At 60.3% G+C, this 57,671-nt stretch carries 54 protein-coding genes and 1 pseudogene (1 of these 55 running past the window's edge); 37 read left to right on the top strand and 18 right to left on the bottom strand.

The annotated features are described in order from the left end of the window. The 6 genes from G9X64_RS07060 to G9X64_RS07035 form a co-directional block, all read left to right on the top strand. Window positions 1–1,124, top strand: the 3' portion of a protein-coding gene (locus tag G9X64_RS07060; protein WP_168311118.1) for a xylulokinase. 397 nt of this gene lie to the left of the window's left edge; the window shows 1,124 of its 1,521 coding nt (coding positions 398–1,521); the start codon falls outside the window, past its left edge; it ends in the stop codon at window positions 1,122–1,124. A 7-nt stretch (window positions 1,125–1,131) separates the two neighbouring features. Continuing rightward, on the top strand, window positions 1,132–1,905 hold the full coding sequence (locus tag G9X64_RS07055; protein ID WP_168317132.1) for an SDR family NAD(P)-dependent oxidoreductase: 774 nt from the start codon (window positions 1,132–1,134) through the stop codon (window positions 1,903–1,905). Between the two features lie 15 nt (window positions 1,906–1,920). Continuing rightward, complete coding sequence (locus G9X64_RS07050; RefSeq protein ID WP_168317131.1) at window positions 1,921–2,679, top strand: SDR family NAD(P)-dependent oxidoreductase; 759 nt, start codon at window positions 1,921–1,923, stop codon at window positions 2,677–2,679. 88 nt (window positions 2,680–2,767) lie between these two features. Then, window positions 2,768–3,874: a glycerol dehydrogenase gene (locus G9X64_RS07045; protein ID WP_171376246.1), complete on the top strand. Its 1,107-nt coding sequence runs from the start codon at window positions 2,768–2,770 to the stop codon at window positions 3,872–3,874. A 29-nt stretch (window positions 3,875–3,903) separates the two neighbouring features. Then, window positions 3,904–4,920, top strand: a complete 1,017-nt coding sequence (locus G9X64_RS07040) for a galactitol-1-phosphate 5-dehydrogenase (protein ID WP_168311122.1) — start codon at window positions 3,904–3,906, stop codon at window positions 4,918–4,920. A gap of 20 nt (window positions 4,921–4,940) precedes the next feature. Next, the gene (locus tag G9X64_RS07035) at window positions 4,941–6,452 is read left to right on the top strand and encodes an FGGY-family carbohydrate kinase (protein ID WP_168311123.1); all 1,512 of its coding nucleotides are present in this window, start codon (window positions 4,941–4,943) and stop codon (window positions 6,450–6,452) included. A 184-nt stretch (window positions 6,453–6,636) separates the two neighbouring features. Here the strand turns inward: G9X64_RS07035 and G9X64_RS07030 are convergent, their stop codons facing one another. From G9X64_RS07030 to G9X64_RS07020, 3 genes are all read right to left on the bottom strand, one after another. Continuing rightward, a complete protein-coding gene (locus G9X64_RS07030) occupies window positions 6,637–7,785 on the bottom strand; it encodes an aldo/keto reductase (protein ID WP_171376245.1) in 1,149 nt (382 codons plus the stop codon). 114 nt (window positions 7,786–7,899) lie between these two features. Beyond that, on the bottom strand, window positions 7,900–9,168 hold the full coding sequence (locus G9X64_RS07025) for a glycerate kinase type-2 family protein (protein ID WP_168311125.1): 1,269 nt from the start codon (window positions 9,166–9,168) through the stop codon (window positions 7,900–7,902). Between the two features lie 26 nt (window positions 9,169–9,194). Then, complete coding sequence (locus G9X64_RS07020) at window positions 9,195–10,805, bottom strand: GMC family oxidoreductase (RefSeq protein WP_168317126.1); 1,611 nt, start codon at window positions 10,803–10,805, stop codon at window positions 9,195–9,197. A 217-nt stretch (window positions 10,806–11,022) separates the two neighbouring features. Between G9X64_RS07020 and G9X64_RS07015 the strand changes: the two genes are divergently transcribed. From G9X64_RS07015 to G9X64_RS07000, 4 genes are all read left to right on the top strand, one after another. Beyond that, window positions 11,023–12,102: a sugar ABC transporter substrate-binding protein gene (locus G9X64_RS07015; RefSeq protein WP_168311127.1), complete on the top strand. Its 1,080-nt coding sequence runs from the start codon at window positions 11,023–11,025 to the stop codon at window positions 12,100–12,102. Window positions 12,103–12,212: 110 nt separating this feature from the next. Continuing rightward, on the top strand, window positions 12,213–13,253 hold the full coding sequence (locus G9X64_RS07010; protein ID WP_246270920.1) for an ABC transporter permease: 1,041 nt from the start codon (window positions 12,213–12,215) through the stop codon (window positions 13,251–13,253). Window positions 13,254–13,258: 5 nt separating this feature from the next. Beyond that, window positions 13,259–14,761 (top strand): sugar ABC transporter ATP-binding protein, encoded by a 1,503-nt coding sequence (locus G9X64_RS07005; protein ID WP_168317125.1) that lies wholly within the window; start codon window positions 13,259–13,261, stop codon window positions 14,759–14,761. Window positions 14,762–14,771: 10 nt separating this feature from the next. Further along, complete coding sequence (locus G9X64_RS07000) at window positions 14,772–15,740, top strand: ABC transporter permease (protein ID WP_168311129.1); 969 nt, start codon at window positions 14,772–14,774, stop codon at window positions 15,738–15,740. A 77-nt stretch (window positions 15,741–15,817) separates the two neighbouring features. Here the strand turns inward: G9X64_RS07000 and gloA are convergent, their stop codons facing one another. Further along, window positions 15,818–16,231, bottom strand: coding sequence for a lactoylglutathione lyase (gene gloA, locus G9X64_RS06995; RefSeq protein ID WP_168311130.1), 414 nt, complete (start codon window positions 16,229–16,231; stop codon window positions 15,818–15,820). 161 nt (window positions 16,232–16,392) lie between these two features. On the opposite strand from gloA, the gene G9X64_RS06990 reads away from it, so the two are divergent. From G9X64_RS06990 to G9X64_RS06975, 4 genes are read left to right on the top strand one after another with little or no spacing between them, the layout of a single operon-like run. Next, window positions 16,393–17,838 (top strand): FAD-binding oxidoreductase, encoded by a 1,446-nt coding sequence (locus G9X64_RS06990; RefSeq protein ID WP_171376244.1) that lies wholly within the window; start codon window positions 16,393–16,395, stop codon window positions 17,836–17,838. Between the two features lie 3 nt (window positions 17,839–17,841). Beyond that, window positions 17,842–18,561, top strand: a complete 720-nt coding sequence (locus G9X64_RS06985) for a FadR/GntR family transcriptional regulator (RefSeq protein WP_168311132.1) — start codon at window positions 17,842–17,844, stop codon at window positions 18,559–18,561. 17 nt (window positions 18,562–18,578) lie between these two features. Next, window positions 18,579–19,322, top strand: coding sequence for an SDR family oxidoreductase (locus tag G9X64_RS06980; protein WP_168311133.1), 744 nt, complete (start codon window positions 18,579–18,581; stop codon window positions 19,320–19,322). 28 nt (window positions 19,323–19,350) lie between these two features. After that, entirely contained in the window at window positions 19,351–20,196 is an 846-nt protein-coding gene (locus G9X64_RS06975; RefSeq protein ID WP_168311134.1) for a fumarylacetoacetate hydrolase family protein, read from the top strand. A 34-nt stretch (window positions 20,197–20,230) separates the two neighbouring features. Here G9X64_RS06975 and larB read toward each other — a convergent pair whose 3' ends face one another. The 4 genes from larB to G9X64_RS06955 are packed head-to-tail and all read right to left on the bottom strand — an operon-like array spanning window position 20,231 to window position 23,908. Continuing rightward, window positions 20,231–20,893 (bottom strand): nickel pincer cofactor biosynthesis protein LarB, encoded by a 663-nt coding sequence (larB, locus tag G9X64_RS06970; RefSeq protein ID WP_171376243.1) that lies wholly within the window; start codon window positions 20,891–20,893, stop codon window positions 20,231–20,233. Then, window positions 20,890–21,681, bottom strand: coding sequence for an ATP-dependent sacrificial sulfur transferase LarE (gene larE, locus G9X64_RS06965; RefSeq protein WP_168317124.1), 792 nt, complete (start codon window positions 21,679–21,681; stop codon window positions 20,890–20,892). Before larE ends, larB begins: the two co-directional genes overlap by 4 nt. Further along, window positions 21,678–22,994, bottom strand: coding sequence for a nickel pincer cofactor biosynthesis protein LarC (gene larC, locus G9X64_RS06960; RefSeq protein WP_312864029.1), 1,317 nt, complete (start codon window positions 22,992–22,994; stop codon window positions 21,678–21,680). Before larC ends, larE begins: the two co-directional genes overlap by 4 nt. 5 nt (window positions 22,995–22,999) lie before the next feature. Next, entirely contained in the window at window positions 23,000–23,908 is a 909-nt protein-coding gene (locus G9X64_RS06955) for an NAD(P)-dependent oxidoreductase (protein WP_168311137.1), read from the bottom strand. Between the two features lie 122 nt (window positions 23,909–24,030). On the opposite strand from G9X64_RS06955, the gene G9X64_RS06950 reads away from it, so the two are divergent. Beyond that, a complete protein-coding gene (locus tag G9X64_RS06950; RefSeq protein ID WP_168311138.1) occupies window positions 24,031–24,777 on the top strand; it encodes a FadR/GntR family transcriptional regulator in 747 nt (248 codons plus the stop codon). A 4-nt stretch (window positions 24,778–24,781) separates the two neighbouring features. On the opposite strand, the gene G9X64_RS06945 is transcribed toward G9X64_RS06950, so the two are convergent. The 6 genes from G9X64_RS06945 to G9X64_RS06920 all read right to left on the bottom strand — a co-directional run bounded on the left by G9X64_RS06945 (window position 24,782) and on the right by G9X64_RS06920 (window position 30,677). Then, window positions 24,782–26,068 (bottom strand): nickel-dependent lactate racemase family protein, encoded by a 1,287-nt coding sequence (locus G9X64_RS06945; RefSeq protein WP_171376242.1) that lies wholly within the window; start codon window positions 26,066–26,068, stop codon window positions 24,782–24,784. Window positions 26,069–26,070: 2 nt separating this feature from the next. After that, window positions 26,071–26,799, bottom strand: coding sequence for an ABC transporter ATP-binding protein (locus tag G9X64_RS06940; protein ID WP_168311140.1), 729 nt, complete (start codon window positions 26,797–26,799; stop codon window positions 26,071–26,073). Continuing rightward, complete coding sequence (locus G9X64_RS06935; protein ID WP_168311141.1) at window positions 26,796–27,518, bottom strand: ABC transporter ATP-binding protein; 723 nt, start codon at window positions 27,516–27,518, stop codon at window positions 26,796–26,798. Before G9X64_RS06935 ends, G9X64_RS06940 begins: the two co-directional genes overlap by 4 nt. Next, on the bottom strand, window positions 27,515–28,534 hold the full coding sequence (locus G9X64_RS06930) for a branched-chain amino acid ABC transporter permease (protein WP_168311142.1): 1,020 nt from the start codon (window positions 28,532–28,534) through the stop codon (window positions 27,515–27,517). The genes G9X64_RS06935 and G9X64_RS06930 overlap by 4 nt, the downstream gene beginning before the upstream one ends. Window positions 28,535–28,552: 18 nt before the next feature. Further along, entirely contained in the window at window positions 28,553–29,422 is an 870-nt protein-coding gene (locus G9X64_RS06925; RefSeq protein WP_168311143.1) for a branched-chain amino acid ABC transporter permease, read from the bottom strand. A gap of 97 nt (window positions 29,423–29,519) precedes the next feature. Then, window positions 29,520–30,677, bottom strand: a complete 1,158-nt coding sequence (locus tag G9X64_RS06920; protein ID WP_205917433.1) for an ABC transporter substrate-binding protein — start codon at window positions 30,675–30,677, stop codon at window positions 29,520–29,522. Window positions 30,678–30,874: 197 nt separating this feature from the next. Here G9X64_RS06920 and G9X64_RS06915 point away from each other — a divergent pair, with 197 nt between their 5' ends. The 20 genes and pseudogenes from G9X64_RS06915 to G9X64_RS06825 all read left to right on the top strand — a co-directional run bounded on the left by G9X64_RS06915 (window position 30,875) and on the right by G9X64_RS06825 (window position 51,319). After that, entirely contained in the window at window positions 30,875–31,861 is a 987-nt protein-coding gene (locus G9X64_RS06915; RefSeq protein ID WP_171376241.1) for an aldo/keto reductase, read from the top strand. A gap of 12 nt (window positions 31,862–31,873) precedes the next feature. Next, the gene (locus G9X64_RS06910; protein ID WP_171376240.1) at window positions 31,874–32,749 is read left to right on the top strand and encodes an amidohydrolase family protein; all 876 of its coding nucleotides are present in this window, start codon (window positions 31,874–31,876) and stop codon (window positions 32,747–32,749) included. Then, window positions 32,746–33,741, top strand: coding sequence for an aldo/keto reductase (locus tag G9X64_RS06905; protein ID WP_171376239.1), 996 nt, complete (start codon window positions 32,746–32,748; stop codon window positions 33,739–33,741). The genes G9X64_RS06910 and G9X64_RS06905 overlap by 4 nt, the downstream gene beginning before the upstream one ends. Window positions 33,742–34,167: 426 nt before the next feature. Continuing rightward, window positions 34,168–35,208: a substrate-binding domain-containing protein gene (locus G9X64_RS06900; protein WP_171376238.1), complete on the top strand. Its 1,041-nt coding sequence runs from the start codon at window positions 34,168–34,170 to the stop codon at window positions 35,206–35,208. A 341-nt stretch (window positions 35,209–35,549) separates the two neighbouring features. Next, on the top strand, window positions 35,550–36,884 hold the full coding sequence (locus G9X64_RS06895; RefSeq protein ID WP_171376237.1) for an extracellular solute-binding protein: 1,335 nt from the start codon (window positions 35,550–35,552) through the stop codon (window positions 36,882–36,884). Between the two features lie 103 nt (window positions 36,885–36,987). After that, a complete protein-coding gene (locus G9X64_RS06890) occupies window positions 36,988–37,890 on the top strand; it encodes a carbohydrate ABC transporter permease (RefSeq protein WP_205917435.1) in 903 nt (300 codons plus the stop codon). Window position 37,891: 1 nt separating this feature from the next. Next, the gene (locus G9X64_RS06885; protein ID WP_168311150.1) at window positions 37,892–38,743 is read left to right on the top strand and encodes a carbohydrate ABC transporter permease; all 852 of its coding nucleotides are present in this window, start codon (window positions 37,892–37,894) and stop codon (window positions 38,741–38,743) included. Between the two features lie 44 nt (window positions 38,744–38,787). Then, window positions 38,788–39,810, top strand: a complete 1,023-nt coding sequence (locus tag G9X64_RS06880; protein ID WP_168311175.1) for a zinc-dependent alcohol dehydrogenase — start codon at window positions 38,788–38,790, stop codon at window positions 39,808–39,810. Between the two features lie 168 nt (window positions 39,811–39,978). Beyond that, entirely contained in the window at window positions 39,979–40,761 is a 783-nt protein-coding gene (locus G9X64_RS06875; protein ID WP_246270918.1) for a sugar phosphate isomerase/epimerase family protein, read from the top strand. A 792-nt stretch (window positions 40,762–41,553) separates the two neighbouring features. Then, the gene (locus G9X64_RS06870) at window positions 41,554–42,648 is read left to right on the top strand and encodes a nucleotidyltransferase family protein (protein WP_171376236.1); all 1,095 of its coding nucleotides are present in this window, start codon (window positions 41,554–41,556) and stop codon (window positions 42,646–42,648) included. Between the two features lie 514 nt (window positions 42,649–43,162). Beyond that, window positions 43,163–43,429, top strand: a pseudogene (locus G9X64_RS06865) (cupin domain-containing protein); the annotation flags it as partial. A 134-nt stretch (window positions 43,430–43,563) separates the two neighbouring features. After that, window positions 43,564–44,076 (top strand): autoinducer binding domain-containing protein, encoded by a 513-nt coding sequence (locus G9X64_RS06860; protein ID WP_281360123.1) that lies wholly within the window; start codon window positions 43,564–43,566, stop codon window positions 44,074–44,076. Continuing rightward, window positions 44,073–44,231 carry a response regulator transcription factor gene (locus G9X64_RS06855; protein WP_171376234.1) on the top strand — a complete coding sequence of 53 codons (159 nt, stop codon included), beginning with the start codon at window positions 44,073–44,075 and terminating at the stop codon, window positions 44,229–44,231. Before G9X64_RS06860 ends, G9X64_RS06855 begins: the two co-directional genes overlap by 4 nt. 89 nt (window positions 44,232–44,320) lie before the next feature. Next, on the top strand, window positions 44,321–44,797 hold the full coding sequence (locus G9X64_RS06850; RefSeq protein ID WP_168317117.1) for a hypothetical protein: 477 nt from the start codon (window positions 44,321–44,323) through the stop codon (window positions 44,795–44,797). A gap of 569 nt (window positions 44,798–45,366) precedes the next feature. After that, window positions 45,367–46,029 carry a pilus assembly protein N-terminal domain-containing protein gene (locus G9X64_RS37255; protein ID WP_376766388.1) on the top strand — a complete coding sequence of 221 codons (663 nt, stop codon included), beginning with the start codon at window positions 45,367–45,369 and terminating at the stop codon, window positions 46,027–46,029. A gap of 20 nt (window positions 46,030–46,049) precedes the next feature. Continuing rightward, window positions 46,050–46,442: a secretin GspD/PilQ domain-containing protein gene (locus G9X64_RS37250; RefSeq protein WP_376766387.1), complete on the top strand. Its 393-nt coding sequence runs from the start codon at window positions 46,050–46,052 to the stop codon at window positions 46,440–46,442. Window positions 46,443–47,823: 1,381 nt separating this feature from the next. Further along, window positions 47,824–48,408: an invasion associated locus B family protein gene (locus tag G9X64_RS06840; RefSeq protein ID WP_246270917.1), complete on the top strand. Its 585-nt coding sequence runs from the start codon at window positions 47,824–47,826 to the stop codon at window positions 48,406–48,408. Between the two features lie 287 nt (window positions 48,409–48,695). Beyond that, window positions 48,696–49,460 carry a response regulator gene (locus G9X64_RS06835; RefSeq protein ID WP_168317205.1) on the top strand — a complete coding sequence of 255 codons (765 nt, stop codon included), beginning with the start codon at window positions 48,696–48,698 and terminating at the stop codon, window positions 49,458–49,460. Between the two features lie 504 nt (window positions 49,461–49,964). Then, window positions 49,965–50,627, top strand: a complete 663-nt coding sequence (locus G9X64_RS06830) for a transcriptional regulator (protein ID WP_168311155.1) — start codon at window positions 49,965–49,967, stop codon at window positions 50,625–50,627. 131 nt (window positions 50,628–50,758) lie between these two features. After that, a complete protein-coding gene (locus G9X64_RS06825) occupies window positions 50,759–51,319 on the top strand; it encodes a hypothetical protein (RefSeq protein ID WP_168311156.1) in 561 nt (186 codons plus the stop codon). A 191-nt stretch (window positions 51,320–51,510) separates the two neighbouring features. On the opposite strand, the gene G9X64_RS06820 is transcribed toward G9X64_RS06825, so the two are convergent. Continuing rightward, window positions 51,511–51,882 (bottom strand): hypothetical protein, encoded by a 372-nt coding sequence (locus tag G9X64_RS06820; RefSeq protein ID WP_168311157.1) that lies wholly within the window; start codon window positions 51,880–51,882, stop codon window positions 51,511–51,513. A 167-nt stretch (window positions 51,883–52,049) separates the two neighbouring features. Here G9X64_RS06820 and G9X64_RS06815 point away from each other — a divergent pair, with 167 nt between their 5' ends. Continuing rightward, window positions 52,050–52,973 carry an ArdC family protein gene (locus G9X64_RS06815; protein ID WP_171376233.1) on the top strand — a complete coding sequence of 308 codons (924 nt, stop codon included), beginning with the start codon at window positions 52,050–52,052 and terminating at the stop codon, window positions 52,971–52,973. Window positions 52,974–53,036: 63 nt separating this feature from the next. Here G9X64_RS06815 and G9X64_RS06810 read toward each other — a convergent pair whose 3' ends face one another. The 3 genes from G9X64_RS06810 to G9X64_RS06800 all read right to left on the bottom strand — a co-directional run bounded on the left by G9X64_RS06810 (window position 53,037) and on the right by G9X64_RS06800 (window position 55,370). After that, complete coding sequence (locus tag G9X64_RS06810; RefSeq protein WP_168281160.1) at window positions 53,037–53,282, bottom strand: WGR domain-containing protein; 246 nt, start codon at window positions 53,280–53,282, stop codon at window positions 53,037–53,039. Window positions 53,283–53,373: 91 nt separating this feature from the next. Next, on the bottom strand, window positions 53,374–55,056 hold the full coding sequence (locus tag G9X64_RS06805) for a type IV secretory system conjugative DNA transfer family protein (protein ID WP_171376259.1): 1,683 nt from the start codon (window positions 55,054–55,056) through the stop codon (window positions 53,374–53,376). Continuing rightward, a complete protein-coding gene (locus tag G9X64_RS06800) occupies window positions 55,056–55,370 on the bottom strand; it encodes a mobilization protein (RefSeq protein WP_171376232.1) in 315 nt (104 codons plus the stop codon). The genes G9X64_RS06805 and G9X64_RS06800 overlap by 1 nt, the downstream gene beginning before the upstream one ends. A 278-nt stretch (window positions 55,371–55,648) precedes the next feature. Between G9X64_RS06800 and traA the strand changes: the two genes are divergently transcribed. Next, window positions 55,649–57,671 (top strand): Ti-type conjugative transfer relaxase TraA (gene traA, locus G9X64_RS06795; protein WP_171376231.1); only part of this gene is annotated, 2,023 nt, incomplete at its 3' end.

The following is a 57,671-nucleotide window of genomic DNA, read 5'->3' as shown; positions in this document are numbered from 1 at the left end:
CGCCGGCCTGGCCAGGCTTCAAGCTCGCCTGGTTGCGAGACCACGATCCGGAAGCCTATGCCAAGGCCACCCACGTCATCATGCCGAAGGACTACATCAACCTCCGTCTGAGCGGCGAAATCGCCATGGATGAAGGCGATGCGTCGTGCTCGTTCCTGATGAACCCCGGGACGCGGGCGTGGTCGCCAGCCATGGTGAAACGCCTTGGCCTCGATGTGTCGAAACTGCCGCCGATCCGCAATCCATTGGAAATCCTCGGGGCCATCACCGAGGCGGCTGCGGCCGAGACCGGCCTCGCCACCGGTACGCCGGTGCTTGTAGGTGGTGCGGATTATCCGGTCGCACTGCTCGGCTCCGGCACGTCGCGACCCGGCCTCGTCTCCGATGTGACTGGCACATCCTGCATCCTGACGCTGATCGCCCGCGCGCCGCTGCTCGATCCCGATATCTCCAACGTTGCGACGGTCGAGGGCAATTGGGGGCCGTTCGTGCTGCTCGAAACCGGCGGCGACGCCATGCGCTGGGCGCGCCGCGCGCTGCATGAGGGCAAGGAAAGCTATGACCAGCTCGTTGCCCGAGCCGACGCCGCACCCGTGGGGTCCGATGGCCTGTTCTTCCTGCCCTTCCTGACCGGAGAACGGCTCGGCACCCATCGCAATGCTCGCGCCCAGTTCTTCGGTCTCGGTGCCGCTCATGGCCTGAGCCATCTCAACCGCGCCATCCTCGAAGGCGTGGCCTTTGCCGGCGCGCGGCATCTCAAGATCATGGAAAATGCGTCCGGCCAGAAGATCGAACGCGCCATCGCCTCCGGCGGCGGTGCCAAGACCGAACTCTGGCTCCGCATCAAGGCGAGCATCTACGGCGTGCCGATCGTGGTGCCCGAGGAGCAGGAATGCGGCATCCTCGGCTGCGCGGCTATGGGCGCGGTCGCGACCGGTGCCATGTCTTCGCTCGATGACGCGATCTCGGCCTATGTCCGCTATGCCGATGAAATTCAGCCTGATCCAGCCTGGCACGAACGCTACAGCCGCATGCAGCCGATCTTCGACAAGCTCTATTTCAATAGCCAGTCGCTCTATGACGATCTCGACGCGCTGGCTGAGACACAATTGCAGGAAGGTTGAGGAAAGAATGTATCTCGAATTGTTCAGCCTCAAGGGCAAGACGGCTGTTGTCACGGGTGCCGCGCGCGGCATCGGCTTTGCCACGGCCGATGCGCTGAGCGAAGCCGGCGCCACGGTCGTCATCACCGACATGAACGGCGAGGCAGCAGCCAAAGCGGCCAAAGAGCTTCGTGCCAAGGGCCGTTCGGTCGACAGCGAGACACTCGACGTCACCGATCCCCGCGCCGTCGAGCGCGTGCATGCGGCGATCGTCGCCAAGCATGGCCGGGTGGATATTCTCGTCAACAATGCCGGCATCGCCATTTCCAACCGTCCTGCCGAGACCATGGACGATCCGACCTGGCTCAAGGTCATCGACGTCAATCTCAACGGCCTGTTCTGGTGCTGCCGCACGTTCGGCAAGGCGATGCTGGAACAGGGCGGCGGAAATATTGTCAATGTCGGCTCGATGTCCGCCGAGATCGTCAACCGGCCGCAGGAACAGGCGCAGTACAATGCATCCAAGGCCGGCGTGCACCACCTGACGCGCTCGCTCGCCGCGGAATGGGCGACGCGCAACGTCCGCGTCAATGCGGTCGCCCCGACCTATATCGAGACCGAACTGACCCGTTACGTTTATGACGACCCCGAAATGATGAAGCATTGGGTCGGCAATACGCCCATGAACCGGATGGGCCAGCCGCCGGAAGTCGCCGCCGTCATCCTGTTTCTCGCATCCGACGCGGCGAGCCTGATGACCGGCTCAATCGTGACCGCCGATGGCGGCTACACTGCCTGGTAATTTGAGGAGGATTTGATGCAAGAGATATTGGATACGTTCCGCAAGGACCTCTATGCGGGCCAGAAGGTGCTGGTTTCGGGCGCCACGAGCGGCATCGGCCTGGCGATTGCGCAGGGCTTTGCCGGCATGGGTGCGGAGGTCGTCGCCACTGGAACGTCACAGGCGAAGCTGGACAAGATCAGGAATGATCCGGCGCTCTCGGGCATCCGGTTCGAGCATCTGGATGTGCGCGATCGGGCGGCAATCGACAAGTTCGTCCCGGCGCTCGACTCGCTCTTTGTGCTGGTCAATGCCGCCGGCATCGTCAAGCCGGATAACGAGTTCAACGAAGATGCCTATCTCGAAGTGATCGACGTCAACATGAACAGCGCGATGCGGCTGGCCATGGCGGCGCATCCGCTGCTCAAGCAGTCGAAAGGCGCCATCATCAATACCGCCTCGATGCTGTCCTATCTCGCCGATGACCGGGTGCCGGCCTATTGCGCGAGCAAGACGGGCATCGTCGGCCTGACACGAGCGCTGGCGCACAAATTCGGCCCAGATGGCATCCGCGTCAATGCGATCGCCCCCGGTTACCACAAGACCGCGATGACTCAGGATCTCTGGTCGGTGCCGGAATATGCCGGCAAGATCAAGCATCGCACCGCGCTCAAGCGCTGGGGCACCGTGGATGATCTCGTCGGAACTTGCCTGTTTCTGGCTTCTCCCGCCGCCCTCTATGTCACCGGCACCACGCTACCCGTCGATGGCGGCTATGTGAACGGCGGCTGGTAGCACAAAACGAATGCCGAGCGGGCGAACTGCGCCCACTCGTCTACAAATGTAAAGTTGATGCACGATTGTGCTTAAAGGAGTTATCTCCATGTCTGGTGGCCGTTCCTTCGGTGGGCCGAACAAATACATCCAGTGCGCCGGCGAACTGACCCGACTCGGTGAACATGCCTCCGGGCTTGGTGACAAGGCGCTCCTGCTGGCCGACCCGTTCGTGTTCGATCAGTATGGCCCGACTCTTAAGGAAAGCATGGAGAGGGCGGGCCTCGCCTACCAGCTCGAGCGCTTCAACGGTGAATGCTCGCAGGGTGAAATCGACCGCGTCACAGCGCTCGTAAAATCTTCGGGCGCGAGTGTCGTCGTCGGCATAGGTGGCGGCAAGACGGCCGATACGGCCAAGATGGCGGCCATCGCGACCGGCGGACGCATTGTCATCGTGCCGACCATCGCTTCCACCGATGCACCTTGCAGTGCGATCGCCGTGCGTTACAGCGATGAGGGCGTCTATCAGGAAGCGCATTTCCTCGGCCGCAATCCCGATATCGTCGTGGTAGATAGCGCGGTGATCGTCCGTGCCCCGGTGCGCTTTCTCGTGGCCGGAATCGGCGACGCTCTCTCGACCTGGTTCGAAGCGCGGTCCAACCTCGATTCCAATTCCAACAATCTCGTCCGACCCAACATGCTGCCGCCGGCCGCCGGCATCGCCATCGCGCGTGCCTGCCATGACGTGCTGATGCGCGATGCGCTGGACGCTAAGCTCGCGGCCGAAAGGGGTGCGCTGACATCAGCCGTCGAAAACCTCATCGAGGCCAACACGCTTCTCTCCGGCCTCGGCTTCGAGAATTGCGGCGTCTCGGCAGCCCACGGCATCCACGATGGCCTGACGGTGCTCGATGAAACCCACGGCTTCTTCCATGGCGAAAAGGTCGCCTTCGGCGTCCTTTGCCTGCTGATGCTCGAAGGCCGGCCGCTCGCTGAGATCAGCGAGATGACCACCTTCTGCCGGTCGCTCGGCCTTCCCACCCGGCTCGCCGACCTCAACCTCGCCTCCGTGAGCCGCGCTGATATCGAGCGGGTCGCGGAAGCAGCCCTCGCCGAGGGTTCGCCCACATGGAAAGTGGCGGTGCCGCTTTCCGTTGCCATTGTTCGCGATGCGATCATCGCTACCGATGCCTTTACCAGCAGCTTCAAGGGCTGACCAATTTTCTTGAAAGACAGGACCACTCCATGCGCGCAGCCGTCATGTATTCACCCGGCGACATCCGCCTCGAAGATATCCCGAAGCCCGAGCTCAAGCCCGGCCATGTCATGCTCCGGGTTGCAGCCGTCGGCGTCTGCGGGTCCGACATTCCTCGCATGCTGATCAAGGGCGCCCACAAGATGCCGATCGTCTGCGGCCATGAATTCTCGGGCCACATTACCGAGATCGGCGAGGGCGTCGAAGGCTTCTCGGTGGGCGAGTTGATGGGCATGCCGCCCATGTTACCCTGCTACAAATGCGACCAGTGCATGACCGGCAATTTCTCCCGCTGCCGGGACTACGATTACTTCGGCTCGCGCCGCGATGGCGCCTATACCGAGTTCGTCGCGGTTCCCGTGAGTAACCTGCTGCGCGCGCCAAAAGGCATGGACCCGCGCGCCACGGCAATGATCGATCCGGCCTCGATCGCGCTGCACGCTATCTGGAAAGCGCCGCCGACCGCCGGCCAGCGCGGTGCGGTCATCGGCTGCGGCCCGATCGGCCTTTTCGCCATCCAGTGGATGAAGCTGATGGGGTGTACGGAAGTCGTCGCGATCGACGTCTCGGACGAGAAACTCGCCCAGGCACGCGAAGCCGGCGCCGATCAGACCTTCCTGGTGACCGGCCAGATTCCGCCCGCTGTCAAATGCGATATCATCGTCGAGGCGGCCGGGCACAATTCGTCCATCAATGTCGCGGCCAAGCTTGCGGCGCCCGGTGGCCATGTCGTCTTCATCGGCATCCCCGTGGGCGACATCACGCTGGAGAACAAGACCTTCCAGCATTTCCTCCGTCAGGAAGTCTCGCTGCACGGCGCGTGGAATTCCTTCGGCGCGCCCTATCCCGGCAAGCAGTGGACGGTGACGCTTGACAGTCTCGCGAGCGGCAGGCTCAAGTGGGAGTTCATGATTACCCATGAGCTTGGCTTGGAGGCGCTTCCGGGAATGTTCGAGAAAATCAAGAACAAGAGCGAATTCTTCTCGAAAATCATGTTCAGGCCGTAAGCCCAGGGAGTCACGTTCGCATGGCCAAACTCCTCGGTCTGGATTTCGGCACCGGCGGCATCCGGGTCGGCGTGTTCGATCTTGAAACACGCCGCATGCTGGGCGAACGCGAGGAGCAATACCAGACCATCTATCCGCGCCCCGGCTGGGCCGAGCAATCGCCGCTCGACTGGTGGGATGCGCTGGGCCGGGCCAGCCGCGGCCTGATGCGCGACCTCGGTTCACCCGAGATATCAGGCATCTGTGCTGCCACCACAGCATCGACCGTCGTGGCCTGCAAGCTCGATGGCGCGCCCTTGCGCCCAGCACTACTCTGGATGGATTGTCGCGCCGCCGATGAAGCCGAGCGCAGTAGCCGGTCGAACAATCCCGTCATGGATTATGCCGGCGGCGCCAATGCATCGGAATGGTTGATCTCCAAGGCCATGTGGCTCGCCCACCATGAGCCGGCGGTCTATGCCGATGCCGACATCATCTGCGAATGCCTCGATTATATTAATTTCATGCTGACCGGCCGATGGGTCGGCTCGCGGATGAACGCTACCTGCAAATGGAACTACGATTCTGTCCAGAAGCGCTTTCCCGCCGAACTCTATGCCGAATTCGGCGTCGAGGGTCTGGAGGCAAAATTGCCGCCTGATATTTTCGCCGTTGGCGCGCCGGTCGAGGTCGTCAGTGCCGCCGCTGCCGATCATCTCGGCCTCGCCAATCGCCCCCTCCTGTCACAGGGCGGCGTCGATGCCCATATCGGCATGGTGGCGGCCGGAACCATGAAATCAGGCGAGATGCTGATGATCGGCGGCACCTCCATAGTCCAGCTCTTCCAGCTCGATAGCCAGCGGCCGATGGATGGCTTCTGGGGTCCCTATCCGCATGCGCTGGTCGACGATCACTGGCTGGTCGAAGCCGGCCAGGTCTCCGCCGGATCGGTGCTGACCTGGTTCGAGAAGAAACTGTTCGAACTCGATGCGGCGGGCAGTGCGGCACTCCGCGAGAAAGCTGCCGCAATACCCGTCGGCGGCACCGGCCTGGTGACGCTCGATTATTTCATGGGCAACCGCACGCCCTATCGCGAGCCGCTATTGCGCGGCGCCGTCATCGGCCTGTCGCTCGGCCATGATCGCGCCAGCCTTTATCGCTCGGCGATCGAAAGCGTGGCGCTGGCCTCGGCCAATGTGCTCAAGCGCGCGGGCGAACTGGAAGTCCCGGTCGAGCGTATCGTCTCGTCGGGCGGCTATGCCAAGAACCGGCTCTGGTTGCAGGCGACTGTCGACGCAATCGGCATGCCCGTCGAACTGCCACGCGAGGCCAATCTCACCATCATTGGCGCGGCTGCCGCGGCTGCCACCGGCTCCGGCCTCGTACCTGATCTCTTCGCGGCGGCCGAAGCAGTTCAACAGGAAGCGACGGTCATCGCGCCCGATCTCGCGGCGCATGAAATCTACAAGCAATTGCTCGGCGAATATCTTGAGGCTACAGAACTGCTGATGCCGCAATCGCGGCGGCTGGCGGCCAGCCAGCTCAGGGGGTAGGCCGAGTGAAACCCGACTGCATCGAACGCGACTTCCAGTTCCGCTCGCTCGCTGCCGGGTAGCTCGTTTTTCTTCGCCACATGAACGGGCAGCTATCTCTCAAGCGTCATCGCACGCCGATTGCCTTTATGTGGGACTCGGGCTTGCAACCAGTACTTATATCCTAAAGTCTATTGCCGGCTACTCAACTAGGCAGCGGCGCTGCCGGGTCGATGAGGTTCTCTTCCCTAAGCTCGGACCATAGCGCTGTCGGGATAGGCCACCGCATAAATTCGAGATTTTGCTCCAGTTCGGCGACGGAACGCGCGCCCGGAATGACGCTGACGACTTGCTTGTGCCCTAGAGGGAACTGAAGTGCGGCAGCGGGGAGGGGAACATTGTGCTTCTCGCAAACAGCATGGAGGCGGGCGACGCGATCCAGGACCGCCGGGGGGGCGATTTTGGTGTTGAATGTCGCATCCTTGACAGGCCCGGTGACAAGAATTCCGGAATTGTAGGGTCCGCCGATGACGATTTTCGTTCCTTTCCTTTCGCAGGCCGGAAAGAGGGTCGCCAGCGGCTCCTGTTCAAGCAGGGTGTAACGCCCGGCCACAAGGAAGTAGTCGAACTGGCCTGCTTCGACGAAGTCGGACAGCATCTGCCATTGGTTGATGCCAACGCCTATCGCCTTGATGACGCCTTGGGATCGCAGGTCATCAAGCGTCGGGTATGCTCCTTCCATCGCTTCCTTGAAGCGGCTGCGCGCAAAGGGGTCTTCGCCCGGCTGAAAATGGATTGCTTCATCGGGATCATGGATGGCGAGCATATCAATGTAATCGGTCTGCAGGCGCTTCAACGACCCCTCGATGGAGCGCAGCACCGCATCACGGGAATAATCGAAATCGGCGCGAAATGGTGGTGCCCCATCCCACAGGACCGGCTTTACTTCACTATCGGGAATAGGGACCAGATCATAACCGACCTTTGATGATATGACGATCTCCGAGCGCGGAAGGCTCTGAATGGCGTCGCCGAGACGGGCTTCGGCCAAGCCGAAGCCGTAGACGGGAGCGGTGTCGAAGTACCGCAGACCATTGTTGAAGGCGGCATGGACCGTATCATGCGCAGCCTTTGGGTCGGTGGCGCGATACATGTTGCCGAGCCCAGTTCCTCCCAACCCCATCGTGGTGATCTGCAATCCCGGTGCGGTCACCGCTCTCGTCTGCATCTTCGACATTGATCTCCTGCCCCTTCCTTTTTGTGCGGCATGGTTTCTGTTTAAGCGAACCGCCCCGGCCCATAGCGATCCATGATAGATGCAAACAGCTTGTCGTACAACACTGTAACCATACACACGGAATTGCGCCGGGCCATGACGTTCTTGTAAATCGCCGTTGGTGCTACGGAACTAGGAGGTCGGCTGGTTGAGCTTACCGATGAAGAGTAGATGTTGCATGGCCGCTATCGATTAAAGGATCAGGGTCGCCCTGAAGTCGTTGACATTGGTCCCGGTGGGCCCTGTTTCGAACAAGTCGCCGATCGCCTTGAAGCCGGAATAGCTGTCATTGGCATCGAGAATGCGACGCGGATCGAGGCCGGCGGCGCGCAGGCGCTTGACGGTCGAACCGTCGGCAAAGGCTCCGGCATTGTTTTCCGAGCCATCGATACCATCCGTGTCGGCGGCGAGGAGATGGATATCGTAACCGTCGAAGGCAAGTGCTGCTGCCAGCGCGAACTCGCCGTTGCGTCCCCCCTTGCCGCCCTTTGAGCGCAATGTCACCGTGGTCTCGCCGCCGGAAAGGATGACTGCGGGCTTGGCGAACGGCCGGTTGCGGCCGGACACTTCCTTGGCGATGGCCGCATGGACGAGTGCCACGTCGCGGGATTCACCCTCGATCGCATCCGACAGGATCGCGGCCTCGATGCCGCTCGCGCGGGCAAGCGCGGCTGCGGCCTCGAGCGATACACCGGCCGAGGCAATGATGTGGTGAGTGTTGCGGGCAAAGGTCGGATCGCCGGGAAGCGGTGCGTCGGCTGCGGCCGAATTGAGGTGATCGATTGCTGCCTGCGGCAGCTCGAGGCCGTACTGGGCGATGATCTCAAGTGCTTCGTGCCGGGTCGAGCGATCCGGCACCGTCGGCCCCGATGCCACATGGGCGGGGTTGTCGCCCGGGATGTCGGAGACGATCAGGCTGACGACGCGGGCCTTGGTCGCCGCCGCCAGCCGCCCGCCCTTGATGGTCGAGAGATGCTTGCGCACGACATTCATCGCCGAGATCGGAGCGCCCGAGGCAAGCAGCATCTCGTTCAGCGCTATCTCGTCTTCGAGCGTCAGTCCTTCCGGCGGAGATGGCAGCAGCGCTGAGCCGCCGCCGCAGACGAGTGCGATGACGAGATCATCGGCGGAGAGATCCTTCACCGTCTCGACCAGCCGCTTCGATGCGGCAAGGCCTGCCGCATCGGGCACAGGATGCGAGGCTTCGATGATCTCGACATGTTCTGTCTCGCAGCCATAGCCGTAGCGGGTGACGACGACGCCTTCGAGCGGGCCATCCCAAAGGCTCTCCAAGGCCCGGGCCATCTGCGCTGCCCCCTTGCCGGCGCCGATGACGATGGTTTTGCCTTGCGGCCTTTCCGGCAGATGCGCCGCGATCCCGGTCAGCGGATCGGCTGCCTTGACGGCGGCATTGAAAAGCGAGGTCAGGAATTTACGGGGCGAGGGGATGGAATGGGTCATGGAATGATTTGCGCTGGGAAGGATCGTCATGCGTAATCGTGCTGCGGTTGCCGTTGCAGGACGCCTTTGAGAATATCGGCCGCCTTTTCGGCAATCATCACGGTTGCGGCATTGGTGTTGGACGAAATCAGCCGCGGCATGACGGAACTGTCGCAGACCCTCAGCCGATCGATTCCGCGGACCTTGAGTTCCGGGTCGACGACGGCGTCGTCGCTGCCACCCATGCGGCAGGTGCCGACGGGATGATAGGCGGAGCGGCCATATTGCCGGGCAAACTGACGGTATTCCTCCTGCGTGCGAATGTTGCCGTCTGGCAGATGCAGCCGCTTGACGAATGGCCGGAAGGCAGGCTGCGACAGGATTTCCTGACTGATCTTGATGCCATCGATGGCTCGTTCGAGATCGTAGGGTTCGGCAAAGGCGTTCGGATCAATCGCCGGCGGCAGGGTCGGATCCTTCGAGCGCAGCGTCACGTGCCCACGCGAACGCGGGCGCACGTGGTAGGAATTTAACGTGCAGCCGTTGCCACCCGGCACGCCGCCAATACCTTCCTCGACGCCTGCGCCGGGCAGGAAATGGAACTGGAGGTCAGGTGTCGTCTCGGCGCGATCGCCCCACCAGAATCCGCCACCCTCGACGATAGTAGATGCCACCGGCCCCTTGCCGAACAGCGCATACTCGATGCCGGCTGCGACTTGCCAATGACGCTTCTTGTAACGGTCGATGCCATGGGAGCCGGTGAGTTCGGCGAGAACGTCGACATCCATGTGATCCTGGAGGTTCTTGCCCACCTGCGGCAGATCTCTGATCACGTCGATATCGAGTGCCCGCAGTTCATCGGCGGGCCCGAGGCCCGAGAGCATCAGCATCTTCGGCGAGCCGATGGCGCCAGATGTCAGAATCACTTCGCGCTCGGCGCGCAACAGCACCGGCCGGCCGTTTTCGATGATCTCGATGCCGACGGCGCAGCCGTTTTCGATAACGATGCGATTGACGGCGGTGTCCGTGCGGACCGTCAGGTTCTTGCGGTGCGCGGCGGGCTTCAGATAGCCGACGGCCGTACTGCTGCGGCGGCCGTTGCGGGTCGTCGTCTGGTAAAAGCCCGCACCGGCCTGTGATCCAGCATTGAAATCGGGATTGAAAGGCAGGCCAGCTTCCTGCGCGGCGCGTACGAAAACGCGTGTCAAGGCGTGCGGGGTCTGCGAGCTGACGCCGAGCGGCCCTTCGGTGCCGTGATGGGCGCCGCCGAACGTGTCGTTACCTTCGGATTTGCGGAAATAGGGACGCACATCCTCATAGCCCCACCCCGTGCATCCCTCGAGATCGCGCCATCCGTCATAATCTTCGGGGCAGCCGCGGGTGAAGACCTGGGCATTGATCGAGCTGCCTCCTCCAAGCACGCGGGCCTGCGGATAGACCATCTTGCGCCCTGCAATCTCGCGCCCGGCGACCGTCTCGTAACCCCAGATAAACGGACCTGCCGTCATCTTGAAGAAGCCGACGGGCAGATGGATGTACATATTGCTGTCGCGCGGGCCGGCCTCCAGCAGGGTCACGGAAACATCCGAATCCTCGCTCAGGCGCGCGGCAAGCACGCATCCCGCCGAGCCGCCCCCGACGATGACGTAATCAGGCATTCTCTCCTCCGTAAGTCCTGAAAACCGGGATTTCCTCGTTGTCCGGGCATCAATCTGCGATCACAATCTCAAGTCTCTTGCCCCGCGTCAAGAGAAAGGGTACGGTTATCGTCTTGAAGGGTTGTCGTACAAATGGTAGGACGATGTCGCTTCAGATAGATGTGCCGGGGAAGAAGGACGGCATCGCTATCTTCGTCATTCAACGGGAGGTTTTCGAATGATTGATAAGATAAATTCGCGTTTCGGCGGCATGAACCGCAGATCATTTCTCGCAACCGTGGCAGCCGGTGCAACTGTGGCCGCTCTGCCCAGGCAGCTCTTTGCAGCCGACAAGCCGACGCTTGTCACGTCCATCCGCTCTCTCTCCAACCCCTATCACGCCGTCTGGAAAACCGGCGCCGAGGCCTTCGCCTCTGCGATCGGCCTCGATCACGTGACGCTGGTTTCCGAAGGCAACAGTGAAAAGGGTATTGCCGACATCAAGGCGATGCTCGCCAAGACCGGCGGCAACATGGTGCTGAACTCCGACCCGAACGACACTCCGGATGCGCGCCCGATCGTCGAGGCCTGCGCCAAGGCTGGCGCCTATGTCGTCACGCAATGGAACAAGCCGAAAGATCTGCACCCGAAGGACTTCAATCCCAATTACGTATCGCATATCGAATTCGACGGCGTCTCGAGCGGCAAGCAGATTGCCGAAATCCTCTTCAAGAGCATCGGCGGCTCCGGCGGCATCATCGCGCTTGGCGGCCAGATCTCGAACACCGCGGCGATCGAGCGCAAGAAGGGCCTGGAAGACGCGCTGGCCGCCAATACCAACATCAAGCTTCTGGATTTCCAGGTTGCCAACTGGAAGTCGTCGGAGGCTTACGATCTGACGGGTAATCTTCTGACGCGCTTCGGCGACGACGTGAAGGGCATCTGGGCTGCTAACGATGACATGGGTACTGGGGCTCTTGAGGCGCTGCGTGCCGAGAATCTTGCCGGTCAAGTGCCGGTCGTCGGTGTGGACGGCATCAAGGCTGCGGTCGATGCTGTGCGCAAAGGTGAATTCGCCTGCACCGTCACCTCCGATCCATACTGGCAGGGCGGCATGGGCCTCGCCATCGGTCTCGCCGCTCTTCAGAAAAAGTTCGACCCCGCCAAGGAGCCGGCCGATCATCGCGAGTTCTACGGCAAGGCTGTGCTGATCGCGAAGGAGAATGTCGAGGAATACTATAAGACCAACATCGACTCGCATCCGACGCTGGACTGGAACGATCTTTGGGGTCGTGTGACAGGCGCGATCCGCGCATAGCAAGTACCATGTCTCCCGCGCAGCAGCGGCTCCTCCCGCGGCTGCCTCCTCGCTGGCAGGCGTAGCGGCGCCTGCCAGCTTTTCCGGATGACGCAACGAGGTGCCGTCTGTTGACCATCAATGCCGAAAACATCAAGACTATGACGAAAAACGAACAGGCAGGTGCCATGCCGACTGTTGGAAGCCGCCTGTTCAGCGGTCCGAATCTCAAGCGTTTGCGCGCCTACGCTCCGGCGCTGGTGCTGATCGCCCTCTGCATTCTCATCACTATCGCCAATCCCAATTTCATCGAGCCTCGCAACCTCGTGCGCGTTGCCAATTCCGCCGCCGTTCCGCTGACGCTCGCCATGGGCCTGACCTTCATCATCCTGCTCGGCAGCATCGACCTCTCGGTCGAAGGCTCGCTTTCGGTCGCGGCGATGGTGACTGTCCTGCTCGCCACCAATGATGCCAATGCCAACGCCTATGGCTGGCTTGCGGTCATCGCGGCGATCGCCGCCAGCACTGTAATGGGCCTCACGACCGGCATCATCCAGACATATCTTAGAATACCATCGTTCATGGCGACGCTCGGCGTCTGGTTCATAGGGCTCGGCATCTCTGTCTACATGCTGGGCGGTTCCGCCGTACGCCTGATGGATCCCTCCATCCGCGATCTGGCGCTCGCCCGCTTTCTCGGACTGCCCTTGGCCGTCTGGGTGGCGCTTGCGGCATTCCTGATCGCCTGCACCGTCCAATATTACACCCGCCTTGGCCGCCACATCATCGCGATCGGCGGTGGTGAGGACGTCGCTGAACTGTCCGGCATCAATCTTCGCCGTGTACGCATCATGGCCTTCGGCCTGGCCGGTTTCTTCTTCGGCATTTCCGGCGTCCTTGCCGCAGCCCAGCTCGGCCGCTCCGATGCCGTCATCGCCGACGGTAGGTTGTTCGCAGCGGTGACCGCGGTGGTGGTCGGCGGCACGGCGCTGACAGGCGGTGAAGGCGGCGTCGTCAATACGCTGGTCGGCGTGCTGATCGTCACAGTTCTCAGCAACGGCATGATCCTGCTCGGCGTCTCGCCCTATGTGCAGCAGACTGTGCAGGGCCTCATGATCATCGCCGCCGTCGCGCTGTCGCTCGACCGCCTGCGCCTCCAGATCGTGAAGTGACCGCCATGTTTTCAGCCAACGATATCTGCAAATCCTTCGCCGGCGTTCACGCATTGAAGAACGTCTCGCTTGAAATCAGGCCGAACGAGGTCGTCGGCCTCATCGGTGAAAACGGTGCCGGAAAATCGACATTGATGCGCATTCTTGCGGGAACGCATCAGCCCGATGGCGGAACGCTCAAGCTCGACGGCCAGCCGTTGAAGCTGCGTAATGCCCGCGATGGTGCGGCCCAAGGCATCGGCATGGTGTTTCAGGAGCAGTCGCTGCTGCTCAACATCTCCGTTGCCGAAAACATCTATCTAGGCCAGGAAAGCCAATTCGTCCGCTTCGGCATTGTCGACTGGAAAGCGATGAGAGCAGCGGCAAAGCGCCAGCTCGACAAGATAGGCGTCGATATCGACGTGACCGCGCGGACGTCGGAACTCACCTTTGCCGCGCGCCAGATGGTCGAACTCGCCAAGGCTTTGACGCTGGAGGAGGCCGTCTCGCGACCGCTCGTGATCCTGCTCGACGAGCCGACCTCGGTCTTGAGCGGCAGCGATATCGACGTGTTGTTCAAGCGCGTCCGCTCGTTGAAATCGCGGGCAAGCTTCGTCTTCGTCTCGCACCGGCTGGATGAAGTGCTGCGTATCTCCGACCGCGTCTACACGATGAAGGACGGACAGGTGGTGGCCGAGCATCTGGCAACCGACGTCACTGGTCCCGAGTTGCATGAGATCATGGTCGGTCGCGGCCTGCAATCGACGTATTACAAGGAAGACAAGCAGTTGCCGCCGAAGAGCGAGATCGTCGTCGATGCCAGCAGGCTGGCGATCGCTGGCGCCTTTCACGATGTCGATCTGCAGATCCATGCGGGCGAGATCGTCGGCATCGCCGGCGTCGTCGGCTCGGGCCGCGAAGAGGTGACGCGAACGATCGGCGGTTTCATGACCCATACCGGCGGAATCTTGAAGATCAACGGCGAGGCGGTGCATTTCCGTACCCCGGAACAGGCGGTTCGCAAGAGCATTGGCTACGTCCCGCGCGAGCGTCGCGTCGAGGGGCTGGTGATGTTCCTGTCGATCGCCGAAAACATCACGCTCGCCGATCTATCCTCGGTGATGCGCGGCGGCGCGATCAACTACCGCCGTGAACGGCAGCTGGCTGCCGACTGGATCAAGCGCCTGCGTATCAAGGCGCCGGGACCTGATATCGCCTGCCGGAAGCTCTCCGGCGGCAACCAGCAGAAGGTGGTCCTGGCGCGCTGGATGACGGCGGGATCGCGGATCCTGATCCTCGATCACCCGACGCGCGGGCTCGATGTCGGGGCCAAGGAAGAAGTCTACGAGCTGGTCCGTGACCTCTCATCGCAGGGTGTCGCGATCCTGCTGATTTCCGATACGCTTGAGGAAACGATCGGCCTGTCGCATCGCGTGCTGGTGATGCGTGACGGCGCCGTTACTGCCCATTTCGATGCTGCGCCGGGAAACAAACCGGATCAGGTCGATCTCGTTCGGGCAATGGTGTGAGGAGAGCGTCATGACAAGCCTCAACAACATGAAATCTCTCCTCGCCGCGGGCTGGATGAAAGGGGCGATACCTCCTGCCTTGCTGGTGGTGCTGGTGCTGATCATCGAACTTGCGGCACCGGGCTTCCTGACCGGAGACACGCTGCTACTTCTTCTCTCCAATACCGCCGTGCTTTTCATCCTGGCGGCTGGTGTCACCTTCGTCATCCTGATCGGCGGCATCGATCTGTCAATCCAGTCGGTGGCGTCGCTGTCGAGCGTCATCCTGGCACAGCTTCTGCCGCAGATCGGCATGCTGGCCTTTCCCGTGGCAATCCTGTCGGGTCTCATTTTCGGGGCGCTGAGTGGCTATGTCCATGTCCGCCTCAAGGTGCCGTCCTTCGTGGCGACGCTGGCGACGGGCGGCGTCGTGGCCGGTATCGCATTGTGGGCCGCTGCCGGCCGGGCGATCACCATCGAGGAGGGCGGACGCGAAAACACCGCCTGGATCAACGGGACGTTTGCCGGGTTGCCGACCGTCATCTGGATTGCCGCGATCATTGGGATCCTCGCCTTTTTCGGCCTCAGATACACGCGCTTCGGCCGTCATAGCCTGGCAATCGGCGCCGGTGAACCGGCGGCGATCGCCGCGGGCATCAATGTCGAACGCACGAAGATCGTCGCCTTTGCGATCTCCGGCATGCTGGCCGCAATTGCCGGGGTCATCCTGGCTGCGCGTCTGTCGAGCGGCTCGCCCAATCTTGCCAATCAGCTGCTGCTGCCGGCAATCGCCGCCGTCATCGTCGGCGGTACTGCCATCACCGGCGGTCTCGGCGGTGTCGCCCGCACGGCGGTCGGTGCGCTGATCATCTCGATCGTGCGCATCGGCATGACCTTCATCGGCATCAACATCTTCGCCGAAAACGTCGTCTTCGGCTCGGTGCTGATCCTCGCCGTCGCCATCACCATTGACCGCAGCAAGATTGCGATCATCAAATGATGGGCCGCGCGCAGACGGCACCAGCAAACAAAAAAGGCCGCGTATTGCAGCGCGGCCTTCGGAAGACGAAGCGACCGTCACATTGTGTCCAGACCGATCAGCTCGATCTTGTAGCCATCCGGATCTTCGACGAAGGCGATATGCGTAGTGCCGTGCTGCATCGGGCCTGGCGGGCGCGGGATCTTGGCACCTTGCTTCTCGAGCGCGGCGCAGACGGCGTAGATGTCGTTGACGCCGAGTGCCAGATGGCCGAATCCCGTGCCGAGTTCATAAGGTTCCTCGCGGCCCCAGTTGTAGGTCAGCTCGATGACGGTGTCCGTCTCCTCGGGACCGTAACCAACGAAGGCATTGGTGAACTTTCCGCCCGGATAATCATCCCTGCGGAGAAGCGTCATGCCGAGCATTTCGGTGTAGAACTTGATCGACCTGTCGAGGTCGAATACGCGGATCATGGTGTGCATATTTCGAAATTGGCCGGACGCTGCGGTCATAATATGGATCCTCCTGCAAGTTATCGTTTTTACACTGGTTTTTAGCGAAAGGCGAGCATTGGAAAAGATCGCCGCACTTGATGTTCGAGACCAGTGTTGTATGATAACCATGTAAGTGACCCAGTTGTCCAGATGTTTTCCCGCCTAACCGGAGCAACAGAATGAATGCCTTCCCGCCCCTTCAGGAAAGAGCGCTTGCAGCCCTCTCTGCCGCAATGCCGGCGGACCTGCTCCTGACGGAAGGCGAGGCGCTGGAGCGCTACAGCCGCGACTGGTCGGGAGAGCATTACGGCCGCCCGCTGGCAGTTGCGAGGCCGCGTTCGGCAGACGAGCTCAGCCGGTTGATGGCGTTTTGCCACGAGCAGAAGATCCATGTCGTTCCGCAGGGCGGCCTCACTGGTCTCGTCGGCGCCGCGGTGCCGAGCTACCCGGGCGGCGAGGTTGTGGTCTCGTTTGAGCGGATGAACAAGGTGCGCTCCGTCAATCCGATCGATTTTGCCATGGTCGTCGAGGCCGGCTGTATTCTCGAAGATGCAAAGCGCCATGCGGAAGCGGCCGACTGTATCCTGCCGATCACTTTCGGCGCGCAGGGTACCTGCAGGATCGGCGGCAACGTCTCGACCAATGCCGGCGGTTTCAACGTGCTGCGCTACGGCATGACCCGCGACCTGGTGCTCGGCCTCGAGGTCGTGCTTGCCGACGGACGGATCTGGAACGGTCTACGCACGCTGCGCAAGGATAACCGCGGCTATGACCTGAAACAGCTTTTCATCGGCAGCGAAGGCACGCTCGGCATCATCACCGCCGTGGCGCTCAAGGTGTTTCCGAAGCCGGAACAGGTGGAAACGGCGCTGGTCGGGCTCGCCTCGGTGGATGATGCCATGCAGCTTTATGCGCGGGCGCGCCGCCAGTGCAGCGACCTGCTGACGGCATTCGAGCTTATCCTGCGCGGCGGCATCGAGATCGCTATTGATGCCCGCGACGATCTTCCAGACCCTCTGAGCAAAGCCTATCCCGTCTATGTACTAATCGAAGCTTCGGCTGCCGGACGCGTCGATCTTCGCGCCTTGCTCGAAGGATTTCTCGGCGATGCCGCCGATCTGGTTCTAGACGGCGTGATTGCCAGCAGCAAGGCGCAGGGCGACCGGCTCTGGTTGCTGCGCGAGATGATGGTCGAGGCTCAGGGCCGCGGTGGGCGATATCTCAGGACCGATGTCTCGGTATCGATATCGAGCCTCGCCGCCTTCGTCAGCGACACGCTCAATGCGCTATCGCAGAAACACCCCGAGGCAATCGCGGTCACTTATGGTCACGTTGGCGACGGCAATATTCATCTGAATATCGTCCCGCCGGCCGGCATGCCGGTCGACCAGTTCGACAGCCTGTTTCATGCCGCCGAAGAGGTGATCTTCGACATCGTCGACAAGCATGGCGGCTCGATCAGTGCCGAACATGGGATCGGCCGCGTCAAGCAGGAGGCGTTTCTGAAACGCGCCGACCCCTTGACGCTGGAGCTTTCGCGCCGGATCAAGGATGCATTCGACCCGAGGCATCTTTTGAGCGAGGGTCGGATACTGGCAAGCGCAGATGGCATGGCAGAGGGGTAGGGAATGACGCTGAAACTCGACAAGGTCAATCGGGGCCCGCATCTGTCGACGCTGGTCGCTAGCTCGATCTCGCGCGAAATCGCGCAGGGACGCCTGATGCCGGGTGATCAGCTGCCGACCGAACAGCAGCTCGCGCAGACCTTCGGTGTCAGCCGCAACGTCGTGCGCGAGGCGATCGCACGGCTGCGGTCCGAGGGCCGGATCTGGTCGCAGCAGGGCCGCGGCGCCTTCGTCGCCGACCAGCCGAATGCCACAACGCTGACGATCGACTACGAAGCCTTGCAGCAGGCTGCGGCTTTCCAGTCGCTGTTCGAGCTGCGCGGCATCCTTGAAGTCGAGGCGGCAGCACTTGCCGCCAAGCGCCGGACGGGGGACGACCTGATGACGATGAAGGATGCGCTGGTGACGATGCGTGACGCGCCATACGGCAGCGTCATGTGGCTAAAGACCGATCTCGAATTCCATAAGACTGTCGCCGCGGCGACCGGCAATCTCTACATGGTCCAGTTCCTGACCTTCGTTTCCGAGCGGGTGCGCGAAAGCATCCTGGCGTCAGGCAACCAGCAGCGCTCCGAGGATCTTGCTGCGGTGACCCTCGGCGAACATCAACGCATTCTCGATGCCATCGAAGCGGGCGACGGCGACAAAGCCCGCGATGCCATGCGAGCGCACCTCCATGGTGCCGCGAACCGTGTCGGGCTGGCCGGAGAACAATCCGAATAATCTGTTGAGGATCTCACATGACTGGAAGACTTGAGGGAAAATCCGCTGTCGTGACGGCAGCCGGACAGGGGATGGGGCGCGCCACCGCGCTGGCCTTTTTGCGTGAAGGTGCCCGCGTCTGCGCAACCGATATCGATGCTGCAAAGCTCGATACGCTGCGCGATCAGGCGGGCGTTACCGCGCGCAAGCTCGATGTGCTGAACCCGGCGGAGATCAGCGCCTTCGCCGAGGAAATCGATGCGCCGGATATCCTCTTCAACTGCGCTGGCTTCGTCCACCACGGTTCGATCCTCGAATGCGACGAGGACGCCTTCGATTTTTCCGTCAACCTGAACATCCGCGCCATGTACCGCATGATCCGCGCCTTCCTGCCCGGCATGATCGCCGGCGGTGGCGGCTCAATCGTCAACATGGCGTCTGTCGCTTCGACGGTGATCGCCGCACCCAACCGCTTTATCTACGGCACGACGAAGGCGGCGGTGATCGGGCTGACGAAGTCGGTGGCGCTCGATTATGTCGCGCAGGGCATCCGCGCCAATGCCATCTGCCCCGGTACCGTCGAAAGTCCTTCGCTGCAGGATCGCATGCGGGCGCTCGGGGACTATGACCAGGCGCGGGCAGGCTTCATCGCCCGCCAGCCGATGGGGCGCCTTGGGACGCCCGAGGAAGTCGCCGAGTTGGCCGTCTATCTCGCCAGCAAGGAATCGGCCTTCATGACCGGCAATGCCATCGTCATCGATGGTGGCTGGGCGAACGCCTGAAGTCAAACCCTACAAACGGACAATGGATATGAAGCTTCTGAGATACGGTCAGCGCGGCGCCGAAAAGCCCGGCATTCTCGACAACAACGGCAAGATCAGGGATCTGAGCGGCCAGGTGGACGACATTGCCGGTGAGAGCCTGACGGCCGCCGGCCTGGCAAAAATCGCCACGATCGATGTCGGGAGCCTGCCCGTCGTTGCAGAACTCGGCCGTCTCGGCCCCTGCGTTTCGCGCACCGGCAAGTTCATCTGCGTCGGCCTGAACTATGCTGACCACGCCGCCGAGACCGGCGCGGCCATTCCCGAAGAACCGATCCTGTTCATGAAGGCGACCAGCGCCATCACCGGGCCGAATGATAATGTGATCATTCCGCGCAAATCGAGGAAGACCGATTGGGAAGTCGAGCTCGGCATCGTCATCGGAGACGAAGCCCGTTATGTCACAGAAGCCGACGCAATGAAGCATGTCGCCGGCTATTGCCTGATCAACGACGTTTCGGAGCGCGAATTCCAGGCCGAGCGAGGCGGACAGTGGACAAAGGGTAAGTCGGCTGACAGCTTCGGCCCGATCGGCCCCTGGATGGTGACGCGCGACGAGATCGCCGATCCCCAGGACCTGAAGATGTGGCTCTCCGTCGACGGCACGATGCGCCAGAACGGCTCGACGAAGACGATGATTTTCGGCGTCTCCTTCCTCGTTCACTATATCTCGCAGTTCATGAGCCTGCAGCCAGGCGATATCATCTCGACGGGCACGCCGCCGGGCGTAGGTCTCGGCATGAAGCCGCCGCTCTTCCTGAAGGCCGGGCAGACGATCAAGCTTGGTATCGAGGGTCTGGGCGAGCAGACGCAGCTGACTGTCGACGCTGCCTGAGAAAAGGTCGGGGAGCGGCCCTGCGGCTCTCCGATCAGCGAAGCTTCATGACGCCAAGCATGCGAAGCGCCGCGCAGGCCGCGCCATAGCCGTTGTCAATATTGGTGATGACGAGGCCCGGCGCGCAGCTTGCCAGCATGGCGTTGAGTGCGGTGCGGCCCTCTTCGGCCGCACCATAGCCGACCGAGGTCGGCACGCAAATCAGGCTGCCGCTGTAAAGGCCGCCGAGGACGCTGGCGAGCGCCGCGTCCATGCCGGCGACGGCGATGACTACAGGAAAGCGGCGGATCTCCTCGATCCTGTCCATCAGCCGCCAGAGCCCGGCGACCCCGACATCGATGATGACGGATGCCTCAACACCTGCGTGGCGAAGCGTACGCTCCGCTTCGCGGGCGGCCGGAGCGTCCGAGGTGCCGGCTGCGACGATCGCGATGGTTCCGGCCGAGGATACCGGCGGAACCGGGCCGAAGAATGCGGTTTGCGACAGCGGACACCACTCTGTAGCGGCCTTCAATTCACCCGGAAGTGCCGCGAACTTTTCGGCGTCGAGACGCGTCAAGAGCAGACCGGCATCCCGCTCGCTGGCACTCTGAAGGATCGCCGCAATCTGCTGTGGTGTCTTGCCGGCACAGAAGACAGCCTCGCTGAGGCCGATGCGCTCGGCCCGGGCGAAATCAAAGACGACATCGCCGCTCATGGCCTGACCCCGACGAAAGCGCTGCCATTGCGGTAGGGTTCGAAGGTCAACGGGCCGTTCCTGTAACCGCGGGGCAGCATGCCGCGCACGTCGTTGCCGACGTCATTCGTGGTTGTTGCCAGTGCCAGCGCATCGCGATCAAGCTCGATGGCGATGCCGCTGCGCCGCACGCGGCAGCGGACGGTTTGCGGCCTGAGCGTCTCGGTCAAGAACGTCTCGATCCGGTGCACGGCCTCCAGCATTTCCGGCTCGATGGCGATCGAGGTTTCGATGCGGCTCGAGAGGCAGGGAGAGGCGGGCAGTTCCGAGAGCGCGCCGAGGCCTGCATCGCGCGCCAGGTGGCGCACACCCTGCTTGCCGATACCGGCCTCAACGAAAGGATGGCGGACGGAGAAATTCTTCGCCGCTTCGAGCCCCGGACGATACTCGCCGAGATCGTCAAGATTGGTCCCGGACAGCAGCTGACGGCTCGACCGGGCGGCAATGGTGCCGTAGAGATTGCTCTTGCAGAAGAAGCAGCGGTTGAGGGGGTTCCTGAGGTAATCCGGATCGGAGAACTCGCCGGCATCGATGATATCGAGGTCGAAGCCTTCGCTCCCCGCCAGCATCTTGACGCGCTCGGTGGCTTCTCCGGGGACCGCAGCCGAGACCGCGTGCATGATGTTCACGCGTGCGGGTCCGAGGAGCCGCGTCGCAATGACCGCCAGCGTCAGCGAGTCGATACCCCCACTGACTGCGATCGAGACGTCGCCGAGCGGGGCGAGACATTCCTCCAGAGCCTTTCTCACAACAGGTCTCCTCTCTTCTTTTTCAACAGGCCTTCGAGAAGTCTCCTCAGGCTGCGGCGTGCCGCGGCACCCGGGGTCGATGTCAGGCTGTCGGCTTCGAGCTTGGCGGTGCGGCCCGAGGGGCGGTCGACGAGCTTGAAGGCGTAGATCTTTCCCGTGTGCTCGACCGTTTCTTGCTCGCGGCTCAGCGTCATCCGCTCCGCCGTCATGGCGCGAACACCGATGGTTGTCGTTTCGTCGAGCATGGCGGCGGCCACATCTCTGCTTTTCGATGGGTCGGCAAGCACCTGGAGATGCGTCATCATCCGGCCTTTCTTGCCGAAGACCGGCATCTGGACGACGTCGCGCACATCCGGGCGGTTGCGCAGCCGGTCCACCGCCTGGGCAATGTCTTCCCCGGTCTGGTCGTCGATCTCGCATTCGAGGACCGCGACCGTGCCGTTGAAGGCGGACACCTCATCGCGGCGCTCGAAAGCCAAGAGCCGCAGGCAGTTGCTGAGGCCGGGAAGCCGCTTGGTGCCGAAGCCGTGGCTTGATGCCTTCAGGACCCTTCGGCCGGGCGCGGTCCCGGTCTTGCAGAGATAGGCAAGAATGGCGGCACCCGTCGGTGTGACGCGCTCGCCGCCGACCCCATCATCGATGACATCGAAATCCTTCAACAGGTGCACGGTCGCGGGCGCCGGAACCGGGAGCAGGCCATGCGCGGTCTTGACCCGGCCGCTTCCGAGCGGGACCGGACCAACGCTCCAATGCGCCGCGCCAAGCTGTGTTATCAGCCAGGCGGCAGAGACGATGTCGGCGATCGAATCCCACGCGCCGACCTCGTGAAAGGCAACGTTTTCCGGCGTTGTGCCGTGGACTTTGGCTTCCGCTTCCGCGAGCTTTTCGAAGACACCGGTCGCGTGACGGATGGTTTCTCCGTCGAGCGCCGAACGGTTCAGGGCATCGCGGATGTCGCGCCAGGCGACATGATCGTGATGCCCTGCATGCGTGCGATCGTACTCCGCATGACCATGATCATGTCCTGCATGACTGTGATCATGGTGCTGGTGGCCGTGATGGTCATGATGATGATTGTGGTCATGCGGGTGATCCGCCCCGTGTTCGGCATGATGCACCTTGAAACGGCTGCCGGTCAGCACGCCGTCGTGATGCGGCAGGAGTTTGCACTCGACGTTTCCGATCAGCGAGTAGAGTTTCAGCGCCGCCTGCAGGCCGGCGTTCAGGTCCGGCCTCAGATCGAGCAAGGCTGCCACGAACATGTCGCCTGCCATGCCGCCGACGGGGTCGAGGTGAATTTCCAGCAAGGTCATCCGTCCTATTTTCCGTCCGCCGCTTCAGTCAGCGAGACACCGTTTGCGGTGGCGATGACATCCGAAAGGGCCGGTACGAAGGATTGGCCATGGCCTGCGGCAACCGCCGTCGCAAAGCTGTTGCGCACGGCAGCGCCAACCGGATTGACCGCCTGCAGCGCCTGGGCCAGCGATGCCAGATAGGACATGTCCTTTAATGCGTTGGCCATGGCGAAACGCTGGGCATTCTCGTTGCGGTTCAGCACGAATTCGAAGAAGGCCTGATAGAAGCCGCAATCCATGCGGCTGCCGCGCAGTACGCTGTCGAACACCTGTGGGGTCAGCCCGGCCTTCGCGGCGATCATCAATGCTTCCGAGTAGATCGCCGAGTAACCCATCGACACGAAGTTGTTGAGCAGCTTCATCGTATGTCCGGTCCCGGCCGGTCCGGTCTCGATGATACGGGCGGCGAAAGCTTCGAGGATCGACCGGGCACGGGCAATTCCATCAGGAGATCCGCCCACCATCACGTCCAGCTTGCCTTCGACCGCTTCCTTCGGCGTACGGGCCAGCGGCGCATCGACGAGAGTGATGCCCTGTTGTGAAAGTTCGGCGGCAAGCTTGATCGTTATGGCAGGGTTGGACGTCGAGCAATCTATGAGCAGCAGCGGTTTGCGAGCAGCGAGCAAACCTTCGGTGCCAGAAATGAGCTGCTGCACCTCTTCGGATCCAGTCACGCAGAGGATCACCGTGTCGGACGCCAGTGCAACTGCCTTCGGCGTTGCGGCTTCCGTGGCGCCGAGCTCCCTCAGCCGGTGGACGGCTTCGCGCCTGCGGTGCGCCATAACGGTCAGAGGCCAGCCCTTGCTCAGGAGATTGGCTGCCATGCCGGAGCCCATTGCGCCGATACCGATGAATCCGATTTTCTCTTTCATGCTTTCCTCCCGGTTGTTTTCGACGCCGCTGCGTGCGGCTTTTGCTTTTTCTACTGGTATGGGGTAGCAACGGCACTATTGGCAGGCCGCCGCCGGACGGCGAGATTGGACTTCGAGACCGAATGAAGGACAGGGATAAGGCCGTTTTCAACATGATCCCGCAGACGTCCAGCCTGCGCAGCGGACTTGCCGAGAGTCTGATCGCGCATATCGAGTCCGGCGATCTGAAGCCCGGCCAACGCTTGCCCACCGAACAAGAGATTATGGAAGCAACCGGCGTCAGTCGGACGATCGTTCGCGAAGCGCTCGCTACGTTGCGCGCCCAGGGCCTGATCACTACGCGCCAAGGCCTCGGCGCGTTTGTTTCGAGCAATTCGGTTCCGCGCTCCTTTTCCATCATCCCGAACGATCTTGAATCGATCGACGAAGTGCTGCGGGTTCTCGAATTGCGTCTCGGCGTAGAATACGAGGCCGCCGGGCTTGCAGCACGGCGCCGGACGCCGGAAGACATTGTCCGCATGCAGGATCGGCTTGACGCCCTCGACCAAGCGATCGCAGCAGGTGGCTATGGGGCGGACGAAGACTTTGCCTTCCATCGTTCCATTCTGGTCGCAACGCAAAATTCCTATTACGGACGTCTGTTCGACACGTTCGGCACGACGATGATACCGCGCCAGTGGGCGCACCTCGATGAGATGACGATTGCGGGACGTCAGAAACATGCCGAGCGGATGCGCAAGGAGCATTATGCGATCTTTACGGCGATCCGCGACGGCAACGAAGCCGCCGCTCGAAAGGCGTTGCGTAATCATTTGTCGAAGAGTACGGCTCGCTTCGAGGAACTGCGAGACGCCAACCTTAAACGCTAGTCGCTTATGCGGCATATCGAGGTACGACATACGGCCCCTCCGGGATGACGGCGACATCCGGGTCTCCGCTTGCCGTGATGCTCCGAGCAATGGCGTTTTGCAGGTTGTCGATCATGCCGACGCCGGTCAGCCTGCGGTCCTCGCCGGCAAGGCCCGTCGTATAGAGTTCGACGCTGCCAAGCCGCATGGGCTTCAATTGCATCTCAGTTTGCCATTCATCGATCTCGGCCAGGCTCTTTGCCGTCAGGGTCGCCAGGAAGCGCTCGGGGCCGAGTTCGACCAGCCGGGCCTGTGCCTCGCGGAATTCCGGTGAGCCGAAACCTTCCGAGCATTCCGAGGCAATGATCAGAGTACCGCCGGGTTTCAGGATATCGAGCGGCGTCACCATGCCCTTGATCGTCTGGTAATAGGTCTTGTCGAGCGGATAGCCGGCCGAGGAGGTGATGACCGTGGAGAATTTCCGGCTGAGCGGGATCTGCGTCGCGGCACTGACGAAATCGACGGCCGCCTGGTGGCTGGCGATGATCTCGCCGAAGGTAACGCAGACGAGGTCACGATCCTCGTCGAGCACGGTGTTCAGCGCATAGACCTCACCGAGCATCCGAACGATTTCCAGTTGCTCCTCGTGCAGCGGATTGCCGATGAGATTGCACTGGACCGCCAGCGGATCTTCCATGAAGCGCGCCGAGTGAAAGGTCCGGATTGTCTCGTGATGGGCAACACCGGGAGCAATGACCTTTCGCCCGCCCGACCAGCCCGCCATGAAATGCGGCTCGACAAGGCCGGTTGCAATGCGAAGATCGGCTTCGGCAAACAACCGGTCGAGCTTGACGGGCGTGTGGCGCGTCTCGGTAAAGCCGAAATCGACATGGGCCGCCTCGTCACGGGCATAGTGGTTTTCGACATGGACGTTTGCCAGAACCCAGGGATCGCCAACGAGCTCCACCAGTTCGTCGCCGAGATTTGGCCGGTGCAGGCCGGTGGCGACGAGCACCGAGATCTTCTCTTGCGGGATGCCGGATGAGATCATCGTTTCGATCATGGGACGCAAGAACAGACCGTTCGGCACCGGCCGGGTAATGTCGCAGATCAGAATGCAGGCGCTTTCGCGGTTCTTCGCAAGGTCGGCCAGAGGTTTCGATGCAACGGGATTGTGCAGCGCCTCGATTATCGCTGCCTTGCTGTCGGCAAGCTTCGGCAGCTGCTGCTTACGGATCACGGTCGGCCGCGCGCCGGGTGGAAGCGTGATGTCGAGATGGCCGTGACCGTAAGAGAGAGCGATCGTGTCCATCGTCACACCTTTTGCGCCACGCCGCCAAGATACAGCTCGCGCATCAGCGACATGTCCTTGAGATCCGAGATCGGGCCTGACGTCGCGATCCGGCCGTTCTGCATCAGATAACCGCGGGTGGCGACGGACAGAGCCAGACCGGCGTTCTGCTCGACCAGCAGAACGGAGGCGTTGAAGGTCTTGCCGATGTCGAGAATGATCGTCTGGATTTCCTTGACGAGCAGCGGGGAAAGCCCGAGCGACGGCTCGTCGAGAAGCAGTACGCGGGGTCTCGCCATCAGGCCGCGGGCGATCGCCAGCATCTGCTGCTGGCCGCCGCTCAGCGAGCCACCCTTCTGCTGCCGTTTGGTCGCAAGGATCGGGAAGAAGCGCTCCATGGTCTTGACGTCGGCTTCCACGGCTTCGGTGTCGCGCCGCGCATAGGCGCCGAGACGCAGGTTTTCCTCGACGGTCATATCGCCGAAGATCCGCCGTCCCTCTGGCACCAGAACGACGCCGCGCTTGGCCATGATATCGGGCGTGCGGCCCGTGACGTTTTCGCCGGCGAAGCTGATGGTGCCCGCCCGCGGTTTGACGAGGCCTACGATGGTGCGCAGCAATGTCGATTTGCCGGCGCCGTTCGGGCCGAGAATGGTGATCACCTCGTTCTCGCCGAGCGTCACGGAGACATCGCGGTTGACGACCGTTGCGCCATACCCGGTCGTCACATTGGAAACATCGAGCAGGTTCACAGCGCACCTCCGAGATAGACTTCGAGCACCTTCGGATTGGAAAGAACGTCCTGCGTCGGGCCATCGGCGATCTTCGATCCGAAATCGAGGACTACAAGCCGTTTGCAGAGCATCTGCATCAGTTTCATGTCGTGATCGATGACGCAGACGCTGATGCCGTGGGCCGGGAACTGCTTGACCAGACCGACCAGCGTTGCGGTTTCCTTGTCGTTGAGGCCCGCCGCCGGTTCGTCGAGCAGGATCAGCGAGGGCCGCGTGGCGAGCGCCAGCGCGATGCCGAGGAGACGCAGATTGCCGAAGGGCAGGACGCCAGCCCGTTCGTTTGCCAGCGCGGTGAGCCCGACGAACTCGAGCAGGCTGGCCGGTGTCGTCCACGGGTAAGGGCGGCTCGTGTCGTGTGCATGTTCGCAGGCGATCTGGACGTTTTCCCAGACTGAAAGGCCGGGGAAGGCCATGGCCTGCTGGAAGGTGTAGCCAATACCGGCGCCCGACACCTCATGAGCAGCGAGACTGGTAATGTCGCACCCACGCCAGCGCACGTGGCCCTCTGTCGGCCTGTAGACGCCGGTGATCACGTTGAAGAGCGTCGTCTTGCCGGAGCCGTTTGGACCGACGATGCCAAGGATCTCCCCCTCTTCGATAGACAGATCGACACCAGATAGCGCGGTGACGCCGCCGAACTGCTTCTTCAGCCCGCTGATTTCGAGGATGGCGTTCATCGGCTTGCCTCCGACGCATGTGTGGCGGTCGCTGCCTGGTGCGACGCCTGCTTCTGCGCGGGGCGGCGAACGATCCTGTTCCAGCCGTCGATGAGGCCGGCGATCAGGCCGTTCGGCAGCAGCAGGATGACGGCGATCAGGCAGACGCCGTAGAGAATGCGGGACTCAACCGGATCGAGGTTCAAGACCTCAGGCAGGAAGGAGACGAGAATGCCGCCTGCGATCGGCCCAAGCAGGAGACGTGCCCCGCCGATCATCACCATCAGCGCGAGGTAGATGCTCGGGAAGGAGGCGAACTGGCTGGGCGAGATGTGCCGCAGGAAATAAGCAAGCAGGACGCCGGATACACCAGCGAAAACGCCGCTGACGATGAAGGCGCCGACCTTGTGGCGGCCGACATTGATGCCGAGCGAGGCTGCCAGTTTTTCGTTTTCACGAATGGCGCGCAGCGTCCGACCGTAGGGTGAATTGATGATCCCCCAGCTGGTGATGGCGCTGAGTGCCACGAAGGCGAGAACGACGAAGTAATAGGGGGTGAGATCATCGGCTCGCCTGCCGAAAAAATTGACCGGCAGCTGCAAGTCCAGCCCGGTCGCGGCACCGGTGAAATCGCCGCCATTGGTCAGAACGATGGTCAGCAACTGGCCGAAGGCAAAGGTCATGATCACGAAATGATGGCCGCTGACGCGCAGTGATGGCACGCCGATGATCGCCGCGAAGGCTGCAGCGGCAATTCCGCCGAGTGGCAGCGCCACCCAGAAGCCGATGCCGGTGTCGCGGGCAAGCAGTGCTGCTGCATAGGCGCCGACGCCGACGAGCGCCGCATGGCCCATGGAGAGGATGCCGGTCTGGCCGAAGAGTACCGACAGTCCGTAGAGGGCGACGATATTGATACCTGCCGAAATGGCCAGCGACAGCATGCGGTTGCTGGCCCCGAGCGCCGGGACGAGGGCAAGGATCGCAAGCACCACGAGGGCCGGGACCAGCGAGCGGAGCGACGAAAGTGAGATGTTCATAGTAGTGCCTTTCGCTCGTCAGGCCATTTTCGGCCCGCTCGTGCCGCCGAACAGACCATTCGGGCGAAAGAGCAGAACCAGGATCATCAGGGCGAAGGAATAGGCGTCGGTCCAGGCGGAGAAGCCGTAGCCGGCGCTGAAGCCTTCGACGATGCCGAGAATGAGGCCGGCAACGACCGCGCCCGTCAGGTTTCCGAGGCCGCCGATCAGCGCCACGGCAAAACCCTTCATGACCATCGTACCGCCGGTGAACGGCGTGATGGGAAAGAGCGCGATCAGCAGAGCGCCGCCGAGACCGGCGAGCGCGCTGCCCAAAACGAAGACGCCGGTGATATACAGGCGAACAGGAATGCCCATAAGTGCCGCCGTATCGCGATCATCAACGGCGGCGCGTAGCGCCCGGCCGTAGCGGCTCCGGGTTACCATGGCGATGGTCAGCGCAACGACGGCGATGGTGACCAGAATGACCATGACCCGCACCGAGGCGATACGCACGCCGCCAATGTCCCAGATCCCGGTGAGCGGACGCGGAATGCTCTTCTGGTTCGGATCGTAGAAGAAGATGACGATGTGCTGCAGCACGACGATCAGACCGAGAGAGACGATGAAGCCGTTGGTTGGGCGCGTCAGCGTGAAGCGAAACAGCCCGCGCTCGAGCACGAAGCCCATGACGCCGACGGCCATAACCGCAAGCATGAGTGCCACGAAGAAGCCGAGGCCGGCCTGGACGGCAAGCCATGTGACGATGCTGCCGACCATCAGGAACTCGCCGTGCGCGAAGTTGATGATGCCGGTCAGACCAAAGATCAAAGTGACTCCGACGGCGATCAGCGTAATGACGCTGGCGATCGACAGACCGTTGAGGATTTGCTGAATGAGAATGTCCACAGCTCTATCCCGCTGTTGCAGGGACCACACCAGGCGGCCCGTTTTCAATGACGAAAGCCCCGCCGGCGCAGGGCCGGCGGGAAGCATGCATCGACAGTTATTCCGCGGGGGCTTCCGCCGGTGGCTGCTGCATCGCGCAGGAGATGTCGCCGCCGGGTGCTGCGGCGCAGACTTCGGTCGCGTGTGTCACTTGGTGGCTCTTGTTGAAGGAGAGATCGTCGGAGACCACGCCCTTATGGTGCAGCGATTCGAGAGCTGCGACGGTCTTGTCCGGATCAAGCGAACCGGCCTTCGTCCAGGCTTCGGCGAGCATGTGGACATAGTCGTAGTAGAGCAGCGAGACAGAGGACGTTACGCCCTTCGGCGCGCCGGCTGCGAAGTAGTTCTTGAAATAGGTTTTCGCATTGGCGTTGGAGGACTCCCCCCAACAGATCGGAACGCAGCTCATGGCAACCGGAACGTCGGCGGTGAGGTTGCGCTCCTTCCAGATGCCCGGGTCGACGCCGAACAGAAAATAGCTCGGCGCAACGCCGAGTTCGAGCGCCTGCGGCAGAGCTGTCAGCGTCGAGTCACCATTGTACCAAAAGTGCACGACGTCAGGATTGAGGCTCTTGGCACGGGTGAGGAAGGGCGAGAAGTCGGTCGTGTCAGGTGGATAGGAGATGACTTCAGGCACTTCCTGGCCTTCGGCCTTCAGCGCCTTGACGTAGTAGGAGGTCAGGAACTGGCCGGTCGCGTCGTTGCCGACGATGACGATGGACTTCTTCAGCGGATGGCCGACGAGCGGCGTCAGCAGGCTGAGAACGCCGCGGGCAGTCGAGCCGGAGCGCTGGAATTCCTGCGGCTCGGACTGGAAGAGGTAATGATCTTCGGCGCTGGGAGCGACCGATTGTGGGTTCAGGATTTTTGCCAGTGTACTGTTCCCGGCAAACTGGATCACTTTGGCAGGCTGGGTGATCTTTGTCATGGCAAGGGTGAAGTCGTGGGTTTCCGAACCGAAGATCGCCGAAACCTTTTCGTCGCGAACCAATTCCTGGGTCGCGGCAATTGCCGTCGATATGTCGGTGCGATCGTCGCGTTTGACCATCTCGACCTTGTAGGTCTTGTCACCAACCTTCACGCCTCCCGCGTCATTGATTTCCTTGACCGCGAGGCCGACGCCAGCCGGCAAGGTATGACCGGCCGAGACGAAGGCGCCGGATTCGGCGGCCACGACACCGATCTTGATGGTGTCTTCGGCCGATGCCATTTGCATAGACGCGCCGAGGCCCAGCGCTAGAGAAATGCCTCCCAAAACAAGCGATCGCACGATCTCATCCTCCCAATCAGATTTTTGCGTACTTACCGGGTTGTCGTACAACCCTGTTTTCTGTTAATTGGGTTGACGGATAATGTCAAGCAAGTCTAACGAGGGTGAGCCGGGCCTTCCGGTCACCGTAGAGGGAGTGAGAAATGCGCATCAAGGAGTTCGGCCGGACGGGCCGAAAGGTCAGCGAGATCGGCTTTGGCGCCTGGGCGATCGGCGCGGCCTGGGGTGAGGTCAACGACGAGGAGGCGCTTGCCGCGTTGCACGCAGCGCTCGACACCGGCGTAACGTTCATCGATACGGCCGATGTCTATGGCGACGGCCATTCCGAACAATTGATCGCCAAGGTCGTGAAGCAACGCCGTGGCGAAAAGCCCTTCATCGCCACCAAGGCAGGCCGACGTCTGCCCGAGCAGTCCGTGGAGGGTTACAGCGTCGAGAACCTGAACAACTGGATCGACCGGAGCCTGAAGAACCTCGAAACAGACTGCCTTGATCTCGTGCAGCTGCATTGCCCGCCAACGGATCTCTACTACCGTCCGGAAGTTTTCGGACAGCTCGATCGTCTGGTGGAGCAGGGCAAGATCCGCAACTACGGCGTCAGCGTCGAGCGGGTCGAGGAGGCGCTGAAGGCGATCGAATATCCTGGCATCGCCAGCATCCAGATCATCTTCAATGCCTTCCGTCAGCGCCCGATCGAACACTTCTTCAAGCAGGCCAGCGAAAAACAGGTCGCCGTCATCGCCCGTGTGCCGCTGGCAAGCGGACTGCTCTCGGGCAAATTCAAGAAGGACACCAAGTTCGAGGCCAATGACCACCGCTTGTTCAATCGCAACGGCGAAGCATTCGATGTCGGCGAAACGTTTTCGGGCGTTCCCTATGAAGTCGGTCTCGACGCAGTGGAGAGGATTCGGCCGTTGGTTTCGGGCGATACCACCATGGCAAAATTCGCGCTCCGCTGGATCCTGATGTTCGACGCGGTGACCGTCGCCATTCCCGGCGCCCGCAATCCGGCGCAGGCAAGTTCGAATGCCGAGGCTGCCGGTCTCCCAGCGATCCCAGATGACGCGATGCAAGAGATCGAGGCGATCTATGAAACCTACATCAAACCATACGTTCATCAGCGCTGGTAGGGAGATTTATACATGACAAGCCCGATCATCGATTCCCATCATCACTTCTGGGATCCGTCCAGCGGTGGCGACTATGGCTGGTTGAGCGGACCCTTCGCGCCGATCAACAGGGTATTCGAGTCCAACGACCTGCGGCCGGCCCTGCAGAAGAATGGCGTCTCGGGGACCGTTCTGGTTCAGACATGGAACGACCTTGGCGAGACCTGGGATTTTATCAGGACGGCAGAGGCGACGGATTTCGTCGCCGGTGTCGTGGGCTGGGTGGACCTGACCGATCCAGAGGTCGGTCAGACGCTCGCCGAGCTCCGGGGATCTCCACAGGGCAGGTGGCTGGTTGGTGTGCGCCACCTGATCCAAACAGAGGACGATCCGAATTGGCTTTTGCGGGATGATGTCAAGGAAGGGCTGAAAGCAGTCGCAGCTGCCGGACTTGCCTATGACCTCGTACCCAACCTGCCGCAGCTGCCGTCCTGCATCGCGACAGTCGAGGCGTTCCCCGGAACGCGTTTCGTCCTCGATCACATCTCGAAGCCAGAGATCCGCAATCGCGGTTTCGACGAGTGGGCGGCGCTGATCCGCAAGTTCAAAGGTCAACGCCATCACGTCTGGTGCAAACTGTCGGGTATGGTGACGGAAGCCAACTGGCAGACATGGACGCCTGAGGATCTGAAGCCTTACGTTCACGAGGTGCTCGACGTGTTCGGCACAGACCGCTGCATGTTCGGAACCGACTGGCCTGTCTGCCTCGTGGCGGCGAGCTATGACAGGGTTGTCGATGCGCTTCGGGAATGCCTGAATGATCTTTCCGATGCCGAGCGGCAGCGGATTTTTGGCCTGAATGCCATCGAGGTCTATCGCCTGCCGGAATTTCAGGAGCGAAAGGCATGAGCGTCACTCCTTCCCAAGGCCGGATCGGCTTTGCCTCTCGCCTCGGCTTCGGAGCAAGCGGCATAGGTACGCTCTACCGTGACGTCAGCGAGGCCCAAGCGGCGGAGGTCCTTGCAGAAGCCTATGACGGTGGGATGCGGTATTTCGACAGCGCACCGCTCTACGGTCATGGTCTCAGCGAGCATCGTCTCGGCAGCTTCCTGCGCACCATCGACAGAAAGACCGTCACCGTTTCCACCAAGGTCGGCCGCTATTTGGTGCCACCCTACGGAGAGACGGTGAATTATGGGCTATGGGCCTCGCCTCTGCGCCTCAAGCCAGTCTTCGACTATAGCTATGCGGGAACGATGCGTTCGCTGGAACAGTCGGCAAGCCGCCTTGGCATTGCCGATTTCGATCTGATTTACATCCACGACGTCGACCGCTTCACGCATGGCGATGCCTATGAGCGGCGTTTCAATGAGGCAATCGAAGGCTGCTACCGGGCTCTTGATGACCTGCGCAAGGCCGGCCATGTCAAAGCGATCGGCGTCGGCGTCAATGAAAGCGATGTCGCGACGCGCTTCATCAGGGTGGGCACGTTCGATGCCGTAATGATGGCCGGGCGCTACACGCTTCTCGATCGCGGTGCAGAGGTGGATCTGTTGCCGGAGGCGAAGCGTCAAGGTGTCGAGATCGTTGTTGCCGGCGTGTTCAACTCGGGGATACTTGCTGCCGGACCGGCAAGTTCCGGAACGACATTCGACTATGGCGCGCCACCGCAAGTGGTGGTCGCCCGAGCGAAAGCGATCGAGGAGGTCTGCAATGGCCACGGCGTGCCGTTGCAGGCAGCGGCGATCCAGTTCCCGTTCCGCGACCCGCAGGTCTCCGCCGCGGTCCTTGGCATGAGTCGCCCGGAGCGGATCGCACAGAACCTCGGCTGGGCCAAGTTTCCCATCCCTGACGCCCTCTGGATCGACGTCGATAAAATGTTTGAGCTGCCGATCCATTGAATGGAGCGGCTTGACGCGTCAGAGCAGGTACCCGTCATTCCGATCACGGGCTTCGGATAGCGCAAAGGCAGTGACACACGTCCGACGCATGATCGCGACATGCCCAGCCATGATTGAGAAGTGGGTCATGACCAAGCCGCGGGTGACGGATCCGGCGGCATTTCTCGTGCTTGCCGCTCCGGGGATTGAAATACGGCGATAAGGCTAAGTCCCGTTTTCGAGAAACGGGATGACTACAAAACCGACGATCGCCGATGCTCGGCCGACTGTAGCGCCCCGCAGTGGATCTCGGTCGGAGCGCGACGACGGCATTCCAAATTCGATGTGTTGATTGCTCATTGGCAACCAGACCGTTCTTGATTGAATAGCCAGCTCCGATTAGGAATCGGAGGACAAGTTGCAGCGAAATGATAGTAATCTCACCGAATGAATCAACAAAAGCCAAGAGCGACGCTACGCACCCTTGCCCAGCATCTCGGCATTTCCGTCACCACGGTTAGCCGGGCACTGAAAGATGGAGCCGAGGTAAACGCCGAGACTATCGATCGAGTTAAGCGCGCGGCTGACAAGCTTGGGTACAGACCCAACACAGGTGGGGTCAATCTTCGCACGGGTCGATCGCAATCGATCGCGATGGTGCTCTCCTTTGAACGTCAGGAGCAGCTTAACATCGTTACCGCATCACTGCTCGTTGGCATTTCCACGGCCATGAAAGCGAGAGGTTATCGCACCGGGATCGTTCCTCATCTGCAACACGACGATCCACTTGACATCGTCCGCAATCTGGCCCGCGAGGGGTCGGTTGATGGAGTGATCATCACCCATACGCGTCCCCAGGATGAACGGGTAAAATACTTGCTCGAGATCGGGATGCCTTTCGTCACGTTTGGCCGGACTGAACTCCTGAGCGCCCACCCGTATGTCGACCTCGACCACGAGCAGATCGGCGCTGACGCGGCAAGATTACTGCTAGACAACGGTCACCCAGCGCCCCTGCTTTTCGCCCCATCGAGCCAGTTCAGCTACAGCCTGCAATTCGTGAAAGGCTGGACGAAGACCTTCAACGCGCGCAACCTGACGGTGCCCGACGAATTGATCCATTTTTCGGCGACGACGCCGCAAAGCGGCGTCGATATGGCGAGGGAGGTATTGCTCCGTCATCCAGAGTCAACAGGCGCTTTTGTCGCGTCTGACGAGGCAGGGCTTGGATTCATCACCGCGATGCAGCAGGCGGGGCGGCAGATCGGCAAGGATTTCGGCCTTATCACCTATGGTGGTGCAAGATTACACGACTTTCTGAGCCCGCCGACGAGCGCCTTCTATTACCCACATGCTGGCATTGCAGACCTGCTTTCCGAGATGCTCGCCCGCGCTATTGATGGCGAAGATTACGCGCAACTACGCCGGGTGGTTCCTGGCGAATTTGTTGATCACGGCAGCCATATCCTGGGCCCTGATCTTCCGTAACGTTATGGATTAACCCTCCACGCCTTAACTCGAAGATGCTCTAAACAAACGCTTTTGTTGTTGACAAACAACTGCGGATCGTTATTCGTAACGTTACGGATGACATGCAGCGCCACTTCGACGTAAGCCGAAAATGGTCGCCGGCATGGTCGTGAGGAGAACGTGCCGCCTGCTACCGGTGTCTGAGCCGTGGGAATAGGTGCCGCAGTGTTGCCGGAAGCAGCGGAGCATCGAAACAAATTTATGAATTGGGATCCCGCAGCGACGCGATACGGCCTCGTTTCGGGAAGGAGAGATCGACTGCCGCGCGGGATCACCCGTCGGCTTGAGAGGAGGACCTAATGAACTGCACAAAGAACAGTCTGGCCCGCAGCGCATCGTCGCTGCTGCTCGCCACAGCAATAAGTCTTGCTACTACTGCGATCGCCCACGCGGATGTTACCTTGACGGCGATGTTCCCCTTCACCAAGGTGGACCCGGATTACGCTCGACTTCAGGAAACCTATGAACGGTTTCACGCTGCAAATCCCGACATCACGATCAATTTCGACTATCTCGATCACGACGCATATCATAACAAGATGCAGGCCTTGGCGATCTCGGGCAACCTGCCTGACATTCTCACGCTTTGGCCCGGAAAGCGCACCGGCTACCTCACGGGCCGCGGCTACGCCAAGGATCTGCGCGACCTGATCAAGCGCGATCGCGTTGACAAGCTCTTGCGCCCTGTGTCTACCCAGGCACAGGCGGCCACCGGCGAGGTTTACGAGATCGGCGTGCCCTTCGTAAACTTTACCAATGTGGTCTACGTGAACCGCAAGCTGTTGAACGAGGTCAAGCTCGACTATCCGAAGACGCTCGGCGAAATGATCGGACAATCGAAGGCCATCCGCGCTGCGGGATATCGTCCGGCCGTCTTCGGCGATCAATCGAGTTGGGTGCTGCAGTCCTGCCTGCTGTCGGTCATGGTCGGTCGCATGGGCACGTCTGAATGGTTTGCCAATGTCCTTAAAGGCACCGAGGGCGCAGCCTTCACGGATGCGCCTTTCGTTGGCGCCCTCAAGAAAATTCGCGAAATGGTTGACGCCGGCTTCATTGATCCCAGTGAGCCGTCTACGACACGCGAACAGGCGCTCTCCGCGTTCGTGAGCGGACGCAGCGTCTACTTTATCGGCGGCATTTGGGAGGTCGTGAACCTCACTTCGGCCTTGCCGCCCGACATGAAGACGGACGTCGAAATTCGTTCGCTTCCAGAAATCGAAGGCGCAACGCTCGCCAATTCCGACTCTTCCTCCGGTCAGCCCTCTACAGGATTTGGCATGTCGGCCAAACTCGACGACGAGAAGAGTGAAGCGGCATGGAAGTGGATCAAGTTCAATCTCGATCCATCGAATAAGGATATTGATGTCAAATACGGAATGCTGCCGATCTACGCGCAAGACGTGGGTGTCGGCGACATGCTGAGCGATCCGTTGGCGAAGAAGAGCTATGCCTTTTCGTCGTCCATCGTCCATGTGCTACCGGTTCTTGATGATCGCCTGGACGCCGAAGGGGTGATGCAGGTCGTCAATGCCGGATTGCAGGAGCTTGTTCTGGGTTCGGTCACGCCAGAGGAACTTGCTGCGAAATACGAAGCTTGGGTCGCTGCGAACGACAGCAACCGAAAGACCAAGTAGACCCCCGAGTGAAACGACCAAGCAGCCTTGGGGAATGCTCCCGCCAAACAATTGGCGGGAGCATTCCACGAAACCTATCCGCATCGATGAGAAGGAGTCTGACGTGGCTTCTGCAGCAAAATCCGATCGCATCAGCTATGCGATACTGACCGCACCGGCCCTGCTCATCTACGGGCTCGTGATCGTCATCCCGGTCGTCTACAGTCTCGTGCTGAGCTTCACCGACTGGGCAGGCGCGGGCATTCCGAACTTCATTGGCTTTACCAATTACGTCGTGATGTTTTCCGATCCGATCTTCTGGTGGGGCCTGCGCAACAACGGCCTTGTCATTCTCGTTTCACTGATCGGCCAGATCCCGCTGGGCTTCTTCCTCGCCTATGTCATTTATCGGCGTCTGGTCCGGGGTGCGGGCTTCTTCGAAGCGGTTATATTTTTTCCGGCGCTGCTAAGCCCCGTGGTGGTGGCCTTGCTGTTCGGCGTTGTCTTCGCTCCGACGGGCCTGGTCTCGCAGATCATCGGCCGCGCGATCAATGACCCGATGTTCTCGCTGACCATATTCAACTCGAAGACCACAGCAATTCTGCCTTACCTGATCGTGCTGCTTTGGATGTATACGGGGATCTATTTCATTATCTTCCTTGCCAACCTCCAAAAGACGAGCCCAGAGATGCTGGAGGCAGCGGTGCTTGACGGCGCAAACGAGTGGCGCATCCTGAAGTCCCTCATCCTGCCGCAGCAGGTCCCTGTATTCCTGACCTCAGCGATCTATGCAGTCGCCGGAAGCCTCAAAAGCTTCGAGATCCTCTGGATCATGACAAATGGCGGTCCGAGCTATTACAGCAGCGTACTCGGCCTCTATATGATCCAGAATACCTTCTCATTCTACAAATACGGCTTCGGCAGCGCCATTTCGGTGGTCCTCATCCTGCTCAGCGTATTTCTGATTTTGGTACTGTCGGCCATCGCCGCGCGGTTCACACGCGCCCATGAAGAAGGGAACCACTAGGATGTCGAGGTTCACATCTAGCCAGGCGATGGTTCCTGTGCCGTTTCGAGTTGCGGCCTACGCGGCACTCGGCTTCTTCACCATATTCACGACGTTTCCGCTTATCTGGCTTACCTATACGTCGTTCAAACCGGAGACGGAGATCGTTTCCAACATGGTGGCCCTGCCGGTCAACTGGACACTGAATAACTATATTCAGGCCTGGAAATTGGGCGAGTTCACTCACCTCTTCGTCAACAGCCTGATCTTCTGCGTGACCACGACCGTGATCGTCGTCTTGTTCTCTATTTCGGCAGCATTCGCCCTTACCAAAATTCCTTCCAGGCTGACCCCGATCATGTTCTCGTTTATCGTCATGGGGCTTCTGGTGACGATCTCGTCGTCGATCGTTCCGCTATTTATCGCCGAAAATTTCCTTGGACTTACCAACACACATCTCGGGATCATCATTCCCTACGTCGCCTTCAACATCTCGTTTGCCGTCTATCTAGCGGCGGCGTTCGTTCGTTCGATTCCCAATGAGTTGATCGAGGCTGCCAAGATGGATGGCGCCGGCTATCTCAGAATTTACGCGGCGATCGTGCTGCCGATGGCGCGACCGATCATCACGACGATCGCCATTTTTACGTTCCATGCCTGCTGGGTGGAATATGTGCTGGTTTACATGCTATCTTCGGACGCAACGATCCGCACCGTGCAGGTCGGGTTGAGTCTCCTCAAGGGGCAGCTCTCATTCAACTTCGGCTTTCTTTTTGCGGCGGTCGTGATCTCCAGCCTGCCGCTGCTCGTCCTCTACCTTCTGTTCAGAAAACACCTTCAGGCAGGATTCTCTATGGGCGCGGTCAAGGGCTAGGCAGCTCGTGTCGTCACTAATTTTCAAAAGCAGGAGTAACGAACATTCTTTGTGTAGAAATCCTTGGACCGCGTCAGGCGCAGGTCTCCCAACGGCCGGAACCGCAAGCCTCCGGCGATATAGTCAAGATCCAGGTCCTAGTCGCGCCCATGTGCACGGAATGGCAATCCTGGCGTTCTGGCAAGCTTTCGTGTGAGCTCGGTCATGAGGCGGTCGGCGTTGTTGTCGATGCTGCACAATCAAAGCGCCTGAAGGTCGGCGACCGCGTCGTTGTCATGCCGCATGCCGGCTGTGGCGTCTGCCCGGCTTGCCGCTCGGGGGAACATATCCACTGCATCTCGCAGCGCGATCTTTTGGACGAGACGGGTTCATCGTCCGGCATCGGCTGTTACGCCGAATTTCTGTTGAAACCGGACTACCTGCTGCAACCTGTCCCTGACGACATCGAGACGCATCACGCCGCAATGGCGATTTGTGCCCTCGGTCCGAGCTTCACGGCGATGCACCGCATGCACGTAACCGCACAGGATACCATGCTGATTTCCGGCTGCGGCGCCGTCGGCCTTGGGGCGATCATCAATGCGCGAACAATTGGCGCACGGGTCATCGCGCTCGAACTGAACCCTTATCGCGCTGCACTGGCGCAGGAGTTGGGCGCAGAGCTGGTCATCGACCCTCGCGCGCCGGACCTTATCGAGCAGGTGCGGGCCGCTAGCGGCGGCTATGGCGTGGATGCTGCCCTCGACACCAGTAACAATGAGGGCGCTCCAGCGGTTGTCCTGGAGTTGCTGCGGGCGCGTGGAAGGCTTGCCTTCGTCACCTGGAGCGGTTCGCTACCCGTCAACCGCATCACCGGCAAGGGCATCGACATATTCGGCGCTTGGCACTGGAACCATGACGTCTTTGCCGAAGAGTTGTTGCAGCGCGTGCGCGATGCCAGGCCGCTTCTCGACAGATTGACCACGCATCGCTTCGCGATGTCGGAGGTCGCGTCTGCCTTTGCTCTTCAGGAAACCGGCAATTGCGGAAAGGTGCTGCTCTATCCGGGCAAAATTGCTCAGGCATGAGGACCTCAGAGACAAGATGCGGCCGGAGAAGCGGCGCCCGCCCGCCAACAGAATCAATTTGGGAGACGATTCATGACGTTTAGACTCGGTGGCTATGGGATCGAATACGGGGGTGATCCCGAAGCTTACGCACGCGCGCATGTCGAATTCGGGTACAACGCGGCCTATATGCCGAACATCAAGCTCGAGAACCGCGATGAAATCGCAGCCCTGGTGAAGAGTTTCGCAGCAGCCGATCTCGTTATTGCCGAGGGAGGGGCCTGGAAAAACCTCATTGCCCGTGATGACGTGACGCGCAAAGCCAATCTCGAATATGCCATGCATCAGCTGGCTCTGGGGGACGAGTTGGGAGCAGGGGCCATTGTCGCCTACCACGGAACCGTCGGTCATCCGGGTGACCCGTGGCAGCTGAGCGACAATTACGACTATGGCCCGCATCCAGACAATCAAAGCGAGGCTGGATTCCAGCGTGCGGTCGATACGGCCCGCTATGTCATCGATATGGTGAAGCCCAAGCGCACCAAGTTCTCATTGGAGATGGTGCCGTGGCTGGTGACCGACACGCCGGAAAACTATCTCAAATTGCTGAAGGCGATAGATCGGCCGCAGTTCGGAGCTCATATCGACGCGGCAAATATGGTCATCTCGCCGCGGCTCTATTTCAATACAGGAAAGATGATCCAAGATTGTTTCGCCCTTCTTGGACCCTGGATCGTTTCGTGCCACGCGAAGGATCTGGTGATGAAAGGCGGACCTGGAACGATCTCTTTCCATTTGGATGAAGTCGTGCCTGGCGAAGGGAATCTCGACTACACGGCTTATATCACGGAGATTGCCAAACTCCAGCGCGAAGTTCCGCTCATGCTCGAGCATTTCGATGTGCCCGGTTATCGGCGTGGCCTCGCGCACATTAAGACGGTCGCCCGAGCCGCGGGTGTCATTCGGTGGTGATACTCGTCGATATGGGCTCGGCGGTGTGGTTCATGACTTGGGAAAAAAATGGCGCTTCCAGCGAAGACCTAATAACATCTGGTGATCGCCGACGTCCCCGAGGCTCCGATCGAGGGGGGGTGAAACGACCCTTTCCTGCATCGTTGCGGCAGGCGGAAAGGGCATGTTCGTAAGGACCGACATATTTTGACTTGGAATGACTTTAGTCGTTCGCCTTCAGCCGAATGCCGGGACCACCAGACCCCGAGTAGTCACCATCGAGGGAATGCTCATCAGCCGCCTGCACAGGGCGCTTCCCCTCGCGTAACGCGCCAGTTCACGGTCCAAACAGAGAATCTGCGCCTTTAAACCGGTATAGACCGCGAGCAGCGTGCCCACCGTGTGGCTCACACGCCCGATATCTCGTTCACAAGCTTCACTCACCAACGCTTCGAACGAGAGGCCATCAAGTCGCCGGGTTTGCGAGCGTACTTTTCGCGAAGAGGTCTCTTCCGGTGAACAAGAACTCTGGAACCGCGGTTCATTTCCAGGTGTGGACGCAATGGTGGGATGCGCCTATGACTATCAAGTCTTCGGTGTATGGAGTGTTGGTTTTGGTGTGGATCAGAACGATCGTATACACGGCCCAGTTAGAGTATCTAACGGCAGCAGAATAGCCTGGCATAGATCTGTCATTGGGGCGTCACCGGTTCGCTTCCCTTCAAGGCGATAGAGCTAGCATCCTATCTTGCGGCCTATCCTCTCGACCGTTATACTGTTTTTGAAAAACAGTATAACGCCGGAGTCGAGCTTATGAAGTCCATCGACCTCATGTATCAGACGATGCTCGCCGAGTTGGGTCAGCGCTCGCTCGACGCCGCTTGGACGGCCGATTTCCCCCCGGAGGGTCGATTCACCCCGGCGAACATCAAGGGACGCAAGTACTGGTACTTCGACATCCCAGATGGACATGGTGGTACCAAACGTCGTTACGTCGGTTCTGCTGATGATCCAGATATCGCGCAACGCGTAGCTGATCATAAGCGGGACAAGGACGATCTACGCGCTCGCAGGCGTTTGGTAAATACCCTGGCCCGCGAAGGCGGGATGATCGCCCCTGACGCTATGTCGGGCGACATCGTCGAGGTTCTTGCCGATGGCGGTCTCTTTCGGCTACGGGGTGTTCTCATCGGCACGGTTGCTTTTCAATGCTACTCAGGACTGCTGGGCGTCCGCCTTCCCATGGCTGCGATCCTGACCGGTGATGCGGACATCGCCCAGGACTACGCCATTAGTCGGGAGGTTGAAGACAGTCTGCCGCCGATCGTTGAGCTGCTGCAGCGCGTCGACGCCAGCTTCCGGCCAGTTCCACATCGATCGGGATCCGTAGCCTCGTCGGCGTTTCAGAATGCCGACGGCTACAGGGTTGAATTCTTGACGTCGAACCGTGGTTCGGATGATTACATTGACCAGCCGGCGAAGATGCCTGCCCTTGGTGGCGCCAGCGCGGATCCACTACGCTTTCTCGACTTCCTCATAAGGGAACCCGTCAGGACGATGCTGCTCCACCGAAGCGGTGTTCCAGTCGTCGTCCCCGATCCGTCCCGGTATGCCGTCCACAAGCTCATAGTCGCCAGCCGCCGACACACTGACGGGCAGGGGCTGGCGAAGCGAGAGAAGGACGTTCGTCAAGCTGCGCTGCTCTTTGAAGCCCTGCAGCAGACAAGGCGATCTGCCGACTTGGCGCTCGTCTACAACGAAGCATGGGAGCGCGGGTCTGCGTGGCAAGAAGGTATTCGAACCGGGGCGGGAATGCTGCCGGCACAAGATGCCGAGCGGCTCCGCACGGTCCTGATCGAGGGCGCAAAAAAAAACCGCGAAGAAATTGAACTTCCGTTTGGAGAGTAGGCTGTCTTTCGCTTCGAAAGCCAAGCAGTTGATTTAATCGAAACCGGCGAGGAGCGATATGTGCAGCGTCATTTTAGCTTCAAGGTGGCCCGGTTAAACTGGATAACCGGCAAAGGTCAGGGCCTTGATGACTTCACGTCTCGGGGCAGATCGAAAACTGCACCTCCAGCTCGCCTCGCTCACGAATGCGCACGGCGAGCTCTTCGACATTCCGATGTCGGCTGTCAAGAGCTGGACCGACTTGCACAACGGCAACTTTCGCGATCGCGCTTTTTCGAAGCTCCATTTTGCATCATCTGGATAAGAGGGCCGCACACCTCAAGCACGGCCGGTCGGCTAAAACCACTTGGGAACGCGCACCCGCGGAACATTGACTAATACCCTGTCCCGATCTGGAGCTTCGGTGGCGGCTCACGATCTAGGCCCGGTATGGGACGAGGTTTAGAACGTGACCGAATAGAACCAACGCACAATTGCGATAAGATGTTTCATCATTTCCCGTGGTTGAGGTCCAATGTCTGAAGTCGATTGGTTAAGCCATCTCCTGCAAATCGTCACCGTAACCGGTCAGCTCGAGGTCAGGTGTGCCTATGGTGCGCCGTGGCGCGTGGCCTGGAGCCGAGCGGCGGCGAACGAGATTCCCTACCACGTCATCGTCAAGGGGCGGGCCATTTTCGCGGATCCGGAGACGAGAACAGCGCGAGAGCTGGTGAGCGGAGATATTCTACCTCACGGTGCGGCGCATGTGCTTCACGACGGTAGTGGGCAAACGCCGATCCCCATCGATGCACCAAATTCCGAAAGCAGCTAGCTCGTTTCGCCGCCATTTCGCCTCGTGCCGGGGGATGAGGCGCCGAGCCTGAAGATTTCCCGTGTGGTCGAGGGCGATGGGGCAGGGCGTAGCCGTCGCATGTTCTGGTCAAACTAGACAAGATCAGAGAGCGGCTTGGCATTGTGAATGTGATTTCTGCCTGGCTGCCGAGCCGGCGAGACCGGCTGGCCCACCATTTGCGCCTGCATGGCAGGATCAGCGCTTGGCTCGATTCGTACGAGTCCAATGATTTTGTGCACGTCGATCCGGTGATGAAGCATCTGCGGACGACCACGTTTCCATTCTTGTGGAGCCAGGCGTTGAAGCCGACGGAATGGAACGAAGCGGAAGTGCGGGTCATGTCCCACGCTAGAAACTTTGGCATGCATGACGGGTATACAGTGCCATTCTGGGGGCCTCAGATGCGTGTTGCCTTCATATCCTTTGGAATCGATGGCCGCATCTTGGCCGAGTTCGAGAGGGATGCGCTGGATTTCGTTGCACTGCGCCTCAATAACTGGCTGAGCGAGAACATCGATGAACGCCGCCTAAGTCAGCCGAAGCCGTCGACAACGCTTTGTCGCCCCAGGAAATCGAAACGCTGCATCTGTCGATGAGAGGCAATAACTACAAGCAGATCGCCTACCTCTCAGGCCTTTCGACGCGGACCGTGGAAGGTTACGTGGCCACCGCTGTAAGGAAGTTGAAGGCCCATAATCGAACGGAAGCAATTCTGCGTGCGCTCGAACTTGGCTATATCAACTCGATCTAATTGCAAGGACACCCACGAGGCTTCTGCTTAACAAGACTCTTCCACCAAGGAGGTGGCGAGATGCTGGAGACGATTGTTGTGAGCGGCTGATGACGTGCCAGATAGTTGGAGACGCCGGTGGCGAAGCCTCATCACCGGTAAAGTGTTCCGCATCCAAGGACGCCAATTTTGGCTATGATGCGCGATCCGGCGAATTGGTCGACATGATCGAAATGGGCATTATTGATCCGGTGAAAGGCGTGCGCACCGCCCTTCAAATGCGGCGTCAGTTGCATCCGTTTCTGTTGACCACAAAAGCAATGATCTCGGAGTTGCTCAAGAAGCCCGCACCCGTGACCGGCTCTGTCCAGGATGGATCGGGTGAATTCGGGGACCTCGAGATGCAGGCCTCTTTCACTGTCCTCCACCCCCTGAACCGAATGAGGCTGGAAACTTTGCCATTTGTTGAGCGCGCCGTTTTTAACATTTTTGTTCCGAAGGTTGGAAGCCTTCAATCGCTCATCGCGCGATTGCGGGTGCCATCCCACGTCTGGCATGCGCAACGGCGTTCGCATCTTACATGCTGAAGCAGCGTAGCCGGTACCGTTGGTTCGGAAACAATTCGTAAAAGACGGAAATGTTCAGAGCATGATCGTGCCACGAACCGGTGAGTTAGTAGCGGGACGTCCTTCGAAGATTCATCGGCGATTGAACAAGAGCAAAGGCGCTTACTCGTGGCTGACATCAATAGACCGTCTTCTCCGATCCGAAAAAATGACAGTGCCTATCAAATCGAATGCAAATTCGCACTCGAGCCCTCACTTACCAGGCTTTTCGAAAAGGCACGCTCCGCCGGCTGGGACCCACAACACATTGCCCTCGCGGTCGCCGCGCTCGGTTGGGAGCTGCTGCTCGACCAACGCGATAGGATGCAACGTGAAGGATGCGGCATTGAACACTAAACTTCATCTGCTCCGCAGGACGGCTTTACCGAAGTCCTCGGTCCGTGCCGGCTGGATTGGAAGTACAGTCCTGCTGCTCACACTCCCGGTCCCCTCGGCTACATATTGCCGTGCCGAGAATGTCATCAGCGTTGCAGAGACCGGTGTCAATGTCACGCGGCATGTCAGGATCGGTCTAAATAAGACGCTTATCGTTGAAACTTCCCCAGGACGCTCATGACATTGTTGTTTCAGATCCTGGCGTGTCTGACGCGATCGTGCGAGCGACGCGCACCATCTTTCTCTTTGGCAAAAAGGTCGGCCAAATAAACATCTTCATCCTCGATGCGAACAAGCGGCTAATGATCAATATCGATATCGCGGTTGAAAGAGACATTGCCAGGCTGGAAACAGATTTGCGTCGTTTGATCCCGGATGCAGCCATCAAGATTGAGATTATTTCCGACAATATTGTTCTCACCGGTACGGTGAGGTCAGCACAAGATTCGGCACAGGCCGCCGATCTTGCATCCGCTTTCGTCAAAGGCGGGCAGGCGACGACGCGCAACCAAAAACGCGTCGAGTGGGGTAGTCAAGGATCCGTCGCCCTCGTTGCGGAAGATCGGCAGGAATCCAAAATCATCAACCTGCTTCGAATCGCAGCCGACGATCAGGCCATGCTTAAAATGACGATAGCGGAGGTAAAGCGAGAGATCCTCAAGCAACTGGGCTTTGGCAATGAATTAAAAAACGCAGGTGACTCAACGATTGCCCAGCTGGGAACGGCATCCTCGGATGCGACCACGGCGACCTCGGGGGCGGCCTATCAGCCCTATTCAGTGGATCCTTCGGCAAGTATGGCCTCTCAACGACACTGAATGCGCTTGAACAAGCGAAAGTGGTTCGAACCTTGGCCGAGCCGACTCTGACCGCTGTCTCGGGTCAATCGGCATCGTTTCAAGCAGGTGGCGAGGTCCTCTTTTCCAACACCGACAGCGACGGCAATACGACCCAAACGCCATACAGCTACGGCATCAGCCTCTCATTCAAACCCATCGTCCTAACGTCCGGTCGGATCAGCCTGCAGATCTCAGCCGAGGTATCCGAACCGGTCACCTCGATCTCCGGTTCATCCCCGACCTACGGGAAGCGTTTGACCAGCACGACCGTCGAACTGCCATCTGGTGGTTCAATCGCTCTGGCGGGGCTAATCCGAGATAATTTCAACAGGAGCTCCAACGGGACGCCGGTCTTGAACAAGATTCCGGGCTTGGCGCATTGTTTCATCTGACAAGCTTTGAGAGAAACGAGACTGAACTCGTGATTATCGCGCCACACGCAATCTGGTTCGCCCGGTCGCGGCAAAAGATTTGAATCGTCCTGATGACAATCTCAGTCCAGCTGATGATGCCACTCACGGGCTACTAGACCGGATCAACAAGCTCTACGGCAACGGCAGAACCTTGGAGCCGACGACGCAATATCACGGGGCCGTCGGCTTCATATACAAGTGACCGTTGCCAACTTTCTGACGTCCGGAAATACCCGGCCTGTCATGCACCCAACCTGCCTCTTCGGTCAGTGCCTTGGCATGCCAGCAGGTGAGCAAGCCCGACAAGAACACGGCGAAACGCAACGGGCTTCCGAGGTTTCGAGCTCAGCTCTCAGGTTGGCATGACTGGACAAGCGGCGCTCCTCACCCTTCCCGAACCACTGATCTCGCTCGCGCACCGGGCGTCCGAGGTCGCACCAGCAGGCACGATCGGTGCTCGGTCGTGGCCCGGAGCGGTCACACTCGTCTGTTTTTACTCAATTTTACGCAGCCTTTACGCTGCTTAACATTGAACCCGCTACCCAGGATGGCGACGTAGTCAGGAACCCGTCCATGGACATCGAGCTGAACGACAATAAATCGCGAAGGTCCCTCCCACCGTGGCGCGGCATCGAGAATCCACTCAGGACACGGTTGCTTTGCCTGATTGCGGGCCTGCTCGCCTCCGGTTCGTCGACGCCGACATTTGCCGACGACAGCTCGACCGCCACTACGTCGCCATTTCAGGTCGGGTCCAGCATCGCTGACACAGGAACCGGATACTCGCTGTTTCGCGGACCGCAGCACGGCTCCAACGACTATTGGATTGAATGCTCTTGTTCGAACGGCGCATTGGCGGTCAGATCGTGTCCTTCCTTGAGATATAAATGCTATTGCGCAGCTAAGCCCTCGATATCTTGCAGCCAATGATCTGCTCGCCCCGCAACCCAGCCATGCTCGGTTCTGAGCGCTTCGGTTCAACGGTGTCTGCCAGGATGCCGGCGTCTTGCGACATTAATCGCGTCGCACCTTCCCCCGATGCCGGCAACGACAGCCTCCCCCCGACGTCCGCCCCTACCGGTACCCTTCATTCGGCGCCTGCCGATTCTGTCGGCAACCTGTTTGTCGGGCAGCGGTCTCGGGTCGTGGACGGTGACGCCCTTTGTTTCTCCTGCCGTCCTGCCCAGGATCAAACCGGCCTTGGGACGATCTGCTCGCGCCGTCTTTCCGACCCTGCAGCACTGCGAGAACGGAGGCGAAATCACACACGATGGGCCCAGGGTCTGGGGATGGGATTGTTGCAGATTGCGAGCGAACACCGTCGGGAGGTTTGGGTTTGCGGCTGAGACTGGCGAGCGTTTTGGCACTGTTCCTGTCGGCTTTGGTTGGGCCTGAAGCGGCCGAACGAAAAATTTCCGATGAGGCCTCAGGGAGAATGGAAAGTGGATACAACCGCGCCGGATCGTTGGCGCCGAGCGCCGCTGCGCCGATCGAACAGCTCCTCGTCGGCGCCGATGGCATAAAGGAGAAATACGATGACTGGGGCGTTGAATGCGCGATCGTCGATGTCGGAAAGCAATGTGCCGCGGGTCAGTTTCATGAAGATCCGAAGAGCGGCGTGGCTGTGTTCGCAATTCAGGTCTACCCTTCTGAAGAGCTGGGTACGAGAGTCCTGATCAGGTTGCCGCTCGGATTGAAGTTGTCGGAAGGCGTGCGTCTAGAGCTCGATACGCAACCCTCAAAACAACATGCAGATGTTGCGACCTGCCTGCCCGAAGGTTGCGTCGTTCTTCTCATCATGCCCGACGGCACCATAGACATTATGAAAGCTGCGCAGGTGCTCACGGTCAGCGCCACTTCGTTTGCTTCAGGTGGAAAGCTGACCTTTCGGATCTCTCTGAAGGGGTTTCCTCGTTCCCTCGAACGGCTGGAGGAACTCCAATGATCGCGACGCTCCCATGGCGGATGCCGTTCCTCTCTCCCAACGGCTGACGGACTTCCGCGCATCGAACCATAGCCCGTGATAGCGCCGATCTCATGAGACACAGGGCCGCGGCGACGGCACACCATCATTCGGCAATCAAACGCTGCCTGTGAAGTTTTCGAATGCAGTGGCCCGAGCAGCTTAAAGTTTCTCGGCGATGTCGGGATGTTTCTGGAGGTTTCCCGCAGACGAAAACGAGAATTGGAAGCCGGCAATGGAAGAAGAAATCAATCATCGAGGTGGGCGATATGGACCATATATTAGTCGTTGATGGCGATCCGGAAATCCGCCGGCTGCTGGCGCGTTATCTTGTCGATCAAGGTTTTCGTGTCACCGCTGTTGGCTGTCGGCAGGAATGCGAGAGGTGGATCGATACCAGCAGGCCTGACCTGATCGTGCTCGACGTCCTGCTTCCGGATGGTTCGGGCCTCGATATCTGCAGGAACCTGCGCGCTAGCCGGTCTCGAATCCCTGTAATTCTGCTGACCGCATTGAAGGAGGAGGTGGATCGTATTATTGGCCTGGAATTCGGAGCGGACGATTATATTGGCAAGCCGTTCAATCCCCGAGAACTCGTGGCAAGGATCAGGGCGGTCTTGCGACGAGCCGCTGACGCTGAGGACGCTGACACCGACGTCAAGGTCTTCAATTTCGCGGAATTCGTCGCTGACACAAGCACCCGGCGGGTTTGTAAGTTGCTTGGCCCGGAAATCGAGTTGACCGCGGCCGAGTTCGACCTTTTGGTGGTCTTTCTTGAGAGGCCGGGCCGACTGTTGTCACGAGACCGGCTGCTTGATCTGACACAAGGGCGCAAGAGCGAGCCTATGGACCGATCAATAGACGTCTTGATGAGCAGGCTGCGACGCAAACTTGGTCAAACCCAAAGTGGCCCCCTTTTCCGGACGATTAGAAATGGCGGTTACCAGTTCACGGTTCCGGTCAAGGCAGGCATCCCTGGCGGGATAGCTAGCATTGCGGCTCTCACCGGCAACGGCAACGTTCGCTCCTTATGAGCGCGCTGGAGATTTTTGTCGTCTCAGCTTGCCAACGAAATTGCCGGTGGCGGTCGTGTTCATCAACCGCCGAGGTCGCAGGTGGTAACCGCCGGTCAGTTGTCCAGCTGCCGCTAGGTGGCAGACGGGTCAGGATTGATTACTTGACCTTACATGCCGGCTCGACGTTGGCTTCGGCATCCGGAAAAAGTATTCGTTATCGAAAACGGTGGCAGCTACAGCTTAAACTGAATAGCCCGCAGTTTCGTAGACACCTTACATTCTTGGCGAAATACGGGGCCACGCGTTAGCCGACAGCTCGATCGACAATAGGTGACGCAACCGGCGGCGTTTTGCGCTCAAGGACTATAGGCGACGGAACACCTTGTGACCGGCGTGACCGCGCGCGCGTCGTGGTATCGCCAGGGTATGGACCGCCGGCGCAATAGTCGTTATTTGCACGCCATGTTGCGATGCTGAAAACGTCGCTGAAACATCATCGCAGATACCCAAGGCTTTTTTAAAGTGAAAAAAGTGCAGCGCAGCTTTGCCGTCGAGTACAAATCAGGTCGGCGAAAACTCAACTCCAAACCGAGCTCGATCTGGGCAGACACGGATCTCAAGTCCGTTGCGCAAGATATGCAGGACGAGGAAATGCCATTTATGTCATTAGCTCCTCATGCACGAAGCACCGGAATGCTTGTATCCGAAGAAGAACAGGCCGGGCCGTTATTGACACTGCCGATCGAGCAAGAGACAAATGCATCGGCTTTACAGGAGACCATAATGGCCGACGAAAAAGATACGACAACCAATGCTGACACGCCGGCCGCCGCGGCGCCCGATGTAGCGAAGAAGGTGCGCAAACCTCGCGCCAAGAAGGTGGTGCCTGAAACCGCCTCAGCCGCCGTTTCTGTGCAACCGGCAGCGGCTTCGGGTGCCAAAGCTGGAAAGCAGACCAGAGGACGCAAAGCAAAGCCTGACGAAGGGGCGACGAGTGCCAAGCGTGTACCTGTCAAACGTGCTCCGAAGGCTGTGTCGATAGCGGCTGCACCGTCGGTGGCGGCAGTTGATGAGGTCGCGGATCTTCTGCAGCTCGAAGAGGAAAACCAGAGACTGCGCAAGCTGCTGACGGAGAAGCTCCGCGCTGAAAATGCCGATCTGCGAAAGCGACTCAACCTCGGTTGATCGGCAGCAGACGGTCAAGCGCTGGCCGCATTCTCATGCTTATTGAAGTGAAGATTTTGGCGGCGGTTCGTTCTGCCGCCAACGTTTTTGCTCGCAGTTTGCATACGCAGTAGAATTTGAGGTCGAATAAAATGGCGTCTCCATGGAAACTTCTTGCTGGGCTGGTGTCACGGCGACGCCAGCAGAAGCAAGAACACGGCTCGACCGATGACGTGAAGCCGGACGTAACAGCCATCGCCAAGCCAGCTGAAACAGCAGCAAACAACGCATTGAACGCCGCAGACTTTCCAGCCGACGAAAAGCCGGCTGCTCACGGCCATTCCGCGGCGGTGTCAGCCGACCCGGACCATGCCGAAGAAGAGGCAAGCAGTGCTGATCACACGACAGATGTCGAAAGCGCCACGCTCGAGAAAGCGGCTGATCCGGCATCATCCAATGACGTCGCCATAGCCGCGCAAGCCGCGCCCAAGCCCTCGCGGATTGACGAAGGTACAGCGCGAAAACGCAGCAGACAGGCCAAGAAGGCGGAAGTCGTTGATGTCGTATCGCAACCATCTCCACGGGTTGGGATCACTTCCGACGATGCAATCAGCCTCGATGGAGAAATCAGGCTGCTGCGGGATCAGTTGGCGAGGAAGCTTCGGCTGCAAAACGCACAACTGAGGAGGATGCTGGATCGGTTCGAACGCTGAATTGTAATTTCTCATAGTACCCAATGGGGCCAAAGCGTTTGGCTCGGAGCGGGGATGAGCCGCGTTGCATAAGGTCGATCGGCCCGGCCGTCGAATGATCGAGCTGGCAGCTGGGCTCTGATATGGGCGTGCTCAATTCCGATTGCGTCTGTCTTTGCCGAAACGACTTGGCGGTCCGTCCGTCCTCCCAATCAGCCCGACGGACTGGTTGGCAGTGCCATACGTGAAGTCATCCTGGCCAGTTTGCCCGACCACGGTCCGACGAACATCGCGTGACGTGACGACAATTGCAAAGGCCACCTCGTGTCGTCGACCACATCGCTGAGAGATTTGAAACGACATAGCTCCGGCTTTGCTTGCCGCCCCGAATAAGAGCGCGATCGACCATTGCGGCCGGCGCTTGACCCATTCTCGTGCCATGCCCGGACGTTCAGGATGAGGATGTCGATTGGCGCGTGATTCTGTCGTATCGCCCGCGGTTGATCTGCGAAGCTGGCGACGGAATCCGGCTCGCGGATCTGCCATGTCTGCCTGCCAGAACCTTCCACTTTGATTGCAGCCATCGCGTCCTGCCCCGGCTTTTGGTCCTGCCAGGCTCGCGCCGCCGGCAACGGCTTTGCCGTCCTCCACTGCGTTTCGGCCCCGCGGGGTGCAGGCAGCGCTTGCAGCCCGGCATTCGGACCGCCGTAGCAGGTCGCGATGGCCGCGACCTCGAAACGGAGGTTCCAACATGAGCAGGCAGCAATCCAATCAACGATCCGATATCTACAGCCGCATCACCAACACGATCATCGCCGATCTCGAACGGGGCGTGCGGCCATGGACCAGACCCTGGACGACGGGACATGCGACAGTCGAGGTCAGCCGGCCACTGCGCCATAACGGCCAACCCTATTCCGGGATCAACGTTCTGCTTCTCTGGTCGCAAGCCATCGCCCGCGGCTTTGCCTCGTCACGCTGGATGACGTTTCGCCAGGCAATCGAACTCGGCGGCGCCGTTCGCAAGGGCGAAACCGGCACGACCGTCGTCTTCGCCAGTTCGTTCATCCGCACCGAGACGACCGAGACGGGCACCGAGATCGAACAGGATGTTCCGTTCCTCAAGGCCTACACGGTGTTCAACATCGATCAGATCGCCGGTCTCAACGGTCGCTTTGACGACGTCGCACCTCACCCCGATCCGCTGAGCCGGATCGGCGATGCCGGCCGCTTCCTTGCCAATACCGGCGCGCTGATCCGCCACGGAGGATCGGCTGCCTATTATGCCGCTCAGCGTGATTACATCCAGATGCCATGCCTGGATGCCTTCCGGGACGATACTTCCTATATCGCCGTCCTCAGCCACGAGATCACGCACTGGACCGCCGCACCGCGACGGCTTGATCGCGATCTCAGCCGCTACGCGAAAGACCGGAGCGAACGCGCCCGCGAGGAACTCGTTGCCGAGCTCGGCAGCGCGTTTCTCTGCGCCGATCTCGGCATCGTTCCCGAGCTCGAACCACGCCCCGACCACGCAGGCTACCTCGATGGCTGGCTGAAGGTTCTGGGCAACGACAAGCGCGCCATCTTCTCGGCGGCAGCACATGCGCAGCGCGCCGTCGACTACCTGCATTCCTTGCAGCCGGAGCTCGACGAGGAGGAGGAGGCGGCGTGAGCCGTCTCTTCCTTCACTCAACTGTCTCTTCCTTCAATCAGGCATGTGAGACGCGGATGCCGATCACCGCAGGACCCGATAGCCTCGCGACCGCTTTTTGCGCAAAAGCGTGAGCAGGAGATCGACGGCTTTTGCCTCGCTATCGAAGACATGGATCTTCTGCTGCCCGCGGCTGCCGATCCGTCCCCAGCTGCGCACCAGCGATGTCCCGCCGAAGAGGTTCGGCTCGATCGACAGCGCGTAAAAACGGGCCATGTTCTTCGATGGATCGATGCGTTCGATGTAAAGACGATAGGGCTGGACTGTCATGCGGGCAGAATCGCAAAGACCAGTTGCTCGCGTCCAACGACATTTGTGAATCGGTCAGGCGTGATCGATTCACGTTGGTGATGTCGCCTCGTCAGATCTGTGACGCAGTGAACAGCCCTGCAAATTCCGGATCGGCATAATAACGCAGCTTGGTGGCCGCGATCGGCCGCTGGCCGGCGATGAACAGCAGCTCACTACTTGCCGGCAGATTGCGCACTTCGTCGGGCGTCAGCAGCGGGCGAGCGACATGCTGCTCGGCGAAGGAGAGGCCGGTCCTTTCCGAGTCGAGCGCGCGCGCCGCCGTGTTGAACACCACGGTCTCCTGGCCAAGCAGATCGGAGACCAGACGGGCGCTGTCGTGATCATTGACGCCGAACACTTGCAGCACGCCGGCGTTGGACAGAAACGTGCCGGCACGCTGGCCATAGGTGGCGCGCAGCTGATGAATGTCCTGGATGATCGGCCAGAGTTGCACACCGTAACCTGCCATCAATCCCATGGCCCGTTCGATCGGCGCCAGATGACCAAGGGCGGCGAACTCGTCGAGCAGATAGAGAACCGGCGGGGTCGATGGATGCGGCGAGGGTGCGGTTCGCGCCATCTCGGTCAGGCTCTGGGCCACCAGCAAACGCAGCCAACGCGAGTAGGCCGCAAGCCTGTCTGGCGGCAAGACCAGGAACACGGTCGCCTTGTCTGCCTTGAGGTCACCGAACCAAAAATCCGATCGCCCCAACACCCCGGTCATGCGCGGACTGTCGAGGAAATGCGTATGTCGCTGGGCTGCCGACAGCACACCGCTGGCTTCGCGATCCGACTTGCCGAGATGACGGTTGGCGGCCCGCGCAATCAGTCCGTTGACCGCGTCACTTGCCTGCATCTCGTCCAGCACGGCACGGAACGCTTCCGGCGCCAGCGTCAGCAAGTGCCTGAGCATGGTCAGCGTACGCCTGTCGTCTGGCTGGCTGGCGATCACATGCAGCAGCAATCCAGCGATCAGCGCCTTGGCTTCCTCGTTCCAATGGGCGTCCCCCGAAAGACCGGGTTCGTCGAACACCAGTGCGTCGGCAAGTGTCGTTGCATTCTCGGCGACGTCGACGCTGTCTTGATCAACGCCGTCCATCGGATTGAAGGCAGCCGAAGGTTTGCCGGTGATGCCAAACGGATCGACGATATGAACCGGCCCGAACTTCTCTCGTGCATCACTGGCGATGATCGCGTTCTCGCCCTTCGGATCAATGCAGATGATCGAGCGGTCGGCGGTCAGAAGGTTCGGGATGATGGTGCCGACGCCCTTGCCGCTGCGCGTCGGCGCCATGGTCAGAAGATGAGCCGGTCCGTCATATCGCAGCAAGCGACCGGAACCTTGCGCGCGGCCGATCAGCAGGCCACTGCCCGCCTTTGTCAGAGGCGCAATCTCTCTTCGGCCGGCAAAGCGCGCAGACCCATGCGTGTCGTCCACCGCCGATCCAAAATGCGTGATCAGCGGCGCGGATAGCAGCCGAATGAGCAGCACGATGGCAAAGGCCATCACCACCCAGTCGCCGATATGCCAGATGACGTCACCCCTGTGGCCGCCGAGGATCACGCGCCTGAGGTAGTCGATCCCGAAGTAGACGGTGAACACGACAAGCAAATAGCCAAATGCACCCATGACAAACGACTTGGCATATCGCAGCGGAAACGTGATGAACGCGACGATCGCCCAGAGCGGATCGCGGGCCGCCATGCGCATCATGTTGCGGAGAGCGATTCTGATCTGGTTGGCATGGATCATCATACCGCACTCCCACTGCCGATATAGCTGATAGACGGCTCATTTGCCTGCGGCTTCAGCAGATCGTCGAACAGATCCCGATCGCCATCGCGCGTGAGGAACTTCGGCAGTTCGGATCTGAGCCAGGCTGCCAGTCCTCCGCCGATCTGAACATCGCGATCATTCTCCAGCCGATGCAGCACAAGTGCGCCGATCAACACCTTGCGGCGCGTATCGATGGCGCGCTCCTGCTTGCCGAGCCGGATCTGCAATGTCTTTCGCTGGGCCTCGAGTTGCGCCAGCCGTTCGCCGATGGATTTACGTGCCACTGTCATTGTCTCCCTTCTCGTCGATGAGCGATTGAACCGGCGCCATCAGGACAATGGCTGTCCCCAATCGCATGCGCAGATGCTGCGACGATGGATGCATGTCGGCTACTCGCAAATCTGCGCGTGGAAGCAACCGGGTGAACGGCTTACGAGGTCATCGGGAGATTGCCGCGCGCTCCCACCAGTGCCCGAAGGAACGAAGCGACGAAGGCACAAGGGCGCACTTACGAGTTGCGGGGCAACTCAAAGCGCGGACCGGCGGCCAGCTCAACAAGGGGAGGGCGATGGCGATTTATCACTTCAGCATGAAGCCGATCGCCCGCAGTGGCGGGCGCAGCGCCGTGGCGTCCGCCGCCTATCGCGCCGCCGTGAGACTGACGAACGAGCGCGATGGGCTGACGCATGACTTTAGCAACAGGACAGGTGTCGAGCATGCCGAGATCGTCTTGCCCGCAGGCGTCAGAGCCGATTGGGCCAGAAAACGATCCGCTCTGTGGAATGCCGCCGAGAGCGCTGAGAAGCGCAGCGACGCCCGGATTGCCCGGGAATTCGAAATCGCGCTGCCGCACGAACTGACGCCGGATCAACGCCTGGTGCTGACGCGGGCGTTTGCGCTGCATCTGGCCGATCGCTATGGCGCTGCCGTCGACTTCGCGATCCATCGGCCGGGCGAGGGAAGCGACATCAGAAACAGCCATGCGCATCTGATGATGACGACGCGTGAGGTGACGGAAGCCGGTCTTGGCGACAAGACTATGCTCGAGCGGGAAAACAGATGGCTTCTCGCCAATCACCTGCCGCCATCGCAGCTGCAGCTGAAGGAACTGCGCCAGGCGTGGGAGCATCTGGCCAACACGCACCTTGAGAGGGCCGGCCTCGATATCCGTATCGACAACCGCTCTCATCTGGAAGCCGGGATCACGATCGAGCCGACCGAACATGTCGGTGTGCATGCGACTGAGATCAATCGGCAGGGTGGGGCAGTCTCGCGCACCCGCATCTCACCGCAATCGGCCGAGCGAAATGCCGAGACCATCCAGAGGCGCCCGGATGAAATCCTGAAGCTGATTACCAACGAGAAGAGCGTCTTCACCCGCTATGACATTGCCAGGGCTCTGCATCGCTACATCAATGACGATCCGCAGACCTTCCAGAATGCTTTTGCCGCGGTCATGGCGTCAAAGGCTCTCGTCGAGTTGAGGCCCGAAAGCACGGGCCTTCGGGGTCGCGATGGCGAGGCACGCTATTCGACGGTCGAGATGGTGGCGATCGAGGGCGCGATCGCCAGCAATGTCATGGCGATGAAGGCGCGCCAAAACCACGGTGTCTTCAAGCGCAATGTCGATGCAGCGATCGCCGAAGAGGACAGATCGATCCAGGCGGGAAATCCTTCACCGGGGCAGGGGCTGTCGGCGGAACAGCGCCATGCGATCGAGCATGTCACGGGTCCCGGTCAGATCGCCGTGGTGATCGGCTTTGCCGGTGCCGGCAAGAGCACGATGCTGGCGGCTGCCCGCCACGCCTGGGAAGCGCAGGGCTATCGTGTTCATGGCGCGGCATTGGCCGGCAAGGCCGCGGAAGGCCTGGAGCAATCGTCCGGGATCGCAAGCCGCACATTGGCATCGTGGGAATATTCCTGGCAGGCTGATCGCAGCCGGCTCAATGCTCGTGACGTCTTCGTCATCGACGAGGGCGGCATGGTCGGCAGCCGGCAGCTCGCCCGCTTCGTCGACGAGGTCAAACGGGCCGGCGCCAAGCTCGTGCTGGTCGGTGATCATGAACAGCTTCAGGCGATCGGAGCGGGCGCGCCGTTTCGGGCGATCGCGGGAGCCGTCGGCCATGCGCAACTGTCGGAAGTCCGCCGGCAAAAAGCCGATTGGCAGAAGCAGGCTTCGATTGACTTCGCATCTCACCGAACTGCAGCCGGACTGTCGGCCTACGTGGCACGGGGAAGCGTTCATCTGAAGACGGATCGCGCTGAAACCCTGAAGGCGATCATTGCCGATTACGTCGCTGACCGATCGGCACATCCCAACGACACGCGCATTGCGATGGCCCATCGACGCGACGACGTCCGTGCCATCAATGCCGGCATTCGTGCTCGGTTGCAGGATCGCGGTGAGCTGGCAAAGGGCAGCAACCCGTCTGGCGATAAGGGTGAGGAACTGAGTTACCAGACCAGCCATGGGAAGCGATCCTTTGCGCGTGGCGATCGCATCGTCTTCCTGGAGAATGATCGCGACCTCGCCGTCAAGAATGGCATGTTGGGCGAGGTGATCGCCGTCGCGCCGGACGCAATACAGGTTC

Origin of the sequence: Rhizobium sophorae, from assembly GCF_013087515.1 — a bacterium.
In the GTDB taxonomy this organism is placed as follows: Bacteria; Pseudomonadota; Alphaproteobacteria; order Rhizobiales; family Rhizobiaceae; genus Rhizobium; species Rhizobium sophorae.
This window is presented reverse-complemented; position numbering and strand designations above follow the sequence as displayed.

What these genes read in the sequence shown, in the direction of transcription:
- G9X64_RS07055 (WP_168317132.1), top strand. Translation starts at nt 1,132, where the DNA reads ATGTATCTCGAATTGTTCAGCCTCAAGGGCAAGACGGCTGTTGTCACG.
- G9X64_RS07050 (WP_168317131.1), top strand. Translation starts at nt 1,921, where the DNA reads ATGCAAGAGATATTGGATACGTTCCGCAAGGACCTCTATGCGGGCCAG.
- G9X64_RS07045 (WP_171376246.1), top strand. Translation starts at nt 2,768, where the DNA reads ATGTCTGGTGGCCGTTCCTTCGGTGGGCCGAACAAATACATCCAGTGC.
- G9X64_RS07040 (WP_168311122.1), top strand. Translation starts at nt 3,904, where the DNA reads ATGCGCGCAGCCGTCATGTATTCACCCGGCGACATCCGCCTCGAAGAT.
- G9X64_RS07035 (WP_168311123.1), top strand. Translation starts at nt 4,941, where the DNA reads ATGGCCAAACTCCTCGGTCTGGATTTCGGCACCGGCGGCATCCGGGTC.
- G9X64_RS07025 (WP_168311125.1), bottom strand. Translation starts at nt 9,168, where the DNA reads ATGACCCATTCCATCCCCTCGCCCCGTAAATTCCTGACCTCGCTTTTC.
- G9X64_RS07020 (WP_168317126.1), bottom strand. Translation starts at nt 10,805, where the DNA reads ATGCCTGATTACGTCATCGTCGGGGGCGGCTCGGCGGGATGCGTGCTT.
- G9X64_RS07015 (WP_168311127.1), top strand. Translation starts at nt 11,023, where the DNA reads ATGATTGATAAGATAAATTCGCGTTTCGGCGGCATGAACCGCAGATCA.
- G9X64_RS07005 (WP_168317125.1), top strand. Translation starts at nt 13,259, where the DNA reads ATGTTTTCAGCCAACGATATCTGCAAATCCTTCGCCGGCGTTCACGCA.
- G9X64_RS07000 (WP_168311129.1), top strand. Translation starts at nt 14,772, where the DNA reads ATGACAAGCCTCAACAACATGAAATCTCTCCTCGCCGCGGGCTGGATG.
- gloA (WP_168311130.1), bottom strand. Translation starts at nt 16,231, where the DNA reads ATGACCGCAGCGTCCGGCCAATTTCGAAATATGCACACCATGATCCGC.
- G9X64_RS06990 (WP_171376244.1), top strand. Translation starts at nt 16,393, where the DNA reads ATGAATGCCTTCCCGCCCCTTCAGGAAAGAGCGCTTGCAGCCCTCTCT.
- G9X64_RS06985 (WP_168311132.1), top strand. Translation starts at nt 17,842, where the DNA reads ATGACGCTGAAACTCGACAAGGTCAATCGGGGCCCGCATCTGTCGACG.
- G9X64_RS06980 (WP_168311133.1), top strand. Translation starts at nt 18,579, where the DNA reads ATGACTGGAAGACTTGAGGGAAAATCCGCTGTCGTGACGGCAGCCGGA.
- G9X64_RS06975 (WP_168311134.1), top strand. Translation starts at nt 19,351, where the DNA reads ATGAAGCTTCTGAGATACGGTCAGCGCGGCGCCGAAAAGCCCGGCATT.
- larB (WP_171376243.1), bottom strand. Translation starts at nt 20,893, where the DNA reads ATGAGCGGCGATGTCGTCTTTGATTTCGCCCGGGCCGAGCGCATCGGC.
- larC (WP_312864029.1), bottom strand. Translation starts at nt 22,994, where the DNA reads ATGACCTTGCTGGAAATTCACCTCGACCCCGTCGGCGGCATGGCAGGC.
- G9X64_RS06955 (WP_168311137.1), bottom strand. Translation starts at nt 23,908, where the DNA reads ATGAAAGAGAAAATCGGATTCATCGGTATCGGCGCAATGGGCTCCGGC.
- G9X64_RS06950 (WP_168311138.1), top strand. Translation starts at nt 24,031, where the DNA reads ATGAAGGACAGGGATAAGGCCGTTTTCAACATGATCCCGCAGACGTCC.
- G9X64_RS06945 (WP_171376242.1), bottom strand. Translation starts at nt 26,068, where the DNA reads ATGGACACGATCGCTCTCTCTTACGGTCACGGCCATCTCGACATCACG.
- G9X64_RS06935 (WP_168311141.1), bottom strand. Translation starts at nt 27,518, where the DNA reads ATGAACGCCATCCTCGAAATCAGCGGGCTGAAGAAGCAGTTCGGCGGC.
- G9X64_RS06930 (WP_168311142.1), bottom strand. Translation starts at nt 28,534, where the DNA reads ATGAACATCTCACTTTCGTCGCTCCGCTCGCTGGTCCCGGCCCTCGTG.
- G9X64_RS06920 (WP_205917433.1), bottom strand. Translation starts at nt 30,677, where the DNA reads ATGCAAATGGCATCGGCCGAAGACACCATCAAGATCGGTGTCGTGGCC.
- G9X64_RS06915 (WP_171376241.1), top strand. Translation starts at nt 30,875, where the DNA reads ATGCGCATCAAGGAGTTCGGCCGGACGGGCCGAAAGGTCAGCGAGATC.
- G9X64_RS06910 (WP_171376240.1), top strand. Translation starts at nt 31,874, where the DNA reads ATGACAAGCCCGATCATCGATTCCCATCATCACTTCTGGGATCCGTCC.
- G9X64_RS06905 (WP_171376239.1), top strand. Translation starts at nt 32,746, where the DNA reads ATGAGCGTCACTCCTTCCCAAGGCCGGATCGGCTTTGCCTCTCGCCTC.
- G9X64_RS06900 (WP_171376238.1), top strand. Translation starts at nt 34,168, where the DNA reads ATGAATCAACAAAAGCCAAGAGCGACGCTACGCACCCTTGCCCAGCAT.
- G9X64_RS06895 (WP_171376237.1), top strand. Translation starts at nt 35,550, where the DNA reads ATGAACTGCACAAAGAACAGTCTGGCCCGCAGCGCATCGTCGCTGCTG.
- G9X64_RS06885 (WP_168311150.1), top strand. Translation starts at nt 37,892, where the DNA reads ATGTCGAGGTTCACATCTAGCCAGGCGATGGTTCCTGTGCCGTTTCGA.
- G9X64_RS06875 (WP_246270918.1), top strand. Translation starts at nt 39,979, where the DNA reads ATGCCGAACATCAAGCTCGAGAACCGCGATGAAATCGCAGCCCTGGTG.
- G9X64_RS06870 (WP_171376236.1), top strand. Translation starts at nt 41,554, where the DNA reads ATGAAGTCCATCGACCTCATGTATCAGACGATGCTCGCCGAGTTGGGT.
- G9X64_RS06855 (WP_171376234.1), top strand. Translation starts at nt 44,073, where the DNA reads ATGAGAGGCAATAACTACAAGCAGATCGCCTACCTCTCAGGCCTTTCG.
- G9X64_RS06850 (WP_168317117.1), top strand. Translation starts at nt 44,321, where the DNA reads ATGACGTGCCAGATAGTTGGAGACGCCGGTGGCGAAGCCTCATCACCG.
- G9X64_RS06835 (WP_168317205.1), top strand. Translation starts at nt 48,696, where the DNA reads ATGGACCATATATTAGTCGTTGATGGCGATCCGGAAATCCGCCGGCTG.
- G9X64_RS06825 (WP_168311156.1), top strand. Translation starts at nt 50,759, where the DNA reads ATGGCGTCTCCATGGAAACTTCTTGCTGGGCTGGTGTCACGGCGACGC.
- G9X64_RS06820 (WP_168311157.1), bottom strand. Translation starts at nt 51,882, where the DNA reads ATGGCTGCAATCAAAGTGGAAGGTTCTGGCAGGCAGACATGGCAGATC.
- G9X64_RS06815 (WP_171376233.1), top strand. Translation starts at nt 52,050, where the DNA reads ATGAGCAGGCAGCAATCCAATCAACGATCCGATATCTACAGCCGCATC.
- G9X64_RS06810 (WP_168281160.1), bottom strand. Translation starts at nt 53,282, where the DNA reads ATGACAGTCCAGCCCTATCGTCTTTACATCGAACGCATCGATCCATCG.
- G9X64_RS06805 (WP_171376259.1), bottom strand. Translation starts at nt 55,056, where the DNA reads ATGATCCATGCCAACCAGATCAGAATCGCTCTCCGCAACATGATGCGC.
- G9X64_RS06800 (WP_171376232.1), bottom strand. Translation starts at nt 55,370, where the DNA reads ATGACAGTGGCACGTAAATCCATCGGCGAACGGCTGGCGCAACTCGAG.